Source organism: Streptomyces bicolor, from assembly GCF_000719285.1.
In the GTDB taxonomy this organism is placed as follows: Bacteria; Actinomycetota; Actinomycetes; order Streptomycetales; family Streptomycetaceae; genus Streptomyces; species Streptomyces bicolor.
On sequence record NZ_JOFS01000032.1, the window covers coordinates 1 to 57,671 of the forward strand.

Genomic DNA, 57,671 nt, shown 5'->3' on the forward strand with positions numbered 1-57,671 from the left:
CGGACGGGCCAGCTCGGCACGCATGAGCAGCGCCATCACGCCACCGATCACGAAGAACGCGAACGACGTGACGAGATACAGCGTCCCGATCGTCTTGTGGTCGGTGGTGGTGAGCCACTTGACCACGACGTTGCCGGGTTGCCTGCGCCGGACCGGCAGCTCGTCTGCGTACGAGGCTTCAGCTGCCGCGGCACCCTGGGGTTCGTTGAGGATGCTCACAGGTTGTTCGTCTCCCGGTTCTTCTCGTGGCTCGTCTGCGCGATGCCGGCGGGAACGTAACCGGTCTGCCCCTTCTTGGCGAGGTCCTTGAGGTGCTGCTCGTAGCGCTCAGGGGAGACGACCTTCACGTTGAACAGCATCCGGGAGTGGTCGACGCCGCACAGCTCGGCGCACTTGCCCAGGAAGGTGCCCTCGCGGTTGGGGGTCACCTCGAAGGCGTTGGTGTGGCCCGGGATGACGTCCTGCTTCATCAGGAACGGCACCACCCAGAAGGAGTGGATGACGTCACGCGAGGTGAGGACGAAGCGGACCGTCTTGCCCTTGGGCAGCCACAGGGTCGGGCCCGGGTTGCCCGTCTGCGGGTTCCGGGTGCCGGGGGTGCCACAGTCGTAGACACCGCCGGCGTTCGCCGGGAAGTCTTCCTTGAACCGGTCCGGGATCGCGTCCAGTTCCTTGGCCTTCTTGGCGTCGCCGGTGGAACCTTCGACGTTCTCGATCATGTTGAAGCACCAGCTCCACTGGAAGCCGACGACGTTGACGGTGACGTCGGGCTTGTCCTTGAGCTGGAGGAGCTTCGACTCGTCGCGGGCCGTGAAGTAGAAGAGGACCGAGACGATGATGAGGGGGACCACGGTGTACAGCGCCTCGATGGGCATGTTGTACCGGGTCTGCGGAGGGACCTCGACCTTGGTGCGGCTACGCCGGTGGAAGATGGCGCTCCACAGGATGAGGCCCCACACGAGCACGCCGACGGCGAGCGCCGCCGCCCAGGAACCCTGCCACAGGGAGAGGATCCGCGGAGCCTCTTCCGTGGTCGGGGTGGGCATACCAAGACGGGGGAAGTCTTCCCAGTTGTACGAGCAACCGGTGGCTGTCGCCAGGACCAGGCCCGCAGTCATTGCCTGCAGCAGCTTCCGCCGCATCGGGCGCCGCGGCGAGCGGTCGGAGCCGTTGGGACTCACGTAGCGCCTTCCCGAGAGTCTCGCCCGCGCGGATTGGCTGCGGCCTGCCTTCTTCTCGCTGGTCGGTCGCCGCCCTGCGTCGGGCAGGGGTTTGGATGTTTATGCGGACCAAACCCTAGCCGACGCTCTCCGAGGGTTCGCGGGGAGGGGGGCCTACTGAGGTGGGGGGTTCGCTTGATTGGCGGCTGCGGGTTGTTTGTGGCTGGTCGCGCCCCGCGGCGGAGCCGCAAATGTCACGGACCCGCGCCCCTTGACGGCGTGGCAGTCAGCGGCGGTTTAGCGTTGCTGTGTGGGCTACTTCGACGCTGCTTCCAGTGCTCCTCTCCATCCTGTTGCTCGGCAGGCTCTGCAGGCCTCCCTTGATGAGGGGTGGGCCGATCCCGCCCGTCTTTACAGGGAGGGGCGGCGGGCTCGGATGCTTCTGGATGCGGCTCGGGAGGCCGCTGCCGATGCTGTGGGGTGCCGGGCCGACGAACTGGTGTTCACCTCGTCGGGCACGAAGGCCGTCCACACCGGTCTCACGGGGGTGTTGGCCGGGCGGCGGCGGGTTGGGCGTCACCTGATCGTGTCTGCGGTCGAACACTCCTCTGTGCTCCATGCGGCTGACGCGCACGAGGCCGAGGGCGGGTCGGTCACGCAGGTCGTGGTGGACCGGGCGGGAACCGTGAGTGTGCGTGCTTTCGCGGAGGCCCTTCGGGCGGACACCGCGCTCGCCTGCCTCCAGTCGGCCAACCACGAGGTGGGGACGGAGCAGCCGGTCGCCGAAGTGGCCGCCGTGTGCCGGGAGGCCGGGGTGCCGTTGCTGGTGGACGCGGCGCAGTCGCTCGGGTGGGGACGGGTCGAGGGCGACTGGTCGGTGTTGACCGGGAGTGCCCACAAGTGGGGTGGGCCGTCGGGGGTCGGGCTGCTCGCCGTACGCAAGGGTGTGCGGTTCGCCGTGCAAGGGCCCGTGGACGAGCGGGAGTCGGGGCGGGCGGCCGGGTTCGAGAACATCCCGGCGATCGTCGCCGCGGCTGCGTCGCTGCGGGCCGTGCAGGCGGAGGCGGCTCAAGAGGCGGTACGGCTGCGGGAGCTGACGGAGCGGATCCGGGCGCGGGTGCCGCGGCTGGTGCCGGATGCGGAGGTGGTCGGCGATCCCGTGCGGCGCCTTCCCGGGATCGTCACCTTCTCCTGTCTCTACGTCGACGGGGAGGCACTGCTGCACGAGCTGGACCGGGCCGGGTTCTCGGTGTCGTCCGGCTCGTCCTGCACGAGCAGCACGCTGACGCCCAGCCATGTGCTGAAGGCGATGGGCGTGCTGACCGAGGGGAACGTGCGGGTGTCCCTGCCGTTCGGGACGCCGGCGGAGGACGTGGAGCGGTTCCTGGAGGCACTGCCCGAGGCGGTGACCGCGGTGCGGGAGAAGCTGGGGGCGCCGGTGGCCGAGACGGCCGTACGGGACGACGTACTGGTGGTCGACTCCCTCGGCAAGCGCTGCCCGATCCCGGTCATCGAGCTGGCGAAGGTCATCGCGGAGGTGCCGGTAGGCGGGCTGGTGCGGGTCCTGTCGGACGACGAGGCGGCTCGGCTGGACATTCCGGCGTGGTGCGAGATGCGGGGGCAGGAGTACGTGGGCGAGGAGCCGGCGGAGCAGGGAACGGCGTACTTGATCCGCCGGGTGAGCTGAACGCCCTCAAGGGGCGCGGGGAACTGCGCGACCAGCCCCCGCGCACCTGCAGTCGACCACGCAGCCCTCTGAGGCAGGCGAATAGTCGCTGGATCAGCCCAGGTGAGCCTGTACTTCCTCAGCGGCAGCGTCCCCGTACGCCTTGCTGAACCGCTCCATGAAGTGGGCCCGCCGCAACTGGTACTCCTGCGTCCCCACGGTCTCGATGACGAGAGTCGCGAGCATGCACCCGACCTGAGCGGCCCGCTCCAGGGAGACCCCCCACGCCAGTCCCGACAGGAACCCCGCACGGAAGGCGTCGCCGACACCCGTGGGGTCGGCCTTGCGCTCCTCCTCGGGGCAGCCGACCTCGATCGGGTCCTCCCCCGCGCGCTCGATGCGTACGCCCCGCGAGCCGAGCGTCGTGACGCGGTGGCCGACCTTGGACAGGATCTCCTCGTCCGTCCAGCCGGTCTTGGACTCGATGAGGCCCTTCTCGTACTCGTTGGAGAAGAGGTACGTCGCGCCGTCCAGCAGTATGCGGATCTCGTCGCCGTTCATGCGGGCGATCTGCTGGGAGAAGTCCGCGGCGAACGGGATCTGGCGGGAGCGGCACTCCTCCGTGTGGCGGAGCATCGCCTCGGGGTCGTCGGCGCCGATGAGGACCAGGTCGAGGCCGCCCACGCGGTCCGCGACGGTCTTCAGCTCGATCAGGCGGGCCTCGCTCATCGCACCGGTGTAGAAGGAGCCGATCTGGTTGTGGTCGGCGTCCGTGGTGCAGACGAAGCGGGCGGTGTGCAGGGTCTCGGAGATACGGACCGAGCCGGTGTCGACGCCGTGCCGGTCCAGCCAGGCCCGGTACTCGTCGAAGTCGGAGCCCGCGGCACCGACCAGGATCGGCCTCGTGCCCAGCTGACCCATGCCGAAGGCGATGTTCGCGCCGACGCCGCCCCGGCGTACGTCCAGATTGTCGACCAGGAAGGAGAGCGAGACCGTGTGCAGTTGGTCCGCGACGAACTGGTCGGCGAAGCGGCCGGGGAAGGTCATGAGGTGGTCGGTGGCGATGGAGCCGGTGACTGCGATGCGCACGGCGTGGAGTCTCCTGCGGAATCAAAGGGGGCGCGCGATAGCGCTCGTTGGAAGGGTGGTGGTGGGCGACGGGAGGGCGGGTTGACAGTCCACGCTACCGTTCGTGACCGGGACTCTGAAGCGGCCAAAAATACCCGATAGTAGATCTTTCTTCGCGGGCTGCCGCGTGCCTACTGTGCCGCTATGACGAAATTCGAGGTCCATGCCCCCGCTCCGGCCGACCTGGAGGTCGACCTGGCGTCGCTGCTCGGTGACTGCGCGCGGATGGCTCCCCACTGGACCGTCCCCGACCGCGTCCTTTCCCGTCCGGTCTCCCCGTCACTCATCCATGGGGTCACCGTGCCGCCGAGGTCGGCGCGTCTGCTGGACGCGATGTCGGACTACGGCGACTGAGCGGAGCACGGCGACCGAATCGGCGCCCTTCAGGGAACCGTGCGCTCCCCCGCTGCGTCCCATCGCTGTCCCCCGTAGAGGGGATGCGGGATACGACCCCGTGGGCCGACCCTTTTGACAGGGCCGGGTCAGGGTCATGGGACATGTGCGCAGCCGAAGGAGCGATGCGGTGAACACCGAGCGACCCGAGAACGACGACACGGGCGCCGACGGCTCCGCCGAGGAGCAGGGCGTCCGGGAGGAGAAGGGGACCGCCGACACCGAGGCTTCCGGCGTCGCGAAGGACGGCACGGCCGCCCCCGGCGCCGAGGATGAGCACGTCGCCGGGGCCACCGGGACCGGCGGCGGCGACGATGCCGGAGCCACCGCGACCGCGGATGAGCCGGATGCCGAGGCTGCTGAAACCGGCGGGGAGGAGATCGATCGCGGCGCTGCCGTCGGCGCGGAGTCCGGCCGCGTCGGGGCTCCGGATCGCGCGGCCGCTCTCGAAGAGGGCGGGGTCGGTGGTGAGGCCCGGCGTCGCTCGCCCGCGATCATCGCCTCCGTCGCCGCCGCCGTACTGCTCGTCGGGGGCGGCGGGGCCTACCTCGCCGCGAACGCGTCCGGCGGCTCCGACGGCGGTACGACGTCGGCGGCGCCCGGAGATGACACTCCGCCGCCGCTCCGTCTCGACGGCTACACCGGGGGCGACACCCCTGGCATCGCGCCCGGGGAGCCCAACCCGTACGGCGTCACCTACAAGGCCGACGGGGAGCTCGCGGACGGGCCCGGCTCGGCGCCGGTGTACCGGGCGGGCGGCGAGGTCGGCGCGGACGAGGTGGCCCGGCTGGCCGAGGCGCTCGGGGTGGATGGGACGCCCGTGGCGCAGGGGCAGACCTGGCGGGTCGGGGCGACCGACGGGGCGGGTCCCAGCCTGCAGGTGAACAAGCAGGCGCCCGGGAGCTGGACGTTCTACCGGTACGCGCCGGGCACCGACAACTGCCAGAGCACCACGGTGTGCCAGAAGGACTCCGCCGGGCCGGGCGGCGACCCGGTCGGCGAGGAGGCCGCGAAGAAGGCCGCCGCGCCGATCCTCAAGGCGGTGGGTCAGGATGACGCGAAGCTCGATGCGAGTCAGGTCATGGGGGCCCAGCGGGTGGTGAACGCCGATCCCGTGGTCGACGGGATGCCCACCTACGGCTGGACGACGGGCGTGACCGTGAGCGCCCAGGGCGAAGTGGTCGGCGGAAGCGGCCAGTTGAAGGCACCGGTGAAGGGGGACACCTACCCCGTGCTCAGTGCCGAGAAGACGCTCGGGCTGATGAACGCGGCGCCGGCGTCGGACGGCCGCATGGGCATCGGCGGCTGCGCCAGCCCCGTACCGCTGAAGGACCGGCTCGAGGCGCCCTGCGGTGCGGAGGCCTCAACGGGGGCGACGCCGTCGAAGGACACCGTGACCGTCGAGAAGGCGGTGTTCGGACTGGCCTCGCACTTCGTGGACGCGCGGCAGGCGCTGGTGCCGTCCTGGCTGTTCGAGGTGAAGGCGCCGGACGCGCGGGACGGCTTCACGGTCACGTATCCGGCGATCGACCCGGAGTTCCTGGCCCCGGCCACGCCGTCCGAGGAGCCGACCGGGCAGCCGACCCCGCGGCCGACCGATCCCAAGGACGAGCCGACGTCGGCGCCGGTCACGCGCAATGTGGCGGTGGACGGCTATACGGCCGACGGCTCGGAGCTGACCGTCGCCTACACGGGCGGTGTGTGCGCCGACTACAAGGTGACGGCGGACGAGAGCGAGGGCGAGGTGACGGTCCGGGTGACCGAGACCTCGCAGCCGGAGGAGATCTGCATCCAGATCGCCAAGCTGTTCCACAAGACCGTGCAGCTCGACGAGCCGCTCGGGGACCGGAAGGTCGTGGGCACCGACGGGCAGGCGATCCCGAAGGAGAAGCCGGGCGCGGGAGTGCCGGAGACGTCCGGGGCCCGGTAGGGGCCCGCGGACACAGGAAAGGCGGCGGCCCCGTCGGAGGGGGTCGCCGCCTTTCCGCGCGTCGTTCTGGTCGGACTCAGTTGAAGGAGTCGCCGCAGGCGCAGGAACCCGTCGCGTTCGGGTTGTCGATCGTGAAGCCCTGCTTCTCGATCGTGTCCACGAAGTCGATGGACGCGCCACCCAGGTACGGAGCGCTCATGCGGTCGGTGACGACCTTGACCCCGCCGAAGTCCTTGACGACATCGCCGTCGAGCGAGCGCTCGTCGAAGAAGAGCTGGTAGCGCAGGCCCGAGCAACCACCGGGCTGAACGGCGACACGCAGGGCGAGGTCGTCACGGCCTTCCTGGTCGAGCAGGGCCTTGACCTTGGCCGCGGCGGCGTCGCTCAGGATGATGCCGTCGGTGGCGGTGCTGGTCTCGTCCGATACGGACATCTACATCTCTCCCGGGTTGTACGGAGACTGCTTGCCGATGTGTGCAACCGGCGGGTCGCCGGATTCATTCCGGGCCGGATGCTTGTCTTTCGGTCCTTCTTCATGCTCGCACACGGCGTGCGAAGCGGAAAACGCCTCATTCGGGAATGCCTGGGACCCGACCGGGATTCACGTCACATCGACATGATGGCCATCGTCAAACTGACGTGAACCGGTTATGATAGATAGCGTCAAATCGACGAGAAGGTCGATGAAGGTGTCCCGCATGACCCGCCGGGTCCGGATTCTCCGGGCCCGGCGAGCCGCAGAACAGAAAGGGTGCGTGTCGTGACCACCGCCCAGACCCAGGAGCTCGACGTACAGCCGACGCCCCTCGCCCTGCTGCTCCTCGGCCGCGAGGCCGACCCGAGGAGCGAGCGTGGCGTCGAGTGTCCCGGTGACCTTCCCTCGCCGTCCGACCCGGACCTGGTCGAGCGCGCCCGTGCGGCGAAGGAGAAGCTCGGGAGCAAGGTCTTCGTGCTCGGCCACCACTACCAGCGCGACGAGGTCATCCAGTTCGCGGACGTGACCGGTGACTCCTTCAAGCTGGCCCGGGACGCGGCCGCCCGCCCGGAGGCCGAGTACATCGTGTTCTGCGGTGTGCACTTCATGGCCGAGTCGGCGGACATCCTGACCTCCGACGACCAGAAGGTCGTCCTCCCCGACCTCGCCGCCGGCTGCTCGATGGCCGACATGGCGACGGCCGAGCAGGTCGCCGAGTGCTGGGACGTGCTGACCGAGGCCGGCATAGCCGAGCAGGTCGTGCCGGTGTCGTACATGAACTCCTCGGCGGACATCAAGGCGTTCACGGGCAAGCACGGCGGCACGATCTGCACCTCCTCGAACGCGAAGCGGGCCCTGGACTGGGCCTTCGAGCAGGGTGAGAAGGTCCTGTTCCTGCCGGACCAGCACCTCGGGCGCAACACGGCCGTCCGGGACATGGGCATGTCCCTGGAGGACTGCGTCGTCTACAACCCGCACAAGCCGAACGGCGGGCTGACGGCGGACGAGCTGCGCGCCGCGAAGATGATCCTGTGGCGCGGCCACTGCTCGGTGCACGGCCGCTTCAGCCTGGAGTCGGTTCAGGACGTCCGCGCCCGGATCCCCGGCGTCAACGTCCTGGTCCACCCCGAGTGCAAGCACGAGGTCGTGGCCGCGGCGGACTACGTCGGGTCGACCGAGTACATCATCAAGGCCCTGGAGGCCGCCCCGGCCGGCTCCAAGTGGGCCATCGGGACGGAGCTGAACCTGGTACGCCGCCTGGCGAACCGTTTCGCGCCGGAGGGCAAGGAGATCGTCTTCCTCGACAAGACGGTCTGCTTCTGCTCGACGATGAACCGCATCGACCTGCCCCATCTGGTCTGGGCGCTGGAGTCGCTGGCCGAGGGCAAGCTCGTCAACCGCATCGAGGTCGACAAGGAGACCGAGGCGTTCGCGAAGCTGGCGCTGGAGCGGATGCTGGCGCTGCCGTAGTCCGACCTGCGCTGCATGCTCACCCCGAGGAGGATTTCCGCTCGGGGTGAGCCGGGTCGACGCTGAAGAGGGTGCCGTCCGGGGTGCTCACGATCAGTGCGCCGCCGTACGCCAGCACCTGGGACCTGACCGACTCGCCGCTCGCGGGCTGGTCGGCGTGCGCGCCCGTCTCCCACAGCAGCTCGCCCTTGCGGGTGTCGAGGGCGGCTACCCGGCCGCTGATGCCGGCCAGGTACAACGTGCCGGTGCGGTCGTCGTAGGTGGGCTGCCCGGAGGCCTCGACGCTGGTCCGGGTCTGCCACAGCTGCTCGCCGGTCAGCGAGGAGACGGCGGCCACCTGGCCGTTGGCCTCGGTCTGCAGCGGCACCGCCGAATCCCTTTCCCCGCACAGCAGTTCGAGCCACAAGATACAGAACGGCATGACGGCGGCAGCCCGGCACCACAGGTGCCGGGCTGCCGCCGTCGGGGAGATCGCCTAGACCCCGGCCGGCTCCGGTTCGTCCGAAGCCGACGTCGGCCGGGCGGGGGTGCCCACCTTCTTCGCGCGCTTCGCCGCCCGCTTCTTCGCCCGGCGCTCCTTGCGGAGCTCCACCATCGCGTACAGCGTCGGGACGAGGAGAAGGGTGAGCAGCGTCGACGTGATCAGGCCGCCGATCACGACCACGGCCAGCGGCTGGGCGATGAAGCCGCCCTCGCCGGTGACGCCCAGCGCCATGGGCAGCAGCGCGAAGATCGTCGCCAGTGCGGTCATCAGGATGGGGCGGAGGCGGTGGCGGCCACCCTCGACGACCGCCTCCACGACGCCGTAACCCTGCTTGCGGTACTGGTTGATCAGGTCGATCAGCACGATCGCGTTCGTCACCACGATGCCGATCAGCATCAGCATGCCGATCATCGCGGGGACGCCCATCGGGGTGCCGGTCGCCACCAGGAGGCCGATCGCGCCGGTCGCCGCGAACGGGATCGAGACGAGCAGGATCAGCGGCTGGACCAGCGAGCGGAAGGTCGCCACCAGCAGCATGAAGACGATCGCGATCGCCGCCAGCATCGCCAGGCCCAGGTTGGCGAACGCCTCGTCCTGGTCCTCGGAGACGCCGCCGATCGAGGCGGTCGCGCCCGCCGGCAGCGTCAGCCCGTTGATCTTGGACTGGAGGTCCGCGCTGACCGCACCGGTGTTGTCGCCGGTCGGCTTCGCGGTGATCGTCGCCGCGCGCTGGCCGTCGATCCGGGTCATCGCGACGGGGCCGTCCACCAGCTTCACGTCCGCGATGTCACCGAGCTTCACCGGGCCGAGGCGCAGGTCCTGAAGCTGCTTCAGGGTCTTCGCCGGCTTGGCCGACCTGATGACGACGTCCCGCTCGGTGTCGTCGAGGGTCGCCTGGGCCGCCGTGTTGCCGCGGACCGCTTGGGCCACCGCCATCCCGAGGGTCTGGTCGTTGAAGCCGGCCGCGGCCGCCTTGTCGTTGGCCTTCACCGAGATGCGCGGCACGCTCTGCGACAGGTCGCTGGTCACGTCCGTGACGTCGTCCAGGCCCGCCACGGCTTCCCGAACCTGCTCCGACGCCTTGCGCAGGACCTCCGCGTCGGCCGCCTTCACGACCACGCTCAGGTCCTGGGCGCCGAAGCCGTCACCGGCCGCGATGGTCGTCGTACCGATGCCGTCCAGGGTCTTCAGGCCCGTCTCGATGCGGTCCTGTACGTCCTCGAACGACGCCGAGTCCTCCAGCATCACCTGGTACGACGCCTGGTTGGTGTCGGTGCCGCCGCCGAAGGCCGCCATGAAGCCGGACGAGCCGACCGTGACCTGGTAGTCCTTGACGCCCTCGGTGCCGGCGAGCAGCTTCTCGACCTTCCTCGCCTGCTCGTCGGTCGCCGCGAGGCTGGTGCCCGGCTTCAACTCCTGCTTGACGGTGAGGACTTCCTGCTCGCCCTGGTCGAAGAAGTTCGTCTTCAGCAGCGGGGCCATGCCGAACGTGCCGATGAGGACGACGACCGCGAGCAGCACGCTCGTCAGGCGTCGGCGCGTCGCGAACCGCAGGACGGGGACGTAGAGGCGCTGGAGCCGGCTCTTCGCCTCCTTCTCCTCCGCCACCCGGCGCGCTTCCTCGGCGTCCTCCGGGGTGCCCTTCGGCGCGCGCAGGAACCAGTACGACAGGACCGGTACGACCGTCAGCGAGACGAGCAGCGACGCCAGGAGCGCGGCCGTCACGGTCAGGCTGAACGAGCCGAACAGCTCGCCCACCATGCCGCCGACCAGGCCGATCGGCAGGAACACAGCCACCGTGGTGAGCGTCGAGGAGGTCACCGCGCCGGCGACCTCGCGGACCGCCTTGAGGATGGCGTCCTGGCGCTCCTCGCCGTAGCCGAGGTGCCGCTTGATGTTCTCCAGGACGACGATCGAGTCGTCGACGACCCGGCCGATGGCGATGGTGAGCGCGCCGAGCGTCAGCATGTTGAGGGAGAGGTCCCTCGTCCACAGGACGATCAGGGCCAGGACCACGGAGAGCGGGATGCTCACCGCCGTCACCAGCGTCGAGCGGATCGACGCGAGGAAGACCAGGATGACGAGGACCGCGAAGAGCAGGCCGAGGGCGCCCTCGGTCGTCAGGCCGTCGATGGACTTCTTCACCGCCGGGCCCTGGTCGCTGACCACGGTGATCGTGGCGTCCGAGCCGAGGTCCTTGCGCATCTCCGGGAGCTTGTCCTCGACGGCGTCCGAGATGGCGACCGCGCTGCCGTCACGGTCCATGGTGACCGCGATGGCGAGGGACGGCTTGCCGTCGGTGCGGGTGATGGAGTCGGCCGGGGCCTGCTCCTGCTTGACGTCGGCCACGTCACCGAGGCGGACCGGCTTCTTGCCGGTCGTGCCCTCGCCGGTGACCATCAGGTCCTCGATCTGCTGCAGCGAGGTGAAGCCGCCGCCCACCTGGACCGTGCGGTTGTCGCCGCCCTCGTCGAAGGAACCCGCCGGAACGGTGGCGCCGCCCGCCTGCAGGGCCTGCGAGACGGCCGCCGACGTCAGACCCGCCTTCGCCAGCTTGGCGTCGTCGGGGGTCACGGTGACCTGGAGGTCCCGTACGCCGTCGACGGTGACCTGGCCGACGCCGTCGATGTCCTTCAGGTCCGGCACGACGGTCCGGTCGAGCCGGTCGGCCAGGGCCTGCTGGTCCTGACCGGAGGTGACGGCGAGGACGACGGTCGGGATGTCGTCCGTGGAACCGGCGATGACCTGCGGATCCACGTCGTCCGGCAGCTGGACGCGGGCCCGGTTGACGGCCTGCTGGACGTCGGCGACGAGCTGCTTGTTGTCGGGGCCGTACTCGAAGGACGCCATGATCAGGGCGTTGCCCTCGCTGGCCGTGGAGGTGACACCGGTGATGCCGTCCACGGCTTCGAGGCTGTCCTCGATCGGCTCGACGACCTGCTTCTCGACCACGTCGGGCGACGCGCCCTGGTACGGCGCGAGCACGGAGACCATGGGCAGTTCGATGGAGGGCAGCAGCTGCTGCTTGAGCTGGGGTATCGCGATCGCGCCGAAGGCGAGCGCGATGATCGACATCAGGCCTATCAGGGCACGCTGGGCAAGGCTGAATCTGGACAGCCAGGACATGGGTCAGGGTCTCTCTTCTGTGAGCGGCAGAAGTGGCAGCGGACGCCTGCGCATCACAAACGAGCGCCCGCCCCTACACCCTGAGCCATCGTGGAGCCCCGTTTCGTAGGCCCCAGGTCCATTTCCTTATACGGCGCATACTCCGGCCGCAGTAGCCGGTGCCTGCGTCACTCCACCCTTGGACGTACCAGCCCGGACTCGTACGCGATCACCACGAGCTGGGCCCGGTCGCGGGCGCCGAGCTTGGACATGGCCCGGTTGACGTGCGTCTTCACGGTCAGCGGGCTGACCTCGAGGCGTTCGGCGATCTGGTCGTTGGAGTGCCCGCCGGCGACCTGCACCAGGACCTCCCGCTCGCGGACGGTCAGCGCCTCGAGCCGCTCGGCGCGGGCGGGGTCGCGGTCGTCGTCCGCGCCGTCGCCCTGGGCGAGGAAGCGGGCGATCAGGCCCTTGGTGGCGGCCGGCGAGAGCAGGGCCTCGCCGCCGGCCGCGACGCGGATGGCGGCGAGGAGCTCGTCGGGTTCGGAGCCCTTGCCGAGGAAGCCGGAGGCGCCGGCCCGCAGCGACTGCACGACGTAGTCGTCGACCTCGAAGGTGGTCAGGATGACCACGCGGACATGCGCCAGGGCCGGATCGGCGCTGATCATGCGGGTGGCGGCGAGGCCGTCGGTGCCGGGCATCCGGATGTCCATCAGCACGACGTCCGCCCGCTCCTCCTTGGCCAGCCGCACCGCCTGAGCCCCGTCGGACGCCTCGGCGACGACCTCCATGTCGGGCTCGGAGTCGACGAGCACCCGGAAGGCGCTGCGCAGGAGGGCCTGGTCGTCGGCGAGCAGGACACGGATGGTCATGCGGGGTCCTCCGCGGGGCGGTGGGTGGTCTCGGTTGCCGTACGGCCCGCTGTCATACGGCGTCTTCCGCGGCGCGGGTACGGCTCTTGACCGGCAGGATCGCATGGACGCGGAAGCCGCCTCCGTAGCGGGGGCCGGTGGTGAGGGTGCCGCGCAGGGCGGTGACGCGCTCGCGCATGCCGAGCAGGCCGTGGCCGCCGCCCTCGATCGTGTCGTCGTCGCCGGAGCCGTCGTCGAGGACGGTGATCTCGATGTTGGGGCCCACGCGGACGACGCTGACCTCGGCCTTCGCGTCCGGGCCCGCGTGCTTCTGCACATTGGTGAGGGCCTCCTGGATGACGCGGTAGGCGGCCAGGTCGACGGCGGCGGGAAGGGTGGTGCCCTGGTCGGCGCGGGCGACCTCGACCTGGAGGCCCGCGCTGCGGAAGGTGCCCACGAGTTCGTCGAGGCGCTCCAGACCGGGGGCGGGTTCGGTGGGGGCCTCGGGGTCGCCGGACTGTCTCAGCAGGCCGACGGTGGCGCGGAGTTCGTTGAGCGCCGAGCGGCTGGCCTCGCGTACGTGGGCGAGGGCCTCCTTGGCCTGGTCGGGCCGCTTGTCCATGACGTGGGCGGCGACGCCGGCCTGGACGTTGACGAGGGCGATGTGGTGGGCGACGACATCGTGCAGGTCCCGGGCGATACGGAGGCGCTCCTCGGCCACACGGCGGCGGGCCTCCTCCTCCCGGGTGCGCTCGGCTCGTTCGGCGCGCTCACGGATGGCGGCGACCATGGCGCGGCGGCTGCGGACGGCATCGCCGGCGGTGGCGCCGATGCCGGTCCAGGCGAAGATGGCGAGGTTCTCCTGGGCGTACCAGGGCAGGGCTCCTGCGAGCATGGCGGAGCCGGTCAGGACGGTCATGGTGAGCAGGCCGACGCGCCAGGTGGTGGGGCGGTCGGTGGTCGAGGCGACGGTGTAGAGGGCGATGACCGCGGACATGGCGACGGGGGCGCGGGGGTCGCTGGTGACGGACTCGATGACGGAGGCGGTGCCGGTGAGGGCGAGGACCGTCATGGGGGCGCGGCGGCGGAAGACCAGGGCCGCGGCGCCGAGGGCGATGAGTACGAGGCTCAGAGCGTCCGGGGTGCGCAGGGCCCAGGTCACGCCGTTCTTTCCGTGCGGGTCCACGAACGAGCCGGCCACCATGCAGGCGAGTACGCCCACGGCCAGCGCCGCGTCCAGCGCCATGGGATGCGCCTCGAGGTGCCGCCGTACGCGAGTCCCTGCGGGGCCTGGACCTGCGGGGCTTGGAGCGGTGGCCAACTGGAGTTCCTCGTGTTGTGTGCCCGGCGTTGCAGTCCGCGTCCCTGGGGGCCTGCGGCCCCCAGACCCCCGCTTCGGCCCTTAAGGGGTCTCGTCCTCAAACGCCGGACGGGCTGGATGATACGGACCGGCGCCGAGAAGCCACCGTCGGCTCAGCCCGGGATCAAGCCGTCATCGCTCAGCAGCTCCCGGACCTCCTCCAACGTCGCGTCCGGCGACGGCAGGATCAGTTCCGACGGTTCCAGGGAGTCGTCGGGCAGGGGCTCGCCCAGTTCGCGGACCTTGGCGAGGAGTGCTGCGAGGGTGCGGCGGAAGCCGGGGCCGTCGCCGTTCTCCATTTCCGCCAGGAGCTCGTCGTCGAGCTTGTTCAGCTCGGGCAGATGGCTGTCGGACAGCTTCACCTGCCCCTCGCCCATGATCCGGACGATCATGTCGCCCATGGCGCCCTCCTAGGCGTGGGCCCCGGCCGTCGGCTACTGCTTGTCGAAGCGCGGGGTGTCCTGCGGCTGTTGCTGGGACTGCGACTGGCCGCTGCCGCCCTCGATGGCCTGCTGTCCGCCGGACGCACCGCCCGCCAGCTCCGCCTTCATGCGCTGCAGTTCCAGCTCTACATCCGTACCACCGGAGAGCCGGTCCAGCTCGGCCTGGATGTCGTCCTTGTGCATACCGGACTGGTCGTCGAGGGCGCCGGAGGCGAGGAGTTCGTCGATCGCGCCCGCGCGGGCCTGGAGCTGGGCCGTCTTGTCCTCGGCCCGCTGGATCGCCAGGCCGACGTCCCCCATCTCCTCGGAGATGCCGGAGAACGCCTCACCGATCCGGGTCTGGGCCTGGGCCGCGGTGTACGTGGCCTTGATCGTCTCCTTCTTGGTGCGGAAGGCGTCGACCTTCGCCTGCAGGCGCTGGGCCGCGAGGGTGAGCTTCTCCTCCTCACCCTGCAGGGTCGCGTGCTGGGTCTCCAGGTCCGTCACCTGCTGCTGGAGGGCGGCGCGGCGCGACAGCGCCTCGCGGGCCAGGTCCTCCCGGCCCAGCGCGAGCGCCTTGCGGCCCTGGTCCTCCAGCTTCGACGACTGCTGCTGGAGTTGGTTGAGCTGGAGTTCCAGGCGCTTGCGCGAGGTCGCCACGTCGGCGACGCCACGGCGGACCTTCTGGAGCAGCTCCAGCTGTTTCTGGTAGGAGTAATCGAGGGTCTCGCGCGGGTCCTCGGCCCGGTCAAGGGCCTTGTTCGCCTTCGCGCGGAAGATCATCCCCATACGCTTCATGACACCGCTCATGGGCTTCGCGCGCCCCCTTCTGACGTCCAGCTCCAGCTCTGCGACAGAACCCACAGTACGGGCCCTGCATCCATTGACGCACTGTTCGGGGACGGATGCGCTCATCCCCAAGGACGACTGCTCACGCTCCCCCTCCGGCGTAAGGAGTAGGTGACTCCCGGGTGCAACGTCCCCTCTGTCCCCCTACGACGACTGGTGTTGCCGGATCGTTCCCGGCCGGGCTGGGGTCCAACCCCCGGCACCCCGTACCCTTGGGTTTTGTGTTCCGTAGCCGTGCCAAGGATGAGAAGGCCCAGGCCGCCGACAAGGCGCCGGTGACCGACTCCAATGAGACCCGTCACCCCGAGGCCCCGAAGGGCCGCCCCACGCCCAAGCGCAGTGAGGCCCAGTCGCAGCGTCGCAGCGTGGCCAACACGTCGATGACGCGCAAGGACGCCGCCAAACGGCAGCGCGAGGAGCGCCGGGCCGCCCTCGAGCGGCAGCGCCAGGCGCTGGCCGGGGGCGACGAGCGGTATCTGCCGGCCCGCGACAAGGGCCCGGTCCGCAGGTTCGCGCGCGACTTCGTCGACTCCCGCTTCAACATCGCGGAGTTCTTCCTGCCGATGGCCGTGGTCATCCTCGTGCTGAGCATGGTCCAGGTGCCTGCGCTGCAGAACATCGCGCTGCTGCTGTGGCTCGTCGTGATCGTGCTGATCGTGCTCGACTCGTTCGTCACCGCCTTCCGCCTGAAGAAGCGGCTGGCCGAGCGCTTCCCCGACGACAACAGGCGTGGCGCCGTCGCCTACGCGCTGATGCGCTCCCTCCAGATGCGCCGGCTCCGGCTGCCGAAGCCTCAGGTCAAGCGCGGAGAGCGACCCTGAGCACAACTGCTTTCTCCGGGGGTGCGGCCGACGCGTGGCTGAACAAGCTGGGCGGGCTGCGTGATGTCGTACGACAGGAGCTGGTGGCCCGGCAGCTCGACGAGCAGATAGCCGGGCGGTTCCCGGTCGGGCAGCGGCTGCGCGTGCTCGACGTGGGGATGGGCCAGGGCACGCAGGCGCTGCGCCTGGCCCGGGCCGGCCACCAGGTGACCGGTGTGGAGCAGGACCCGAAGATGATCGCGGCGGCCCGCGAGGAGCTCGCCGGCGAGCCCGAGGGGATCCGGGAGCGGGTCCGCATCGTCCAGGGGGACGGACGCGACACGGGCGTCCACTTTCTGCCGGGCAGCTTCGATGTCGTGCTGTGCCATGGCGTGCTGATGTACGTCGAGGATCCCGACCCGCTGCTGGCCGGGCTGGCCCGGATGCTCGCCCCGGGCGGGCTGCTGTCGCTGCTGGTGCGCAACGGCGACGCGCTGGCCATGCGGCCGGGGCTCGGCGGGGACTGGGCCGGGGCCCTGGGCGCCTTCGACACCACCCAGTATCGGAACCGGCTGGGGCTCGACGTGCGCGCGGACCGGCTCACCGACCTGACCTCGACGCTCGCCGGCATCGGGGCGCCGCTGCACGTCTGGTACGGCGTGCGGGTGTTCACGGACACGGCGGCCGACGGGGCGGAGATCCCGGCGGACGTGGAGGCGCTGCTGGCGGTCGAGGAGCGGGCCGGGAAGACGGACCCGTATCGGAGCGTCGCGGCGCTGCTGCATCTGTGCGGAGTGCGCGGCTGAGCCCGTGCTGAGAGCCTGTGTCATGTCCCCGGCCGGATCAGCGCGCGGCGTCATGGGGGTCCCCCCGCGCGAGGTGGTTCGAGCGTGGGGGCGCGTGCGATCGCAAGGCGCCGGAGCGCCCTCGATGGGGGTGCCCCCGCGGGAGGAGCCACGTGGGCGGTTCGGCAACGCGGCTGGGGGTCCCCCCTCTGGGGGAGTGCGTGCCAGGCGTCGGGCGCCCGGCCGGGGACATGACATAGGCTCTGAGCTCGTTCGGGTGAGCAGCACAGGCCGGACCCCGGTCCGCGCGGCGAGACTCGGGGCATGGTTGCTCGCCGTTTCCGTGCCCTGCTGCCGGCCCTCGCGGTCGCCGTCGTCGTCTGCTGCCTCGGTGTCCTCGCCGGGTGTTCCGACTCCCCGTCCGCGGGTGGGAAGCGGGAGCGGGAGGACTCGACCAGGCAGGCCGCCGTACCGAAGGCGGTCACGGCGGTCGACGACCTGCAGAACGGCTACCTGAAGGTGATCAAGGACGTTCTGCCGTCGGTCGTGCAGATCCAGGCCAGGAACGACCTGGGATCGGGCGTGGTCTACGACGACCGGGGCCACGTCGTCACCAACGCGCATGTCGTCGGCGACGAGCGGACCTTCCAGGTGACGACCGCCAACAGCGAGGACGTGCTCACCGCCAGGCTCGTCTCCTCGTATCCGCAGCAGGACCTCGCCGTCATCAAGCTGGACACCATGCCGAAGGGGCTCAGGGCGGCGGAGTTCGGGGACTCGTCGAAGGTCGAGGTAGGTCAGATCGTGCTGGCCATGGGCTCACCGCTCGGGCTGTCGTCGAGTGTGACCCAGGGCATCGTCTCGGCGACCGGACGGACCGTCACCGAGGGCGGCAGGGACGGCGGTACGGGCGCGACGATCGCCAACATGGTGCAGACGTCGGCCGCCATCAACCCCGGCAACAGCGGCGGCGCCCTGGTGAACCTCGACCGCCGGGTCATCGGCATCCCGACCCTCGCCGCCACCGACCCCTCCGTCGGCGACAGCGCGGCACCCGGCATCGGGTTCGCGATCCCGGCGTCGACGGTGACGACGATCGCCGACCAGATCATCGAGGACGGCAGGGTCACCGACTCGGGCCGGGCGGCGCTCGGCATCACGGGCCGTACGGTCGTGAACGACGACTACCGGGCCGCGGGCGTGGCCGTCGTCGAGGTGCAGTCGGGCGGGGCGGCGGACCAGGCCGGACTGAAGCCCGGGGACGTCGTCATCCGGCTCGGTGACACGGACATCACGACCATCACGTCACTCGCCGAGGCGCTGGCCGCGCAGAAGCCGGGTGACCGGACGACGGTGACCTACCGGCGCGACGGCAGCGAGAAGACGGTGGATGTGACACTGGGTGAGCACTGACGGGAACGGCGGGCGAGGGCCGAACGGCCCTCGCCCGTACGGCTGCTACGCCTCGGCGTGCAGGCTCATCGGGCCGTAGATCTCCGTGGCGTCCTCGAAGAGCCGCACCTGGTCGGCGCCGCCCTCCAGCAGGGCCTTCCAGTGCTCGCCGATCCAGGACTCGGCGTCGCCCTGGGTGGTGAACTCCTCGGGCTGCACCGCGGGCTGGACCTCCGCCCCGTCGGTCTTCTCGAACCGCCACGTCCATGCCGCCATGTACGCCTCCAAGGTGTCAGCACGTTCGAGGCAACAGCGTATGCGCTCCGCCGGGCGAGCCGGAACAAGATCAAGGCAGTCGGTGGTCCGCGGGCCGATACGGCCCCGCGCCCCTTTACTGGCGCCCCTTCGGGGCCGCCAGTGCGCGAGACCGGTCGCGACCGGCGAAAATCAGCACCGTGGAACTCACTCTCCTCGGCACCGGTGCCCCCGCGGGACTCCCCCGCCCCGACTGTCCGTGTGCGGCCTGTGCGGGCGCGCTCGGTGACGATGCGCGGGCTGCCACCGCCTTGCTCCTGGACGGGGCCCTGCTGCTCGATCTGACACCCGGGGCGGCGTTCGCGGCGGCTCGGGCGGGGCGTTCGCTGGCGGGTGTGCGGCAGGTGTTGCTGTCGCATCCGCACGACGGGCCCGCCGTCGAGGTGCCCGCGGGGGTGCCACAGCCCGGGCGGGTGCCGGACGGGCGGGAGTTGACGCTGCTGACGGGGCATCGGGTGCGGGCGGTGGCGATGGACTCGCCGGGCACCGGTTACGCGGTGACCGGGCCGGACGGGCAGCGGCTGCTGTATCTGCCGCCGGGGGGTGCGCCGGCCGGGCTGGAGGAGGGGACCGTCGGGATGTACGACATGGTCGTCGCCGATGTCGTGCGGCGGCCGGACGCCCTGGCCAAGCTGCGGGCGGTGGGCGCGGTCGGGCCGACGACCGATGTCATCGCCGTCCATCTGGACCATGACGTTCCGCCGGGCGCCGAGCTGCGGCGGCGGCTGGCCGCGGCGGGGGCGCGGGCCGTGCCGGACGGGGCGACGCTGGTGGTGGGCGCGTACGAGGACGTGCCGGACGTGCCGCGCCGGACCCTGGTGGTGGGCGGGGCCCGGTCCGGGAAGTCGGTGGAGGCGGAGCGGCGGCTGGAGGCCTTTCCGGACGTGCTGTACGTGGCGACCGGGGGCACCCGGGCCGGGGACACCGAGTGGGCGGAGCGGGTCGCCGCGCACCGGGAGCGGCGGCCGGGGTCATGGCGTACGGCCGAGACGTGCGACCTGGTGCCGGTTCTCTCCGAGGGTGGGGCGCCGGTGCTGATCGACTGTCTGTCCTTGTGGCTGACGGACGCGATGGACTCCGTCGGGGCGTGGGACGACGCGGTGTGGGCGGATGGTGGGGAGCGGGCGCTGCGGGATCGCGTGCGCGAGCTGACGGCGGCGGTGCGGGCTACTCGGCGGACCGTCGTCGCCGTGTCCAATGAGGTGGGGTCGGGGATTGTGCCGGCTACGGCGTCGGGGCGGCGGTATCGGGATGAGCTCGGGCGGCTGAATGCGGCGTTTGCGGGTGAGTGTGAGCAGGTGGTTCTGGTTGTTGCGGGGCAGGCGCTTGTCCTTCGCGGATGAGAGTGCCGCGGTTTGTCGTCGGGCGGCTGCGGGTTGTGTGTGGCTGGTCGCGCCCACGCGGCGGTAGCCGCAAAGCGAATACAGCCACGCGCCCCTGGCGGCGTTGCAGTGAGCGGCCGTTCAGCACTCAGGCCCCCGCGGTCGGCTCCTTGCGGGCGATTACCCGGTACGCGTTCGACAGGGGGGTGCGGCGGAGCACCGGGGCCAGGAGCAGGTCGATCGTCCAGGCGGCGGCCACCAACGGCGCGCCCAGCAGGGCCAGTACCGGGCCCAGGAGGAGGTTCAGGAACAGGGCTGTGGTGGCCGCGAGGTCGTACGGGGTGTGTGGGGTGCGGCGGTCCGTCGTGACGATGGTGCAGCCCTGGGAGCGCAGTTCCTCGTGGAGGGTGCGCAGGGGCAGCAGGTGCAGGTGGCCGTGGCGGCTCTGCGGGATCCAGCAGCTGCCGAACAGCAGGGCGAACGCGCTGCGCGGGTTGGGGAGTTCGAGGATGAGGTGACCGCCCGGGCGCAGGACCGCGAGGGCGGCGCGGATTTCGGCGCGGGGGTCCGGGGCGTGTTCCAGGTGGCGGAGCATGCTGACGATGTCGTAGCGGGTGCGCAGGCGGGCCGTGACGCGGGGGTCGGTCAGACGGCCGACGTGGGCCTCCTCGACCCGCTCGGCCACGCGCGCGTGCAGCACGCTGGAGGTGGGGTCCAGGCCGTCGAACGACGTGTACGGGAAGACTTCCCTCGCCACCTCCGGGAAGCGGGCGTCGCCCGTGCCGACGTCCAGCCAGCTCTCCGGCTCGGGGAGGGGGAGCGCCGCGCGGGCCGCCGCTCTCAGACGGCTGGGCGACGCCCGCCGTACGACCTTCAGGAACCGGGGGGCGTAGCTGTGGTCCCGGCATGCGGCGAGGGTGAACGCGCAGTCGGCGCGGCGTCGTTCGGTGGGTGCGGTCGCGGTCATGGCGGCTCCCGGGCGCGAAGGGCGTATGGCGGGGGCGTACGGCGGCGTACGGCGGAATGGTGCTGCGAGCATGCCCCGACAATCCACTGCAAAACGGAACGTATGGGATGCCGATCTTGGGTGCAACGACGCCGTGCGGATGTGGCGGGGACGTGGCGGAGCCCCTGAGCGGACCTGGCGGAGCGCTTGGTGGCCATGGGGCGCCGTTCTGTTCGACCGGTGCCGGTACTGTTCGGCGAATGAGCTCGCTTAATCTCGACGACTTCAGTGATCTGATCGAGCGCCCCGACGGTGGGGTGCGCCGTGACGCCGAGGCGCGCCGTGAACGTCAGATCGTGCCGCCCGGGGCACTGGGCCGCCTCGACGACCTGGGTGAGTGGCTGGCGGCGGCGCAGTCGGCCGTGCCGGTGCGGCCGATCGAGCAGCCGCGGGTCGTGCTGTTCGCCGGTGACCACGGCGTCGCCGAGCTGGGTGTGTCGGCGCGGCCGGCGGGCGGCGCCGGGGAGTTGGTGCGGGAGATCCTCGAGGGCGACCGGCCCGTGTCCGTGCTCGCGCGGCGGCTCGGGGTTCCGGTGCGGGTCGTCGACATGGCGCTGGACTGCGATCCGGAGTCGCTGCCGGAGGCGGTCGTACGGCATCGGGTGCGGCGCGGCAGCGGCCGTATCGACGTCGAGGACGCGGTGACCCTGGAGGAAGCGGAGGCCGCCTTCCGGGCCGGCGTCGCGGTGGCCGACGAGGAGGCCGACTCCGGTACGGATCTGGTGGTGCTCGGCGATGTGAGCGTCGGCGGGACGACCGCGGCGGGGGTGCTGGTCGCCGCGCTGTGCGGGACCGACGCCTCCGTGGTCACCGGGCGGGGCGGGCTGGCCATCGACGACCTCGCGTGGATGCGCAAGTGCGCGGCGATCCGGGACGCGCTGCGGCGGGCGCGGCCCGTGCTCGGGGACCAGTTGCAGTTGCTCGCGACGGTGGGCGGGGCCGACCTCGCCGCGATCACGGGGTTCCTGCTGCAGAGCGCGGTGCGGAAGATGCCGGTCGTGCTGGACGGCGTCGTGGTCGCCGCGTGCGCGCTGGTGGGGCAGCGGATCGCGTTCCGGGCGCCGGACTGGTGGCTGGCCGCGCACGACAGCGGGGAGCCGGGGCAGGCGAAGGCACTGGACCGCATGGCCCTGGAGCCCCTGCTCGACCACGGCGTGAAGGTCGGCGAGGGGGCCGGGGGCCTGCTGGCTCTGCCCATGGTCCAGGCCGCGGCGGCACTGGCGGCCGAACTGCCGGAGCGGCCGGAGGAGTCGGAGAAGCCGGAGGAGTCGGAGGAGTCGGAGGAGTCGGAGGCGCTGCCAGAGGCCGAGTAGGGGGATGGAACGGGCAGTTCATTGCAAGTGTGGACATATGATCCACACTTGTGAGAGTTGACACCCTCGGCCGCTGGGCCCGCGCGGAGTGGGGGGCGTTGTACGTCGCCGTACGGAAACCGTTGCTGGAGCGCCGCTGGCGGGCCGTCCCCATGACTCTCGCGGCCGTGTGTCTGACCGGGATCACGCAGGTCGTGCAGAACCAGTCCTGGGGTTATCGGCCCGTCCACAACCTCGGGGCCGTCCGCGCCGAGGACCCCCTCTGGCAGGCGCTCCTGCGCACCCCGCTGTCCCTGTTCGTGCCGGCCCTCGACCTGCCGGTCTGGGGCGCCCTGGCGCAGCTACTGGTGGTGTTCGGGATCTCCGAGGTCTGCCTCGGGTGGTGGCGGACCCTCGTCATCGCGTACGTCGCCACCCTCGCCGGCACCCTCTACGCGCGCGTGGGCATCGCGCTCGGCCCGGACCACCCGATCGGGCTGCCCGCCTCGGACGCGCGGGTCGTGGACACGGGACCGTCGGCGGCCGTGGTGGGGCTGGCGGTGTTCCTCGGGTGGCGCTACGGCGCGTACGTCACGGCCGGTGCGGTGATCGTGGCGATGGTGGTCGAGGTGGGGCTGAAGGAGAACCTCGCCGGGAAGGAGCACCTGGCCGCGATCGCGGCGGTGCTGCTGCTGTGCGCCGTGGCGGAGCTGCGCCGACGCCGGCGTCAACGGCGGTCGACGGTGTTGTCGGCCGCCGCGTCGGGTTTGCCGCCCAGCCATTCCTCCAGGGCCCGGCGCGGGCGTACCCAGCGGCGGTCGTGACGGTAGGCGCGCAGGGCGGCCTTGGCGCGGGCGCGCGGGCGGCGGCCGTAGAAGCGGCGGGCCCACGGGGAGTTGGGGCGGGCCAGGCGGATGGCGCCGACCAGGGCGACGACCGGCACGATCACGCCGAAGATCGCGACACGGCCCTTTCCCTTGCTGAGCGCGATGAGGGAGAACAGGAAGTTCACCGCGACGTTGACCAGGACGGTGCCGCGGCCCTGCGTCTCGTCCGGATCGAGGTCGTTGACGCCCAGCGGTGAGAAGCCCACGAGCAGCAGGCCTCCCATGGCCGCCGTGAGGACGACCACCTCCACGCTCTTGCGGCCCTCCTCGCTCCAGTAGACGTCGTCGAGGTGCAGGATCAGCGCGAACTCGTCGAGAACCAGCCCCGCGCCCATGCCGAAGATCACCGCGAAGGCGGCGGCGCCGAAGCCGTACCGGCTGCTGGACACCGCGCCGAAGCCGCCGAAGACGGTGAGGAGGACGCCCGGAACCACATGGTGGACGTGGACGGCGCCGGTCTCGATGTTGCGGAAGGGGCCCTTGCCCGCCCGGATGAGGCGGGTGATGAGGCGGGTGACGAGGAAGGTGACGACGAACGCGGTGAGGGCCAGCAGGAGGGGGAGTTTGCCCGGTTCGATGACGTTGCGTTCCAGCCAGTGGCCCATGGGGTCAGTGTGTGCGGGGCGGGGGTGGGCCGCCTCGTGTGCATGGCGTCCGGGCTAGTCTGCGGGCGTGTCCATGACCCCGCCACCCCTGCACGGTCTCCGTTTCGCCTTCGGCACCCTCAGTGTGCTGCCCGTGAAGGTGAGCCGGTGGGACCGGGAGGCCGCGCGGGGCGGGATGCTCTGCGCCCCGCTCGTCGGGGCGGTGCTCGGGCTGTGCGCCGGCGGTCTCGGCCTCCTGCTCCTCGCCCTCGGCACCGGTCCGCTCCTCGCCGCCGTGGCCACGGTCGCGGTTCCCGCCGTACTGACCCGGGGACTGCACCTCGACGGGCTCGCCGACACCGCCGACGGGCTCGGCAGCGGCAAGCCCGCCGAGGACGCGCTGCGGATCATGAAGCAGTCGGACATCGGGCCGTTCGGCGTCATCACGCTGGTGTTCGTGCTGCTCGCGCAGGTGGCCGCCCTCGCCCGGATCTACGACGGCTCGTGGGCCCGGGGCGCCCTCGCCGCCGTCGTCTCGGCCGTCGCCGCCCGGCTCGCCCTCACCCTCGCCGCACGCACCGGCGTGCCCGCCGCGCGGCCCGATGGGCTCGGGGCCGCGGTGGCCGGGGTCGTTCCGGTACGGGGTGCGGCGGCCGTCGCCCTCGCCGTGACCGGCGTCGCCGCCGCGGCAGGGGCGCTGTTCGGGACGTACGACATCGCCCGCACCGCCCTCGCGGTCCTCGCCGCACTGGCTGCCGCCGAGGTCCTCCTGAGGCACTGCACCCGCCGCTTCGGCGGCGTCACCGGCGACGTCTTCGGCGGCCTCGCGGAGACAGCGGCGACGACCGCCCTCGTGGTCCTGTCGCTGGGCTGACCGTCACGAGTCTGTCCATCCGTTCAGCATGTTCGGCGTCAGCAGGTCTGGCGGAAGTAGCCGCTCGTACCCTTGGGCGCGACCAACGGGTCGCGGCGGACGATGCTCAGTGTGCTGCTCCAGCCGGAGCACACTTCCGACAGGCCCTGCGCCGTGTACTCGACCACGAGCACGTTGTTGTCGAACGCCTCGGCGAACTCGCCGCACTCGTTCCACTCGCCGCACTCCTCCACGACGGCGAAGTCCAGGCCCACGGCCGCACGGTCGGCCACGAGCTCAAGGGTGTTCTTCTGGGCGACGGCCAGGCCTTTCTCGTGAGCATGCACCGACAACAGCTTCATGAACGCCTTGGCGTGGTCGGCCGTGAGGTATTTCGGGAAGCGGGTGAAGGTGTCGTAGTTATCGGGTTCGACGGCCTTGTACCCCTTGGCCGCGCACTCGTCGATCCACGTGTTCACCTTGGCGGCGATGCGCTGCCGCTTGGCCTCCGTGCGGATGTCCAGGACCGCCTCGCCCCAGTCCTTGTCGTAGACGACATCCCCGTCGGCGTCGCGCAGCAGCAGGTCGGAGTCCCAGTCGGCCTCCGCGTCTTCCTGTGCCTGGAAGGCGTTGATATTGCAGATGCTGTAGACACCCGGCGCGGGCGCACTCTCGTGGCTGCGACTGACCACCTGCACACCGGCCGCCGGGGCATACGCCCCGCCGATCTGGTAGTCCCACCGCACGTGCTTCGGCGGTGGCGTCACGGTGGCGGTGGACGAGCGCGCGGTGGACGAGGACCCCCCGGTGGACGAGGGAGAGGTGCCGCTCTCCTGCGACCCGGATTTCACTGCCGTGATGCTCAGCCCGGTGACCGCCAGGGCTGCCGTGAGGCCGGCGAGGATGAGCCGCACTCGACGTCCGTAGCCGGTTCGAGTCCTGTCCGTTCCCCCCTTCCCCCCGGCGGTGGCAGGGCCTGACGGAACGAGCCGCGCAGGGGGATCCCGGCGACTGGATTCCGCCGCGTCGGGTACTCCCGGCGCGACCGGCACGGCGGAATCCGGCAGCGTGCGGAGCATGCGGTGCAGTTCGGCGAGTTCGGGCCGGGCGGCCGGGTCCTTGTCCAGGCAGCGTTCGGCAATGCTCCGGAGCGGTTCGGCGACTCCGTCCAGGACCGGTGACTCGTGCATCACCTGATAGCCCGTCAAATAGGGGCTGCTTCCGTCGAACGGACGGTTGCCGGTGGCCGCGTACACCAGCAGTGACCCCAGCGAGAACACGTCCGAGGCCGCGGTGACCTCCCGCGGCGAGGCGAACTGCTCCGGCGACATGAAGGGCGGGGTGCCGATCAACCGCCCGGTCACGGTCAGGGCCTCGTTGTCGACCGCGCGCGAGATGCCGAAGTCGATGACGCGGGGGCCGTCCTCGGCCATCAGGACGTTGCTCGGCTTCAGATCCCGGTGCACCACACCCGCCCGGTGGATGTCCCGCAGCGCCTCGACAAGTCCCAGCGCGAGCGCCCGCAGCTCGCGTCCGCGCAGCGGGCCGTCCTTGGCCACGACGTCCGACAATGTGCGGCCCGGCACATACAGCGTCGCCATCCACGGCTGCTCGGCGTCCGGATCGGCGTCCACCACCGGGGCCGTGAATGCCCCGCTCACCCGGCGGACCGCCGCGACCTCCTGCCGGAAACGGGCCCGGAACTCCTCGTCCTGCGCGTACTGCGCGTGCACGACCTTGACCGCGACCTGCCGTCCCGAGTCCGAACGGCCCAGATAGACGATGCCCATGCCGCCACTACCGAGCCGGTCGACCAGCGCGTAGCCGCCTATGGACTCCGGATCGCCGGGACTCAGCGACATCACCGGTCACCTTCCCATGTGCCGCGCTTCGAAAAGCCATTGAGGGTTCAAGGACATCAGCGTAAATGATCGCTTCCAGGAGATCGGCTGCGCGCACAAGGGAGAAATGACCGCGACGCCACCGACAGGTGAACGCCCGTCGGAATGAGCGAACGCTCACACGAGCGTAGGCTCATCCCGAGTGTTCGCCGTACCGGGGAAGGCCCCGCTGCCACCGCACCCGTAGGTCGGAACTAGGGTCGGCCGTCGGGCCCGGTCGACCCACACCAATTCGGCCATCGCAAACTTCACATCGGAAGCGAGATTTCACCACCGTGACTGCTCTCACTCTCAGCACCGCCGCGGCGCCCGGCCTGCGGGCCGACGCGATCGTGATCGGTGTCGCCAAGGGCACGGCATCCAGGTCCGGGAACCTGGTCGTCGCACCGGGCGCCGAGGCCGTGGACAAGGCGTACGACGGCAAGCTCGCCGGCGTGCTGGAGACCCTCGGTGCCTCCGGTGCCGAGGGCGAGGTGACGAAGCTCCCCGCGCCCGCCGGTTTCAAGGCCCCGCTCGTGGTGGCGGTGGGCCTGGGGGCGGAGCCCGAGGACGACAAGGACGGGGCGTACGACGGGGAGGCGCTGCGCAAGGCCGCCGGCGTCGCGGCCCGCGCCCTCGCCGGCTCCAAGAAGGCCGCGTTCGCACTGCCGGTGGGCGATGCCGGTGATGTCGGTGCCGTCGCCGAGGGCGTGCTGCTCGGGGCGTACGCCTTCGACGCCTACAAGGCGAACGGCAAGGACGCGAAGGACAAGAAGAACGGCAAGGCCCCCCTCGCCGAGGCCGCGCTGCTCGGCGGCAAGCCGCGCGACAAGGAGCACAAGGCGGCGATCGAGCGCGCCACCGCCGTCTCCGAGGAGCTCAACCGCGCCCGCGACCTGATCAACACCCCGCCGAACGACCTCAACCCGGAGTCCTTCGCCGCGATCGCCTCGGCGGCGGGCAAGGAGCACGGCATCAAGGTGCAGGTGCTCGACGAGAAGGCGCTGGCCAAGGGCGGCTACGGCGGCATCCTCGGGGTCGGCTCCGGGTCCGCGTCCGGCCCGCGGCTGGTGAAGCTGACGTACACGAACTCCAAGGCGGACAAGCACCTCGCCTTCGTCGGCAAGGGCATCACCTACGACTCCGGCGGCATCTCGCTGAAGCCGGCCGGGCACAACGAGACGATGAAGTGCGACATGAGCGGCGCCGCCGCCGTGTTCGCCGCCGTGGTCGCCGCCGCGCGGCTCGGCCTCGAGGTGAACATCACCGGCTGGCTCGCGCTCGCCGAGAACATGCCGTCGGGGTCCGCGGTGCGCCCCGGTGACGTGCTGCGCATGTACAGCGGCAAGACCGTCGAGGTGCTGAACACCGACGCGGAGGGCCGGCTCGTGCTGGCGGACGCGCTGTGGGCGGCGTCGCAGGAGACGCCGGACGCGATCATCGACGTCGCGACGCTGACCGGCGCGATGATTCTGGCGCTCGGCAACCGCACGTTCGGTGTGATGGCCAACGACGACGCGTTCCGCTCGGCGATCGTGGAGGCGGCCGAGGAGGTCGGGGAGGCGTCCTGGCCGATGCCGCTGCCGGAGCACCTGCGCAAGGGAATGGATTCTCCTACCGCCGACATCGCCAACATGGGTGAGCGGATGGGTGGCGGGCTGGTCGCGGGGCTCTTCCTGAAGGAGTTCGTCGGCGAGGGGATCACCTGGGCGCACCTGGACATCGCGGGGCCCGCGTTCAACGAGGGTGGTCCCTTCGGATACACGCCGAAGGGTGGTACGGGGTCCGCGGTGCGGACGCTGGTGCGGCTGGCCGAGCTGACCGCCTCCGGCGACCTGGGCTGATGTCGTTCTGAGTGAAGGGGCTCCGCGCGCGGGTAGAGCGGGGCCCCTTCTTCCGTGCGCGCTCAACCGAACGTGCTACGTCTCACACACCGGCCCGGCGTCTCGTTCGGTGTGGACAAGTGCGAAGATGGGGCTCGGCAGGACAGGGCCCCCACCACAGGGCCGAAGAAAGAGCGGCCGGACACCAGCCGCCGCCCGGTCACTGGAGACCGGCGTACGGCGCACATGCATGGAGGACGTGACGTGGCGAACGACGCCAGCACCGTTTTCGACCTAGTGATCCTCGGCGGTGGTAGTGGCGGTTACGCCGCGGCCCTGCGCGGGGCGCAGCTGGGCCTGGACGTCGCCCTGATCGAGAAGGACAAGGTCGGCGGCACCTGCCTGCACCGGGGTTGCATCCCCACCAAGGCCCTGCTGCACGCGGGCGAGGTCGCCGACCAGGCCCGCGAGAGCGAGCAGTTCGGCGTGAAGGCCACCTTCGAGGGCATCGACATCGCCGGGGTCCACAAGTACAAGGACGGCGTGATCGCCGGCCTGTACAAGGGCCTGCAGGGGCTCGTCGCCTCCCGGAAGGTGACGTACATCGAGGGTGAGGGCCGCCTGTCCTCCCCGACCTCCGTCGACGTGAACGGCCGGCGCGTCCAGGGCCGCCATGTCCTCCTCGCGACCGGCTCCGTGCCGAAGTCGCTGCCGGGCCTGGAGATCGACGGCAACCGCATCATCTCCTCGGACCACGCCCTCGTCCTGGACCGCGTGCCCAAGTCCGCGATCATCCTGGGCGGCGGCGTCATCGGCGTCGAGTTCGCCTCCGCCTGGAAGTCCTTCGGTGCGGACGTCACCGTCATCGAGGGCCTGAAGCACCTCGTCCCGGTCGAGGACGAGAACAGCTCGAAGCTCCTCGAGCGCGCCTTCCGCAAGCGCGGCATCAAGTTCAACCTGGGCACTTTCTTCCAGAAGGCCGAGTACACCGCCGACGGCGTCAAGGTCACCCTCGCCGACGGCAAGGAGTTCGAGGCCGAGGTGCTGCTGGTCGCGGTGGGCCGCGGCCCGGTCTCCGCCGGTCTCGGCTACGAGGAGCAGGGCGTCGCGATGGACCGCGGCTACGTCCTGGTCGACGAGTACATGCGCACCAACGTGCCGACCATCTCCGCCGTCGGTGACCTCGTCCCGACCCTCCAGCTCGCGCACGTCGGCTTCGCCGAGGGCATCCTGGTGGCGGAGCGTCTGGCCGGTCTCAAGACCGTTCCGATCGACTACGACGGTGTCCCGCGGGTGACGTACTGCCACCCTGAGGTCGCCTCCGTCGGTATCACCGAGGCCAAGGCCAAGGAGATCTACGGCGCGGACAAGGTCGTCGCTCTGAAGTACAACCTGGCGGGCAACGGCAAGAGCAAGATCCTGAACACCGCGGGCGAGATCAAGCTCGTCCAGGTCAAGGACGGCGCCGTCGTCGGCGTCCACATGGTCGGCGACCGCATGGGCGAGCAGGTCGGCGAGGCCCAGCTGATCTACAACTGGGAGGCCCTGCCGGCCGAGGTCGCCCAGCTCATCCACGCCCACCCGACGCAGAACGAGGCGCTCGGCGAGGCCCACCTGGCCCTGGCGGGCAAGCCGCTGCACTCGCACGACTGACCCTCGGTCGACGAAGCGACGACTCAGACTTCCGCAATTCGTAAGGAGCAACCGAAACCATGGCGGTTTCCGTAACCCTTCCGGCGCTCGGCGAGAGCGTCACCGAGGGCACTGTCACCCGCTGGCTGAAGGCCGAGGGTGAGCGCGTCGAGGCCGACGAGCCGCTGCTCGAGGTCTCCACCGACAAGGTCGACACCGAGATCCCCTCCCCCGCCGCCGGTGTCCTGGCCTCCATCAAGGTCGCCGAGGACGAGACGGTCGAGGTCGGCGCCGAGCTGGCCCTGATCGACGACGGCACGGGCGCGCCCGCCGCCGCCCCGGCCCCCGCCGCCGCCGAGGCCCCGGCCCCGGCCCCGGCCGCGGAGCCCGCTCCGGCCGCCCAGCCGTCCACCGAGCAGGCCGCCCCCGCTCCGGCCCCGACCGCCGAGGCCGCTGCCGGCGCCGGTACGGCCGAGGGCACGGACGTGGTCCTGCCCGCGCTCGGCGAGTCCGTCACCGAGGGCACCGTCACCCGCTGGCTGAAGTCGGTCGGCGACAGCGTCGAGGCCGACGAGCCGCTGCTGGAGGTGTCGACGGACAAGGTCGACACCGAGATCCCCGCCCCCACGTCCGGCACCCTGCTGGAGATCGTGGTCGGCGAGGACGAGACGGCCGAGGTCGGCGCCAAGCTGGCCGTCATCGGCGTCGCGGGTGCCGCTCCGGCGGCCGCCCCGGCCCCGGCGGCTCCGGCCCCCGCCGCCGCTGCCCCGGCCGCGCCCGCGGCTCCGGCTGCCCCCGCGGCTCCGGCTGCTCCGGCTCCCGCTCCGGCCGCGCCCGCCGCTGCCGCCCCGGCTCCGGCCCAGCCCGCGGCTCCGGCCCCGGCGCCGACGCCCGCCCCCGCCCCCGCCCCGGTCACCCCGGCGCCGGCCGCTCCGGCCGCCGCCCAGCCGACCGACGAGGGCGCCTACGTCACCCCGCTGGTGCGCAAGCTCGCCGCCGAGCACGGCGTCGACCTGGCCGCCGTCAAGGGCACCGGCGTCGGCGGCCGTATCCGCAAGCAGGACGTCATCGCCGCCGCCGAGGCCGCGAAGGCCGCCGCCGCTGCCCCGGCCCCCGCCGCAGCCGCTCCGGCCGCCGCGAAGAAGGCCCCGGCGCTGGAGGTCTCCCCCCTCCGTGGCCAGACCGTCAAGATGCCCCGCATCCGCAAGGTCATCGGCGACAACATGGTCAAGGCGCTGCACGAGCAGGCGCAGCTGTCCTCGGTCGTCGAGGTCGACGTCACCCGCCTGATGCGCCTGCGCGCCCAGGCCAAGGACTCCTTCGCCGCGCGCGAGGGCGTCAAGCTCTCCCCGATGCCGTTCTTCGTGAAGGCGGCGGCCCAGGCGCTGAAGGCCCACCCGGTCATCAACGCCAAGATCAACGAGGCCGAGGGCACGATCACCTACTTCGACTCCGAGAACATCGGTATCGCGGTGGACTCGGAGAAGGGCCTGATGACCCCGGTCATCAAGGGTGCGGGCGACCTGAACATCGCCGGCATCGCCAAGGCCACGGCCGACCTGGCCGGCAAGGTCCGCGCCAACAAGATCACCCCGGACGAGCTGTCCGGCGCGACCTTCACCATCTCCAACACCGGTTCGCGTGGCGCGCTGTTCGACACGATCATCGTGCCGCCGGGCCAGGTCGCGATCCTCGGCATCGGCGCCACGGTCAAGCGCCCGGCCGTCATCGAGACGGAGGACGGCACGGTCATCGGCGTCCGCGACATGACCTACCTGACCCTCTCCTACGACCACCGTCTGGTGGACGGCGCCGACGCGGCCCGTTACCTGACGGCGGTCAAGGCGATCCTGGAGGCGGGCGAGTTCGAGGTCGAGCTCGGTCTGTAAACGCCGCCCAACTGCGCACACCGATGCCCTCGCCCGGAATCTCCGGGCGAGGGCATCGCCCTTCAGAGGACCCCTTAGGCACCACAGGCACCGTGTAAGTCTCATCTCACCTGCGCAAAAGCACCCCCGTCGGCCCTCCCAGCGGAGCGCACCGGCCTTATTGTCTAAACGTCAAACGCGCCCCTAAGGAGCCCTCATGACCGCCCCCGTCATCCACTCGCTGCGCGAACAGATCCGCGAGCACATCCTGGAGGGGATCATCAGCGGTCGCTGGCAGCCGGGCGAGCGGATCGTGGAGCGGCGGATCGCCACGGAGCTGGAGGTCAGCCAGACCCCCGTACGCGAGGCGCTGCGCGAGCTGGAGTCGCTGCGGCTCATCGAGTCGGCGCCCAACAAGGGCGTACGGGTGCGGAGTCTGACCGCCGCGGACCTGGAGGAGAGCTACCCGGTCCGGGCCGGCCTGGAGGCCATCGCCGCCGAACTCGCGGCCGACCGCCTCGCCGAGGACTGCTCCGCCCTGGAGCCCCACGTCACCGCCCTCTACGAGGCCGACCGCAACGCCGACGGCACCGCCCAGGTACGGCACACGGTCGCCTTCCACCGCGAAATGGTCCGCGCGGCGGGCAACTCCGTGCTGCTGCACACCTGGGAGGGCCTCGGTATCGAGGTGTTCACGGCGCTGTCGATCCGCTGGCTGGGGACCGTGCAGCAGTCGTACGCGGAGGAGCACGAGGAGCTGGTGGCCGCGTTCCAGCGCCGGGATCCGAGGATCGCCGAGATCGTGAAGGCCCATGTGCTCGGGTGCGCGCCCCGGCACGAGGGCGAATAGGGCTAGCCGAGGACACTCGTCCGCCCGGCCCAGCCCGAGCCGTTCGTGACGAGCGCGGCCGGTGGGACGTATCGATACTGGTGGGAGGCGTGTCTCCCCGGAGGCGGCGCCCACGACACCCTCGCCGATGGTGGAGGCCGCGTGATCTGGCCACAGCTCTCTTCCGCGCTCCCCAGATCTGTGTTGTCCGGGTCCGTGTTGCCCGCGTCCGTCCTGCCCTCGACGCTGACCGCCGTGTCCGCGACGGCGTCGGCCGTGCGGTCCGTGGCGCATGGTATGGCCGCCGTGCCGGGGGCGCTGTCGGCGATCGGGGCGATGCTGGGGCCTTGTTCGCGCGGCATCTGGCGGACGCCCGGTGGTGTGCAGATCGAGCTCCGGCGGCTGGGACAGCCCGGGACGGTCGCCGCGGCCCGCGAGCTGGAGGCGACGCTGCGGCGCGTGCCGGGCGTGAGCCGGGCCGAGGTGAACGGCACTCTGGGCTGCGTGTACGTCGGCTGCGGGCCGGAGACCGACCTCGAGACCGTCACCGGCATCGTCGCGGCCGCCGACACCGCTGCCGGTCAGGGGGCGGGGCCTGCGGGCACCCACCACACGCCGGCCGAGGACGACGGCACGTATCCCGAGCAGGCGCACGCGCCGGCGCCGGATGACGTCACCCCGCGCACAGGGCAGCCGCAGGGTGAGAGCGGGCAGCGCGAGGCGGGGGCGGATCGGGGGCGGCCACGTGTCGGCTATCCCGGGGACTCGCGGGCGCAGGTCGGCGCGGCCGTCCGGCTCGGCGCGGGCCTGCTGGCGGTGGGGGTGGCGTCGGTGGGTGACGCGCTCCGGCTGCGGGGACTGCATCCGCTGGTGATGTCGGTGGTCCAGTTCGCGGAGTCCACCCCGCCGCTGCGCGAGGGCGTCGCGCGCCGAATCGGCGAACCGGCGACGGAGCGCTGCTTCGCCGTGGCGAACCTGGTGCTGACGACGCTGACCTTCCGGCCGCTGGGCACCATGGTGAACGCCGCGTTGGCCGCCGCCCGGTATGCCGAGGTACGGGCTCGGCGCGAGGCGTGGGCTGGCTGGGCGCACCGGCTGGCGGTGCACGAGGGAACGTTCCGCCATAACGCGGTGCCGTCCTACGAGCGGCCCGCGCCGCTTCCGCCGGGTCCGGGCGACCGGTACGCGAACGTCGCGGCACCGGTGTCGCTCGCGGCGTACGGGCTGACGTCCGTCGGCACGCTCAGCCATGACCGGGGGCTGGCACTGCTGATCGCGGGAACGCCGCGCGGCCCGCACTCCGCCCGGGAGTCGTTCGCGTCCTCGGTGGGCCGGGCCCTGTCCGACCGTGGCGCGCTGGTGCTGCGTCCGGAGGTGCTGCGCCGGCTGGAGCGGATCGACACCGTGGTCCTGGACGCGCGCGTACTGGCCGGTGGCGACTGGACGGTCGAGGGTGTCCTGCGGCTGCCGGCGCCGGGCACGGCGGGTCGGGAGGCTCCGGAGGACCGAGGCCCCGCGGACAGACCGGGGAACGGTGAGGCCCAGGGCATCCCGGAGGCCAGAGAAGGCGAGCCGGGAGCAGGAGCGCGCCAGCGCGAGTCCAGGGGCGGCGGCCCCGACGGTGACGGGGGCAGTGCCCCGGAGATCCGGTGGTCCGCACCCGGGCCGAGGAGCGGCGACTCGGCCAACGGCGGGCGGGACGACGGGCTTTACGACGGGCCGGACGACGACGAGATCCACGTACGGATCCATGAGCTGATCGAGGCGGACGGTCCGTCCGACGGGCGGCCCCGGCCCGGCGCCGGCCCCATGGCACCCACGCGCCGGGACGGCTGGGAGCTGCGGCCGTACGGCGACACCGCCCCGGACGGCCCCGCGAGCCACGGCGGCGTGCCCGAGGACACGGACGCGCGAGCCCGGCGGTGGGCCGAGGAGGGCGCGCGGGTCGTACTCGTGCTGCGGGAGGGTACGCCGGTCGCCGTGGCCGCGCTGGTGCCCCAACTGCATCCGCTGGCCCACCACTTGGTCCGCGCGGCACGGGAGTGCGGCCGGGTACGGCTGGTGGGCGGGCCGCCCGGACTGCACCTGCGGTTCGGGCTGGAGGAGGCCGTGCCCACCGGGCACCGGCGTACCGCGGCTCTGGTGCGCTCGCTGCAGGCGGAGGGGCACGGGGTCGCCGTGGTCTCGGCACGGACCCGGCGCGCGCTCGTCCGCGCGGACCTGGGCATCGGGTCCATCTCAGATCCGAGGCATGTGCCGTGGGACGCCGATGTCGCCGCCCCGCCCGATGTCGTCCACCTGCTGCTGACGGCCCTGCCGGAGGCTCGGCGGATCGCCCGGCTGTGCGCCCGGATGGAGGGCGCCGGGGCCGCGGCGGGCTCGGCTCTCGCGCTGCTGGTGCCCCGCCCACGGGCTTGGGCGCGGGCCAAGCTGGTGGCCGACGGGGTGACCGTCGCCGGGGTCGCGGCGGGCTTCTGGGCGGGGTGGCGGCTGCACGGCCGGCCGGCCCCGGCGGCCACCGAGCGCACGCCCTGGCACGCGATGGCGGTACGTCAGGTGATGTCCCGGCTCGCCACCTCCTCCCGTGGGCTGGACGAGGCCGAGGCCACGCGGCGCCGGCAGTTCGAGGGCCGCGACCGGCACGACGGCGCCGTCACCCTCATCGGCCGGGTCGCGGAGGAGCTGGCCAATCCGCTCACCCCGATCCTGGCGATCGGCGGCGGCGTCTCGGCGGCCCTCGGCTCGGTGCTGGACGCCGTGCTGATCGGCGGGGTGCTCGGCGTGGACGCGCTGGTCGGCGGGGTGCAGCAACAGCAGGCCGACAACGCGGCGGAACGGCTCGTCGAGGCCACCTCGGTACGGGTGCGGGTGCTCAGGCCCGGCCGGGCGGAGCCGGTGGAGGCGGCCGGCGAGCATCTGGTGCGCGGCGACGTGATCGAGTTGCGGGCCGGGGACTCGGTGCCGGCGGACTGCCGAGTGGTGCGGGCGCAGGGCCTGGAGATGGACGAGTCGAGCCTCACCGGAGAGTCGCTGCCCGTCGTGAAGAGCGCGGCGCCGACCGCGGCCCGGGCGGTCACGGACCGTACCTCGATGCTCTACGAGGGCACGACGGTGGCGGCCGGTCACGCGCTCGGCGTGGTCGTCGCCACCGGGACGGCCACCGAGGCGGGCGGCGCGGGCGAGGCGGGCCCCGACGGCGCACCGCCGGAGAGCGGGGTGGAGCGGCGGCTGAAGGCGCTGGGCCACTGGTTCCTGCCGCTGTCCGTCGGCGCGGGCGTCGCCCTGTTCGCCGTCGACATGCTGCGCAGACGGCCGCTGGGCGGCGCCCTGGGGTCCGCGGTCAGCCTGTGTGTGGCGGCCGTACCGGAGGGGCTGCCGTTCGTGGCCACGGTCGCGGAGCTGGCGGCGGCCCGTCGGCTGTCCACCCGCGACACCCTGGTCCGCAGCGCCTCCACCATCGAGGCGCTGGGCCGCACCGACGTGCTGTGCTTCGACAAGACCGGCACCCTCACCGAGGGACGGATCGGCCTCCAGCAGGTCTCCGACGGGCTGGAGCGCGGTGCGCCCGACCGGCTCACCCCGGCGCTGCGCCGGATCGTCGCCACGGCCGCGCTCGCGGGTCCCCCCGGTACCGCGGCGGACCTCACCCATCCCACCGACCGGGCCATCGCGACCGGCGCCGGACTGCTCGGCGCCGCCCCGGCCCGGGCCGCCGGGCTCGGTACGGACACCTGGGAGCGGCTGGCCGAGCTGCCGTTCGAGCCGGGGCGCGGTTACCACGCCGTGCTGGGGCGGTCCGACAGCGAGGCGCGGATCGTCGTCAAGGGAGCGCCGGAGGTCGTACTGGCCCGCTGTGACCGGGTCCGCCGGGGAGACGCCACCGAGCCGTTCGACGAGCGGCTGCGTGCGGAGGCCGAGGCGGAGGTCGACCGGCTGGCCCGGCGGGGCCTGAGGGTGCTCGCGGTCGCCGAGCGCGTCCTGCCCGAGGGCGCGCCGCGGGACGACACCGGCCTCGACGACGGCGTCGACGGGCTGTGTCTGCTGGGGCTGCTGGGCCTCGCCGACCCCGTGCGGGCCACCGCCGCCGAGAGCGTGGACCGGCTGTCGCGGGCCGGGGTGCGCATCGTCATGGTCACCGGGGACCACCCGAGCACGGCCGCCGCGATCGCCCGGGAGCTGCGCCCCGAGGAGGAGCCGCGCCTGATGACGGGGGCGGAGCTGGACGCCCTCGACGACGCGGAGCTGGCCACGACGCTGCCGGACATCACGGTGTTCGCCCGGACCACGCCGGCGCACAAGGTCCGTATCGTCACCGCGCTGCGCGCGGCCGGCCGGATCGTCGCCGTCACCGGCGACGGCGCCAACGACGCGCCCGCCATCCGGATCGCCGACGTCGGCATCGCCCTGGGCTCACGGGCCACGCCGGCCGCCCGCGCCGCCGCCGACATGGTCGTCACCGACGACCGCATCGAGACCATCGTCGACGCGTTCGTCGAGGGCCGGGCCATGTGGGCGTCCGTCCGCAAGGCGCTGGGCATCCTGCTCGGCGGCAACCTGGGGGAGATCGCGTTCACCCTGGCGACCACGCTGTTCACCGGGCGCAGCGCGCTGAACGCCCGTCAGCTGCTCCTGGTCAACCTGCTCACCGACATGCTGCCCGCCATGGCCATCGCCGCCCGGCCACCCGCCGCCCACCGCCACCAGCTGCTCGCGGAGGGCCCGGAGGCCTCCCTCGGCAAGGCCCTGACCCGGCACATCCGGCTGCGTGCCACCGTTACGGCGGTGGCGGCTGCCGTGGCGTGGATCGCCGCCCGGGCGACCGGCACGCGGGCGCACGCCGACACCGTCTCGCTGGTCGCCCTGGTGACGTCCCAGTTGTTCCAGACGCTCCAGGACGCGGGCCGTGATCCGGTGGTGGCCGCCGCCGTGGTGGGCTCCCTGGTGGTGCTGGGCGTGGTCGTGACCGTGCCGGGGCTCACCCACTTCTTCGGCAGCCGGCCGCTCGGGCCGGTGGGCTGGACGATCGCGCTGGCCACGGCGGCGGGGTCGGTGCTGGTTCCCGCGGCGGCCCGGGGCGCCGTCGACGCGCCGGGGAAAGTTCACCCGCAGTACACCCGGGTGCAGCCTGCCGGATGACATCGGCCCGGACAAAGGAGCCGTACACCGCACGATGCTCACGAAAGGCGGCTCCTCATGCCGCACATCCTCACCACGATCCTGACCAACGTGGCGATCGCCCTGCTCGAGGCCCTCCTGGTCCGCCTGGCCATCCAGCTCTGGAAGGCGTTCGGCACGAGCGTGCGTCCGGTGGCGGCCCACGCCTGAACCGTCCACTGAACAGACCTGAGTGAATTGTCCGTTCGGGTCGCGTTTATTCGCGGGCCCTGATGGAAGTCGGCTCGCAGGACCCACTACCCCACGCTTTCCAGCAGGGGAGGACGGCGATGACTTCCCCAGAGCCACAGCGCCAGCAAGCACAGCAACCGATCCCACCGCAGACAGAGACGAAGGCCGAGGAGACCCGCGCTCCGGAGGCACAGGGTTCCACGGAGCACCGCGGCGGCAAGGTGATGCATCTGCACACCGCGCACCCGCAGGTCCCCATCCCCTACGTGACACCGGGCGACATGTTCTCGGGCGCCCGCAAGGCCATGTCCACCGGCGTGTCCACAGCCACGTCCCTGCTCCCCTCGCCCCGCAAACTGGCCTTCTACGGCATCCTCGGCGGCATGACCGCCGCTGGCGCGATGGCCTGGCCGGTCGCGGTCGCCGTGGGCGCCGCCACCGAGGTGATCACCCGGGAGCAGGCCGCACAGCGCCGGGCGGAACAGCAGCCCGCGGGGCGGGAGCGCACCAAGTCCGAGCAGGACCGGCCGTCCAGCGCCGACTGGACGCCCGCCGGGACGCCCGGGCAGACCGCGATGAGCTGAACAGAACGCATCCTGAACGCCGATGAGGTCCGATGCCGCGGCCAGTGGCCGGGTCCCACCGGCGTTCAGCGCATGTCCGGATCCGACGGCGTGCACCGCGTCCAGCGCGCGTCCGGGTCCCCGGCCTGCACGGCGTCCGGCGGTATGCGGATCCTTGACCTCCAGGCGTTCCGTACCCACCGGTCACCCGTGAGCCGTCCAGGCTAGCCGCCCGCCACTCATGTGAGCAGGGAAAACGCGGCACGGCGTGCCTGATTCCCCGGCACCGGATGCCAATTTCCCGCAGACGAGAGTTTTTGACCTTCCAACCTTTGATCGATCATCGATCAGGGGGTTACAGTCGCCGACGGACCCGAGACGGAGTCGCACCACGACACCGTCACCGAAAGTCCGCCCGCCCTGTCCTGCCAAAGACCAAGGGCACACCCGAACCCTTACCGATGAGGGAACCCCCTTCGACTGAGGAAGGCGGCGACATGACCGACCCCAACGCCATCCAGCCGAGCGAGCTCGACCAGCTCCCGGACCGCGACCCCGAGGAAACCGCCGAATGGCAGGCCTCACTGGACGCGGTCGCCAAGGCGGCCGGTCCACACCGCGCCGCGTACCTGATGCGCCGCACGCTGGAGCGGGCCGAGGGCACCGGCATCGCGCTGCCCAAGCTCCTCGAGACCGACTACGTCAACACCATCCCGACCGCCGCCGAGCCGGGCGTGCCCGGTGACGAGGCGATGGAAGCCCGTATCACCGCGTGGAACCGCTGGAACGCGGCCGCGATGGTGACCCGCGGCTCCAAACACGGCGTCGGCGGCCACATCGCCACCTTCGCCTCCGCGGCCTGGCTCTACGAGACCGGCTTCAACCACTTCTTCAAGGGCAAGGAGGCCGACGGCTCGGGCGACCAGCTCTACATCCAGGGCCACGCCTCCCCCGGCATCTACGCCCGCGCCTTCCTCGACGGCCGCCTGACCGAGGCACACCTCGACAACTTCCGCCAGGAGGCGGGCGGCAACGGACTCCCGTCGTATCCGCACCCCCGCCGCCTGCCCTGGCTGTGGGAGTTCCCGACGGTGTCCATGGGCCTCGGCCCGCTGTCGGCGATCTACCAGGCGCGCTTCAACCGCTACCTCACCAACCGCGGCATCAAGGACGTCTCCGCCTCCCACGTGTGGGCGTTCCTCGGTGACGGCGAGATGGACGAGCCGGAGTCCACGGCGGCACTCGCCCTGGCCTCCCGCGAGGGCCTGGACAACCTGACCTTCGTCATCAACTGCAATCTGCAGCGCCTCGACGGCCCGGTCCGCGCCAACTTCAAGATCGTGCAGGAGCTGGAGGCCCAGTTCCGCGGCGCGGGTTGGAACGTCGTCAAGACCCTCTGGGGCACGGCGTGGGACGAGCTGTTCCAGCTCGACACCACGGGCGCGCTCGTACGACGGCTCCGCGAGGTACCGGACGCGCAGGTGCAGACGTACCAGACCCGCGACGCCGCCTACATCCGCCAGGACTTCTTCGGCAAGGACCCGGCGCTCGTCGAGATGGCGAAGCTGCTGAGCGACGACAAGATCCTGGAGTGCTTCCACCTCTCCCGCGGTGGCCACGAGGCGCGCAAGGTCTACGCCGCCTACAAGGCCGCCGTCGAGTTCAAGGGCGCGCCGACGGTCATCCTGGCCCAGACGGTCAAGGGCTTCACGCTCGGCGAGGGCTTCGCGTCGAAGAACGCCAACCACCAGATGAAGAAGCTGTCGGTGGACGAGTTCAAGGCGATGCGTGACCTGCTGGAGCTGCCGATCTCCGACAGCCAGTTCGTCAACGGGGTCGTCCCCTACGGCCACCCCGGCACCGACTCCCCCGAGGTCCGCTACCTCCAGGAGCGCCGCGCTGCCCTCGGCGGCCCGGCCCCGGCCCGCCGCGTCCACCCGGTGGCCCCGCTGCCGGCCCCGGCGGAGAAGGCGTTCGCGTCCTTCGACAAGGGCTCCGGCTCCCAGAACGTGGCCACGACGATGGCCTTCGTCCGCCTCATCAAGGACCTGGTCCGCGACAAGGAGACGGGCAAGCGCTGGGTGCCGATCGTGCCCGACGAGGCGCGCACCTTCGGCATGGAGAGCCTGTTCCCCTCCCTCGGGATCTACTCCCCCAAGGGCCAGACGTACGAGCCGGTCGACCGCGACCAGCTCATGTACTACAAGGAGGCCAAGAACGGCCAGATCCTCAACGAGGGGATCACCGAGGCCGGTTCGATGGCCGACTTCATCGCCGCGTCCACCGCGTACTCCACGCACGGCGAAGCGATGATCCCGTTCTACATCTTCTACTCGATGTTCGGCTGGCAGCGCACGGCCGACCAGATGTGGCAGCTCGGCGACCAGCTCGGCCGCGGCTTCCTCATCGGCGCCACGGCCGGCCGTACGACGCTGACGGGCGAGGGCCTGCAGCACGCGGACGGTCACTCGCCGGTGATCGCGGCGACGAACCCGGCGGCGCTGACGTACGACCCGGCGTTCGCGTACGAGGTCGCGGCGATCGTCAAGGACGGCCTGCGTCGCATGTACGGCGAGGCCGCGCCGGGTGAGGACCCGAACGTCTTCTACTACCTCACCGTCTACAACGAGCCGCTCCCGCAGCCCGCGAAGCCGGCCGTGGACGGGATCGACGAGGGCATCGTCAAGGGCCTGTACCGCTTCAACACGGCGGAGTCGGCGGGCGTGAACGTGGCCGCGGCGAACGCCCCGCGCATCCAGCTCCTCGGCTCCGGCACGGCGATCCACTGGACGCTGGAGGCGCAGAGGCTGCTCGCCGAGGAGTGGGGTGTCGCCGCCGACGTCTGGTCGGCGACGTCCTGGACGGAGCTGCGCCGGGAGGCCCTGGAGGCGGACGCGGCCCTGCTGCGCGGCGAGGAGCGGGTGCCGTACGTCCGACAGGCGCTCCAGGGTGCCGAGGGTCCGGTGCTGGCGGTCTCCGACTACATGCGCCAGGTCCCGGACCAGATCGCCCAGTGGGTCGAGCAGGACTACTCCTCCCTCGGCGCCGACGGTTTCGGCCTCTCCGACACCCGCGAGGCGGCCCGCCGCCACTTCGGCGTCGACGCCCGGTCGATCGTCGTCGCGGCCCTGGCCCAGCTCGCGAAGCGGGGCGAGGTCAAGGCGACGGCCGTGAAGGAAGCGCGGGAGAAGTACGGGCTGTAACGGCTGACGGTCAGTGAAGGGGTACGGCAGCCGCCGTACCCCTTCGTTGTCAGTGGGCCCCGGCATGATGGCCGTATGCGTGCTGCCCGGCTCATCAAGATGGTGCTGCTTCTTCAGTCCCGGCCCTCCATGACCGCCGGCGAGCTCGCGCGCGAGCTGGAGGTGTCCGAGCGGACCGTCACCCGGGACGCGCAGGCGCTGTCCGAGGCCGGTGTTCCCGTCTACGCCGACCGGGGGCGGGCCGGCGGGTACCGGCTGATCGGGGGGTACCGGACCCGGCTGACGGGGCTGGGCCGGAGCGAGGCCGAGGCGTTGTTCCTGTCCGGCGTCCCCGGGGCGCTGCGGGAGATGGGGCTGGAGGACGCCGCCTCCGCCGCCCGCCTGAAGGTGTCGGCGGCCCTGATGCCCTCTCTGCGCGACGCCTCCCGTACGGCATCCCAGCGGTTCCATCTCGACGCCCCGAACTGGTTCAAGGAACCGAAGACCCCCGAGCTGCTGCCGGCCGTCGCGGACGCGGTGTGGGACGACCGGCGGATCGTGGCCCGGTACCGGCGCGGGGAGGGCGAGGTCGAGCGGGAGCTGGAGCCGTACGGGCTCGTACTGAAGGCGGGGGTCTGGTATCTCTGCGCCCGCGTGGCGGGGCACGGCTCGTACCGGGTGTACCGGATCGACCGGTTCATCGCCGTCGACGCCGGTGACGAGCGGTTCGAGCGGGACGAGGAGTTCGATCTGCCGGGCTTCTGGGACGAGCGGGCGGAGCAGTTCGCACGGTCCATCCTGCGGACCGAGGTCATGGCCCGGGTGTCCCCGGACGGCGCGCGCAGGCTGCCGTACGCCGTCGACCCGCAGTCCGCGCGGGAGGCGCTGGAGGCGTCGGGCGCGCCGGACGGGGACGGCTGGGTGACGCTGACCCTCCCCGTGGAGTCCGAGGAGGTCGCCCACACGCAGCTCTCGACGCTCGGGCCGGAGGTCGAGGTGCTGGCGCCGGAGGCGCTGAGGGCCCGTTTCGCGAGCGACGCGATACGGCTGGCGGCGCTGTATCGCGCATGAGCGCTGACGGAGTCGTACGCGAGAGATACGCAGACGATTCGTAACCTCCGCACCCCTGCGGCAATCCGCGATCCGCAATCCCTAATCCGCGAGGCACGAGGCGCGATGCGCCCCTATAACAATCCGCCGCACTCCACGTGCGCCCCACCCGCCCAGGGCCGATGCTTGACCCGTGATGGACGAGACGGAGTTCTGGGAGCTGATCGACGGAACCAGGGAGGCCGCCGAGGGCGACCCCGAGGAGCAGGCCGACCTGCTGGTGGACCGGCTCCTGGCGCTGGACCCGGAGATGGTCCTGGACTTCGCCCGTCACTTCGAGGCCCGCTACAGCCGCGCGTACACCTGGGACCTCTGGGCCGCCGCCTGGGTCCTGCTGGACGGGGCCAGCGACGACGCGTTCGACTTCTTCCGGTGCTGGCTCATCGGCCAGGGCCGCGAGGTGTACGAGGGCGGTGTGCACGACCCCGACTCCCTGGCCGACCTGCTGGACGACTTCGACGAGGAGTTCGACGGCGACGGTGAGGAACTCGGCTACGCGGCCGACGAGGCCTACGAACAGCTCACCGGCACGGTCGCCCCCGACCTCGGCATCCCTCCCGCGCCCCCGGAACCGGCGGGCACGCCGGTCGACCTCGAGAACGAACGGGCGCTGGCGGAGCGGTTGCCCAGGCTCTGGGAGCGGTTCAAGGACTGAGCCGCCGGCGAGCCACGACGACTGGACGACGGCCCCGAGGCCCGCGGTTCAGGCCGCCGCGCGTCTGCGGCTCGGCTCCGACGGGAGGTACGCCTGCGCGTGGTCGGCCTTCACCGCGTGGTACATCGGGGCCTTGTTGGCCTGGTCGAGCGCGGATGCCGTGACGGCGGCCGGGCCAAGGACGACGGTCGCGACCGCGCAGACCACGGTCCACACGCGCTTGCTGCTGTTGCCGTTGCTGCTGCCGCTGTTTCTGCTGCTCATGATCCCCGCCTCCGGTCAGTGGTGTGCATGACGATAGGTAGGCATGCTCTGGGTGATCATTGAGCCGGCTACGAGAAACCTGGGAGAGCGGGGCCGCGCGGCGGGCCAACCCGTGAGAGCACGCACACCCGGAGTTCGGGCGCCCGTCGGCGGCCGTTCACCCGCGGACTCTTGACCACTGCGGTGATCCCCGGCTTACGGTGGCCGCCCCGACCAGGAGCACCCTGCCCATGACCAGCCTGTTCGTGCGGGAGATACCGCGCGCGGAACACCTCGCCCATCTGCGGCGGTATCCCGACGCGAGCCATCTCCAGATCCCCGAGTGGGGCGACGTGAAGCCCGACTGGCTGCCGGAGAGCGTCGGCTGGTTCGACGGCGAGACGATGATCGCGACGGCGCTGGTGCTGTACCGGCCGCTGCCCGGAACCAGGCGCTACCTCGCCTACATCCCCGACGGACCCGCGATCGACTGGCGTGCCCCGCGCCTGGAGCAGTGGCTGGACCCGCTCGTCGCCCACCTGAAGCGGATCGGGGCGTTCTCGGTCCGGATCGGCCCGCCCCTCGTCGTACGGCACTGGGACGCGGCCACCGTGGCGGCGGGCATCGCCGACCCCGCCGTACGTCATCTGCGCGATCTGCCCGCGGCCGGCATCGACGGGTACGCGCTCGACGTGGCGGAACGGCTGCGGCGGCTCGGGTGGCGGCGGTGCGCGGAGGACGAGGGGAGCGGTTTTGGCCTCGGTCAGCCGCGCTACGGCTGTGAGATCCCGTTGACGGGGCGCTCGGTGGACGACCTGCGCGGCGCCCTCGCCCCGCACTGGGAGCAGTCGTTGCGTACGGCCGAGGAGGCGGGGGTCCGGGTCTCCTGGGGCTCGGCCGCCGACCTGCCCGAGTTCTACCGTCTGTACACCGCGACCGCCGCCCGCGACGGGTTCAAGGCGCGCCCGCTGGACTACTTCGCGCGTATGTGGAAGGCCCTGAACGCCGAGGACGACGACCGGTTGCGGCTCTATCTCGCCGAGTACGACGGCGAGGTGCTCTCCGCGGCCCTCATGATCAGCGTCGGCTCCCGCGTCTGGCACTCCTACGCCGCGTCCGGCCGCCGGGGCCGGCAACTGCGGCCCAGCAGCGCACTGTTGTGGCGCATGCTGGGCGACGCCCGGGCGGCGGGCGCCGACACCTACGACCTGCGCTCCATCACCCCCACCCTCACCGAGGACCGCCTGCTCGGCCGCCTCCACTTCAAGACGGGGGCGGGCGGCCGGGCGGTGGAGTACCTCGGGGAGTGGGAGCTGCCGGTGGGGAGCCAGGGGAAGGTGTTGCAGCGGGCGTTGGGGGTGTATCTCGGGCGCAGGTGAGGCGGCCGGGGGCGGGTGCTTGGCGTGGGGTTCGCGGGGCGGGGCAGTGGGTGGGCGGCGCTGGGCTGTGGGCATGCGCGACCGGGACAGTGGGCCGCCGGGGCCGGGGGCAGCGGGCATGCCCGGCCGGGGACGGTGAGCCGACGAGGCCCGGAGCAACGGGCATGCCCGGCCGGGGACAGTGAGCCGACGAGGCCCGGAGCAACGGGCATGCCCGGCCGGGGACAGTGGCCGGGGGCAGCGGTGATCTGCGGCCAGGACAACAGGTGAGGCGGCCAGGACAGCGGTCGCGCGCGGCCAGGACAACAGGTGGGCACACCCAGGACAGCAGGTGGGGCGGCCAGGACCGAGGTCCCGCACGGCCAGGGCAGCGGTCCGGCCGTGACAGCTGGTGGATGTCCGCGACAGCGCAGAGATGTGTCCGCCGCAGCAAGGGTGTCCGCCGTGGGGCCGTCGGTCACGTGGTTCTGCCCTGGAGGTGGGCCGCCAGTTGTCTGATCTCGGGGAGGCGGGCGGAGAGGGCGGCGCCCGGGCAGCTGGTCATGTAGCCGTCGTCGTGGCCGGCGAGCGCGGGGAGCGTGGCGGTGGTGCCGGAGGCGTAGCGGCTGTGGCTGTTGCTGGAGGTCAGGCGGACCTTCGCACGCGGGTCGGTGTCGGACTGCCCCAGCTTCCACGCGGCCAGCGCGGCGATCGACTCGGCCATGGCCTTCGGTACGTCGACGCCGGCCGTGAAGGTGCCGAGGGCGGCGATGCCGGTGGTGCGGTGGTTGAAACCCTGGGTGTGGGCGCCGGTGACGGCCCGGTCGACGCCTCCCGCGCGGCCCTCGTAGATGGTGCCGCAGCGGTCGACGAGGAAGTTGTAGCCGATGTCGTCCCAGTCGCGGGAGCCGGTCTGGCCGGCGTACAGGTAGCGGATGATGCGGGGTACGTCGGCGCAGTCGTAGCCGTTGGGCGAGTCGGTGTGGTGGACGAAGACGGCGACGACCCTGTCGTCGTAGCGCGGGGGCGGCTGGGCGCGCCGGCTGCCTGCGTCCAGCCATGCCGACCTCGGCACGATGTCCGGCCGGGGCGCCTGGTACGACGCGGCCTGCCGCGCCACAACCGCCCGCCCACCCGCCGCGACGGTCCGCTCGACCCCGCTCGCACACAGCACCAGCGCGAGAACGGCGGCGAGACCGGGGAGACAGCCGAGGAGCACGAGGAGGACGGGTGGGACAGGCCGGCCGGTGAAGGGTCGGGGGCCGGTCCGTGGACCTCGGCGCGCGAAGGCTCGACGGCCGGCGCGGAGACATCGGCCGGTGAGAGCTTGAGGACCGGTGCGAAGGCGGCGGCTGGGGAAAGCCTGAGGACCGGCGCGGAGACGCCGGCCAGGGAAAGCCTGAGAACCGGCGCGAAGACGTCGGCCAGGGAAAGCCTGAGGGCCGGCGCGACGCCGATCGCCAGGCTCACCGCGCACGACCGACCCTTCTCGCCCGGCAGGCTCACCGCGCACGACCGGCTCGTCTCGCACGACCGGCTCGTCTCGCAAGCCCGGCGCCGTACGCGAGTCACCGGAAGCTCCCGGATCCCCCGCTGTCGGTCGACCGCCCGCCGCATCCCGCCCCCCGGCGTCCGCCACCCCTCGTACGCGCCCCACTCCCGGGCCCGAGGCAGCCTCCACGCCCTCAACCCCCACAGGACGCGCCTCCTCGCCCCCCGCACGACGCGCCGCCTCAGCCCCCGCCGAACGCACCGACTCGCCCCCCGATGGTCGCCCAACCCCCTCCACCCCCTCGACTCCCGCCGCACCACCACCCCGCGCCCCCGCCACCCCCCACATCCGCGCAGCCCAAGCTATCCGTACGGCACGTGGTCTTCGTCTCCCCCGTGTTCTCCGGAAGACCCGTCGGGTGACCCGTCGGAAGGCACGCATGGTCCTACTGTCCGACCGATCCGGTCCGCCCGCGATGTGTGGTGTGCCACCCGGTGGAACCATCGTCCCGGTCCGGGGCGTTTCTCCAGGTGCACGCTGCGTGGCCGGTTCCCGGCGGCACGCGTGTGTGTGCTGATCAACGGGCGCTTTGCGCGCGTACTAAGGGGTCCGAGAGAAAGGCGGCTCCGTGGACCTGCTCGACATCCTGCTGTTGCTGGTGATCCTGGCCTACGCGGCGTCCGGCTACCGGCGTGGACTGGTCGCCGGCTGCGTCTCGCTGGCCGGCTTCGTCGGCGGCGCGGTGATCGGCGTATGGATCCTGCCGTGGATGATGGACCTGGTCACCCCGGGCACGACCCAGGCGACCGTGACCGCGGTGCTCACGGTGCTGGTCCCGGCGGTGCTCGTGCACGAGTTCGCGGGGCGGCTGGCGCTGCGGCTGCGCCGGGAGCTGGACCGGGGGCCGCTCAGGGTGGCCGACGGGGTCGGCGGGGCCGTGGCCAACTCGGTGGCCGTGCTGATCGTGGCCTGGGTGGCGGCCAGTGTGCTCGCCGCGTCCTCCTCATCGCTGCTCACCTCCGCCATCCGGGACTCCCGGCTGCTCGGCACCGTGCAGGACGCGATGCCGGACACCACCCCGGCCTGGTTCTCGCGAGCCACCTCCGCGCTCACCGAGGCCGGGTTCCCGCAGGTCTTCAACCCCTTCGAGAACGAGTCGACGGCCGAGGTCGCGAAGCCCACCGGCGACAGCGTCACGGCGGCCGCGACGAACGCCGCCAAGCTCAGCACCGTCAAGATCGAGGGCGTCTCGGGCACCCAGGGCCGCGAGGGCAGCGGCTTCGTCTACGCCCCGCGGCACGTCATGACCAACGCCCACGTGGTGGCCGGCATCGACGAGCCCGGCGTGCGGATAGGCGGCGTCGGGCGGTCGTACGAGTCACGGGTGGTGCTCTTCGACCCGGACCGCGACGTCGCGGTGCTGTACGTGCCCGATCTGCGCGCCCCCGTCCTGCCGTTCGACGACGACGCCGACCGCGGCGACTCGGCCGTCGTCGCGGGCTACCCGGAGGACGGCGACCTGAACCTCCAGGCGGCGACGGTCGCGAACCGCGTACGGGCGACCGGCCAGAACATCTACAACGACGACACCGTCACCCGCGAGATCTACTCGATCCGCTCCACCGTGCGCCCCGGCAACTCCGGCGGTCCGCTGCTCACCACCGACGGCAAGGTGTTCGGCGTCGTCTTCGCCCGCTCCACCTCCGACGACGAGACCGGCTACGTCCTGACGGCGGCCGAGGTCGCGGCCGACGCGCGGCGCGCGGCGAGCGCGACGGCAGCGGTGGACACGGGGGATCTCGTCACGTCCTGACACACCTCCCGAGGTGGACGGCTCAGAGCCTGCGCCCCATGATCACGTCGTCCACGTACTCCCCGCCCAGGAAGAACTCCTCCGGCAGCACCCCCTCCACAACGAACCCCTCGGACTCGTACAGCTTGCGCGCGGGTGTGTTGTGGCCGAGGACGCGCAGGGTGAGACGGCGGGCGCCCCTGCGCCGGGCCTCCTCGACGGCCGCGCGGATCAGTGCCCGCCCGACGCCACGGCCCCGCGCCGCGTCGGCGACGGCGAGACCCTGGATCTGCCGCACATGCGCGTTGGACGCGAGCGGGGTGGGGAAGCCGAGGCGGATGTAGCCGACGATGCGGCGGTCGAGCTCGCCGACGAGATGGTCGTCGGGTGCGTGCCGCTCGTCGAAGAACGGCCGGTAGGGCGGCTGAGGCTGCGGCGTGACCGCGTGCACCTGCGACCACGTGCGACGGTCGAGGAGGGACAGTTCCTCCTCGTCGTCCGGCAGGGCGATGCGTATGTACGGCGACGGCGACTGGTGGGGCTCGGGCATGAGCGCCACCCTATGACCCGGGACCGGGAACCCGACCGGGGTTTTATGCGGCCGGAGACAGGATGGAGTCATGGAACTTTCAAGGATCGCCGTGGCCGGCTCCTCGGGCCTCATCGGCAGCGCCCTGGTGCGCTCCCTGACCTCCGACGGGCACCAGGTCGTACGGCTCGTACGCCGCGCCCCCAGGTCCAACGACGAGGTGCGGTGGGACCCGGAGGGCGGGTCCGTGGACGCGGCGGGGCTCGCCGGATGCGACGCGGTGGTCAATCTGGCCGGGGCGAACGTGGGTTCGCGCCGCTGGACCGAGGCGTACAAGGCGAAGCTGCGCTCCGGCCGGGTGCTCGGTACGGCGGCGCTGGCGCAGGCCATGGCCTCGCTGAAGCCCGAGGAGCGGCCACGTGTCTTCGTCAACGGCAGCGCGATCGGCTACTACGGCGAGACCGGCGAGCGGGCCGTCGACGAGAGCGCGCCGCCCGGGGAGGGCTTCCTGCCCTCGCTGGTGGTCGACTGGGAGGGCGCGGCGGCGCCCGCGCGGGAGGCGGGCGTACGGACGGTGTTCCCGCGCACGGGACTCGTGGTGGCGCGGCAGGGCGGGGCCTGGGGACGGCTGTTCCCGCTGTTCAAGGCGGGCCTCGGCGGGCGGATGGGGAACGGGCGGCAGTACTGGTCCTTCGTCTCGCTGCACGACGAGGTGGCCGCCATCCGGCACCTGATCGACCGGGACGACCTGTCGGGCCCGTTCAATGTGACCGCCCCGCATCCGCTGACGAACCGTGAGATCACCGAGGCGATGGGGCGGGTACTGCACCGGCCGACGCTCTTCACGGTTCCCGCGCCCGTGCTGCGGACCGTGCTCGGCGAGCTGGCCGGGGACGTGCTCGGCAGCCTACGGGTGCTGCCCACAAGGCTGTTGGAGTCGGGGTTCACCTTCGCGTTCCCGGACATCGAGGGGGCGATCCGGGCGGCCGTCGAGTAACGGGCGATCCGGAGCCAAGTAACGGAAGGCCCTCCTCCTGTCCGTATGCGACCACCGTGCGACCGTGCTCTGCCCATGCGCGACTGTTCCTGACCGATCACGGCCCTAACCTCGTGCCGAACTCGGGTATCCCCGGAGCCCGTTGGGGGCATGACGTCTCCACCGGCCGCGCAACCTCGAGGAGGGGCACGTGCTTGAGCCCGCGTACCAGGCGGACGTCGTCATCGTGGGAGCCGGGGTCGCCGGACTCTCCGCGGCGCATCGGCTGACCAGCGCAGGAGTAACGACCGCGGTCCTGGAGGCTGCCCCTTGCGCGGGCGGCCGAATGTCGACCGAGAAGATCGACGGGTTCCGGCTCGACCGGATCGGCCAGCTTCTGACGCTGTCTTCGATGGCACCCGACCTACGCCTGACACCCGGGCTCGAGGGTCTGGCGCTGCGCACCTTCGCGCCGGGGGTACTGCTGCACAGCGACGGGCGCCGGCACCGCGCCGGCGTGGTGCCGAGCAGCATGGGCGCGAGGCGCGCAAGGGGCGCACTCCATGCAGTGCGCGCCCTGGCGAGCGCCCCTCGGTCGACGTCGACGCGGGGCGTTCCGGGGCAGACCTCCCTGCCGAGGGTGCGCGCGAGCGCCCCGCTGGGTACCGCCGTCGACCAGGCCCGGCTCGGCGCCGCGCTGGCCCGCCTCGCCTCCGCGCCCGTCGAGCGGCTGCTGGCCCGCCCGGAGTCGCCGGCCGCGCAGGCCCTCGCCGAACGGGGCGTGCCCGCGCGGACGATCGACGGCTTCCTGCGACCGCTGCTGGCCGCGCTGCTGTGCGACCCGGAGCTGACGACGTCCAGCCGGTGCGCGGATCTCGCGCTGCGCGCCTTCGCGAGCGGGCGGCTGTGCCTGCCCGAGGGCGGTGCCGAGGCACTGCCGGAGCTGCTGGCGCGGGAGCTGCCGCCGGGCACCGTGCACACCGGCGTGCGGGTCACGTCGGTCGCCACGACCTCGGTGACGACCGCGGAGCACGGCGAGATTCGGTGCCGGGCCGTCCTGCTGGCGACGGACGCGCGGACCGCCGCCGAACTCCTGCCCGGCTTGCGCGTACCGGACTTCCACCCGGTGACGGTCGTCCACCACACGACCGACGAACCGCCCCTGACCGGCGCCTCACTCCTGCTCGACGCCGACCGGAGCGGTCCGGTCGCCCACACGGCGGTGATCAGCCAGGTCGACCCGAGCCGCGCCCCGGCGGGCCGGGCCCTGGTCTCCTCGACGGTCCTGGGCACGCCGCCGCCCGACATCGACACGGCCGTACGCATGCACCTGTCCCGCCTCTACGGCACCTCCACGGCGCGCTGGGAGACGCTGTCCGTGCAGCACACCCCCGAGGCGGTCCCGGCGATGCGCCCACCCCACGACCTGCGCCGCCCGGTGCGGCTGCTGGCGGGCCTGTACGTGTGCGGCGACCACCGGGACACCAGCACGGTCCAGGGCGCCCTGCACTCCGCCTACCGAGCCGCCTCGGCGATCCTGACGGACCTGGGGGCGGCGGGGTCGATGCACAGGGCGGAGCCGTTGAGGGCGGCGGCCTAAGTGACGCGGGGCACCCGCGCCCCGAAAGGGGCGCGGGCTGTATCGATGTGCGGCTCCGCCGCGTGGGCGCGACCAGCCACGACGAACCCGCGCAGGGCAGACCACCGGTCGAAGTTACGGCGGGCCCCTCCGGCCTACCCGAACGCCGCAACCTTGTCGCGATACCCCCGCACCGGCGCCGCATCCCGATACGGCTCCAACCTCCGCTCGAAGTCCTTGACGTACTCGACCGCCCGCACCGACCGCATCTCCGCGGCCTGCCCGGCGGCCTCCGCCCCCAACGCACACGCCTGGTCGAGTTCGCCGAGACCCAGACGCGCGGAGGCGAGGACAACGCGGCAGAAGAGGCGGCTGCGGGCATAGGCGGGGGCCCGGAGCTGCAGGGCGCGCTCGGCATGCTGCGCCGCCGCACGGAACTGCTGCAGATCCCGGTGGCAGTGACCGAACTCGTCGGCGAGCTGTGCCTCGTCGAAGAACCGCGCCCAGTACGGGACGTCGTCACCGGGCCGGGCCGACTCGAGGGTGCGCTCGGCCCGCACCAGGGACGCCGTACAGGCGCGCACCTCGCCCAGTACGCCGTGTCCGCGCGCCTCGCACGCGTGCAGCAGGGCTTGCACAACCGGGGGCGCGCTGGTCCCCACGCCCTGCTGGGCCACCCGCGCGAGCTGGACGGCCTCCCGCCCGTGCCCGAGGTAGACGGCCTGGCGGCTCATGGTGACCAGGACGTAGGAGCCGTACGCCCGGTCCCCGGCCGCCTGCGCGAGGCGCAGCGACTGCACGAAGTAGCGCTGGGCGAGCCCGTGCGCCGCGATGTCGAACGACGTCCAGCCCGCGAGCCTCGTCAGGTCCGCGGCGGCCGCGAACAGCTTGCGGCCGGTCTGCTCGCCGTACGTGCCGCGCAGCATCGGCTCGCACTCGTGCTCCAGGTAGCGCACGAGGGCCTGCCGGGCGTGGCCGCCGCCGTACATGTCGTCGAGGGAGCGGAACAGCTCGCCGACCGAGCGCAGTGCGGCGATGTCCCCGCCGGTGACCTTCTGGCCGGGGCCGCGCTCCGCCTGGTTGCGCTGGCGGGGTACGGCGCCCGGACGGCCCTGCGCCGGGATGCGGGTGAGCGGTTCGCCGCGGGCGACCTTCTCGTCGGCGCGCCCGATCAGCCAGTCCCGGCTGGGCACCACGAGCCCTGCCGGGGTGAAGGCGATCTTGCGCAGCTCGGCATGGCTGCCGGAGTCCTTGCGCCACAGGCCGCTGACGATGTCCACGGCCTCCTCTGGGGTCGCGGCGAACTCCAGCCCCGCGTACACGGGCGCACAGGCGTCGAGGCCAAGGTCCTGGGCGGAGAGCCGGCGGCCCAGGCGGCGGGTGAAGACCTCGGCGATGAGGGCCGGGGTGGTGCCGCGCGGCTGCTGTCCGCGCAGCCAGCGGGTGACCGATGTCTTGTCGTATCTCAGATCAAGCCCGTGTTCGAGGCCGAGCTGGTCCACCCGGCGGGCGAGACCCGCGTTGGAGAATCCCGCTTCTGCGATGAGCGCGGCGAGCTGGCGGTTGGGAGTGCGCTGCGCGGGTCGTTCCGTCATCTGCGGTGCGGTCTCCTGCCTTTCGGGCCTCGCATGGCCATACGGCCGCCGAGCGCCCGGATTGCCGGTGAGCAGCCCTTTTGGCCTGCTCGAACGGCGCGAATGTAGCGGAGAGTAAGCAGTCGATCGCACATTTCGCCGCCTATTCATCCGATCGTGTGAGGATTGCCCTACTGGGCTGACGCGGACCGGGCGACCTCACTCGATCGAGCCGGTCGTACAGTGGCGTAGGCACGCTTTGTGCCTTACGACTTTCCGGTTCATCCAGGGAGGCGCTTGCCGTGAGTGAGTTGCGGTTCGTCCGCATGGGATTCGGCGCGGACGCCGTCGAGTACCAGGACGCGTGGGACGAGCAGCGCCGGGTGCACGCGGCGCGGTTCGAGGACGAGATCCCCGACACGGTCCTGCTGCTCGAACACCCTCCGGTGTACACGGCGGGCCGGCGCACGGCGGACAACGAGCGGCCCCTGGACGGCACGCCGGTCATCGACGTGGACCGCGGCGGCAAGATCACCTGGCACGGCCCGGGCCAGCTGGTCGGCTACCCGATCCAGAAGCTTCCGCGCCCGGTGGACGTCGTGGCGCACGTACGACGCCTGGAGGAGGCCCTGATCCGCACCTGCGCGGAGTTCGGCCTGGAGACCACGCGCGTCGAGGGCCGCAGCGGCGTATGGGTCCTCGGCGATCCGGTGGAGCAGCGTCCGGCGCTCGGCGGCCTGTCCCTGGACTTCGACCCCCGTCTGGCCGACGAGGAGTTCGACCCACGCCTGAACGGCCCCGAGTACGCCCCCTCCAACGCCGGCCAGCGACGCGAGGACCGCAAGATCGCGGCGATCGGGATCCGGGTCGCCAAGGGCGTGACCATGCATGGCTTCGCGCTGAACGTGAACCCGGACAACAAGTGGTTCGACAAGATCATCCCGTGCGGCATCCGCGACGCGGGGGTCGCCTCGCTGGCGGCCGAGCTCGGCCGGGACGTCACGATCGACGAGGTGCTGCCGGTCGTCGAGCGGCACTTGAAGGACGTACTGGAGAACGCGGACCTGAAGCCGCGGGAGATCGAGAAGGCGACCGCCTGACGCCGGGAATCGGCCCTGGGGCGATGGGGTTGGCCTGACGGCAGGGCTGAGTAAACACGGGCGTACCCTGGTGTACGCCGAAGAATCGAAGCACAGGGAGCCGACGTGTCCGCAGTCTCACCGGACGGACGCAAGATGCTGCGCCTGGAGGTCCGCAACAGCCAGACCCCCATCGAGCGCAAGCCCGAGTGGATCAAGACCCGGGCGAAAATGGGCCCCGAGTACACGAAGATGCAGAACCTCGTGAAGAGCGAGGGCCTGCACACGGTCTGCCAGGAAGCCGGCTGCCCGAACATCTACGAGTGCTGGGAGGACCGTGAGGCGACCTTCCTCATCGGCGGCGACCAGTGCACCCGGCGCTGCGACTTCTGCCAGATCGACACCGGCAAGCCCGAGGCGCTCGACCGTGACGAACCGCGCCGCGTCGGTGAGTCCGTGGTCACCATGGACCTGAACTACGCCACCATCACCGGCGTCGCCCGCGACGACCTCCCGGACGGCGGCGCCTGGCTGTACGCCGAGACGGTCCGCCAGATCCACCAGCAGACCGCGCAGCGCGAGGGCGGCCACACCAAGGTCGAGCTCCTGGCCCCCGACTTCAACGCCGTACCGGAGCTGCTTCAGGAGGTCTTCGCCTCCCGCCCCGAGGTCTTCGCGCACAACGTCGAGACGGTGCCCCGGATCTTCAAGCGCATCCGCCCCGGCTTCCGCTACGAGCGCTCCCTGAAGGTCATCACCGAGGCCCGCGACTTCGGCCTGGTGACCAAGTCCAACCTGATCCTCGGCATGGGCGAGACCCGCGAGGAGGTCAGCGAGGCGCTCAAGCAGCTGCACGACGCCGGCTGCGAGCTGGTCACCATCACGCAGTACCTGCGCCCCAGCGTCCGCCACCACCCCGTGGAGCGCTGGGTCAAGCCGCACGAGTTCGTGGAGCTGAAGGAGGAGGCCGAGCAGATCGGCTTCTCCGGTGTGATGTCCGGGCCGCTCGTCCGGTCCTCCTACCGTGCCGGCCGCCTGTACCAGATGGCGGTCGAGCTGCGTCAATCAGCTGCTCCGCAGCGGGGCGGCACATACGTCGCCTCGCAGGCCGTCTGAGGCTCGCAGGACAACTCCCCCTATGGCACGGAGTGCCACGGCATTCGTGTGAATCTGCGCACAAGCGCTTACTGGTCAGTAGCAACCGATTGACGCGGTTCTGACACGTCCCCGCAGGTGGGGATGTCCTCAGGGCCGCGTCAAGGTTTCTCCGCCACAAATCAAGGCTTCATTGGTGTTTGACCGGCCGGTCACGCCCTGGTAACACCAATCAGTGACCCTGGTTTTACACCCCGTGCACCGCTCAACAGAGCCGCCGATCCCGAGGGGGGACCTCCACCATGCAGGCCGCGCCGGTTCGCGCCACCGCCATCCCGTCCTTCACCACTGCACTGCGTGCCGTCGAGTCGCTGCTCATGAGCAGCGGCCAGCGCACCGCCCGCCGCAACGCCTGGACCTCCGTCCTGGAGGACCGCCGTCGCGCCAAGGACCGGGTCGAGGCGCAGCGCGTCCTGGACCAGGTCACCACCGTCGGCCCCTGAGCCGCGGAGCCTCTGAGGCGGCCCCACGGCACTGCCGTCGTCGGCACTCCCGGGGCCACGTAGACTTCGTGGCATGGCGAGGAAGGACACGGCAGCGGACGCTGCGAACCCCGGGCGACTCAAGCAGATCGCTCTGACCTACAAGATGACCCGCAGGGCCGACAAGAAGATCGGTCTTGTACTCGCGGCTGTCGGAATCGTCACCTTCGGTGTCTTCCTCGCGATCGGTTTCTTGATCGGTCACCCCATCTATCTCGGCATCCTGGGCCTGCTCCTCGCCTTCCTCGCGACGGCGATCGTGTTCGGGCGCCGGGCCGAGCGGGCCGCCTTCGGGCAGATGGAAGGCCAGCCGGGCGCCGCAGCGGCCGTACTGGACAACATCGGCCGGGGCTGGACGACGACGCCGGCGGTGGCGATGAACCGCAGCCAGGACGTGGTCCACCGGGCCGTCGGCAAGGCCGGCATCGTGCTGGTCGCCGAGGGCAACCCGAACCGGGTCAAGAGCCTGCTGGCCGCCGAGAAGAAGAAGATGAACCGCATCGTCGCGGACGTGCCGGTGCACGACCTGATCGTGGGCACGGGCGACGGGCAGGTCCCGCTGAAGAAGGTGCGGACCACCATGCTGAAGCTGCCGCGTGTGCTGACCGGCCCCCAGGTGACCGCCACCAACGACCGGCTGAAGGCCATGGGCGACCTGATGAGCAACATGCCGTTGCCGAAGGGGCCGATGCCGAAGGGCATGAAGCTGCCGAAGGGCGGGCCGAAGGCTCGCTGACTCCTCGTACGAGAAGGGGGGCGCCCGGTCACTCCGGGCGCCCCCCTTCGTCGTATCCCCAGGTGACCGCCACCAACGACCGACGGCAGGCCACGGGCGACCTGATGAGCAACATGCCGCTCCCGACGAGCCCCAGGCCCAAGGCCATGAAACTGCCGAACGGCGGGCCGAAAGCTCATGACTCTCCTCGTACGAGTAAGGGGGCGCCCGGTTCCTGCCGGGCGCCCCCTTCCTCGTACGCGAAGAGTCGGTGTCAGATCCGGACCTCGACCGTGCCGGCCAGCCGGTCGTGCAGGCCGCGGCCGTCGCGGTCCCAGATCAGGGCGGGGACGGCGACGCACAGCAGGGCCGTGCGCAGCAGGGCGCGCAGCGGGTTCACGGTGCCGGTCGCCAGGACGACCACGCGCAGGCCGAAGAGTCGCTTACCCGGAGTGAAGCCGATGGTGCCGACGGTCAGGACGCTCATCAGGAAGAACACGAGCAGGGCCCAGTTGCTGGTCGCCTGTCCGTAACCGTCGGTGATAAGACCGTATGCGATCAAGAGGCAGATGCCCCAGTCGACGGCGAGTGCGCCGAGCCGCCGTCCCGGGCGGGCGATCGACCCCGGCCCCTCCTCCGGCAGACCGAGCTGTTCGCCCCGGTATCCAAAGTCGACACCGGCGTCCTCGGCGGCCGCGCGGGGCCCCGAGAGCCAGGATCCGATTGCTTGCCTCTTGTCCACGCGTCCACGGTACTGTGCGCGTTTTGCGATACGGACAGGTGGGGTGCGGTACGGGATGTCCGGTTAACGTGGGCGAAACAAATGGGTCACGCCCGAGAAATCACCCGTCCCTAGGGTCGAAGACAGCGTGTGCCACCGCACTGGCCGCACGAACGAACTACCACCCCGGCACGGACGGTCGGGAGTAGGAGGAGCTGGATGTTCCAGAACGCCGACGAGGCCAAGAAGTTCATCGCGGACGAGGACGTCAAGTTCGTCGACGTCCGGTTCTGCGACCTGCCGGGCGTCATGCAGCACTTCACGGTGCCCGTCGAGGCGTTCGACCCGGACGAGGAGCTCGCCTTCGACGGATCGTCGATCCGCGGCTTCCAGGCGATCCACGAGTCCGACATGGCGCTCCGTGCCGACCTGTCGACGGCGCGTGTCGACCCCTTCCGCCGTGACAAGACGCTCAACGTCAACTTCTTCATCCACGACCCGATCACGGGCGAGCAGTACTCCCGTGACCCGCGCAACGTGGCCAAGAAGGCCGAGGCCT

48 protein-coding genes and 1 pseudogene (1 of these 49 running past the window's edge) are annotated in these 57,671 nt (G+C 71.6%); 30 read left to right on the forward strand and 19 right to left on the reverse strand.

What is annotated here, in order from left to right; translation table 11 throughout:
• Together IF78_RS44090 and ctaC are read right to left on the reverse strand one after the other, a co-directional pair.
• Window positions 1–219: pseudogene (locus tag IF78_RS44090) on the reverse strand (aa3-type cytochrome oxidase subunit I); the annotation flags it as partial.
• Window positions 216–1,181, reverse strand: coding sequence for an aa3-type cytochrome oxidase subunit II (gene ctaC, locus IF78_RS0133245; protein ID WP_031487362.1), 966 nt, complete (start codon window positions 1,179–1,181; stop codon window positions 216–218). The gene ctaC and the pseudogene IF78_RS44090, both read right to left, overlap by 4 nt.
• Window positions 1,182–1,470: 289 nt before the next feature.
• On the opposite strand from ctaC, the gene IF78_RS0133250 reads away from it, so the two are divergent.
• Window positions 1,471–2,847 carry a cysteine desulfurase/sulfurtransferase TusA family protein gene (locus IF78_RS0133250; RefSeq protein ID WP_031487361.1) on the forward strand — a complete coding sequence of 459 codons (1,377 nt, stop codon included), beginning with the start codon at window positions 1,471–1,473 and terminating at the stop codon, window positions 2,845–2,847.
• 93 nt (window positions 2,848–2,940) lie between these two features.
• Here the strand turns inward: IF78_RS0133250 and IF78_RS0133255 are convergent, their stop codons facing one another.
• Window positions 2,941–3,915, reverse strand: coding sequence for a carbohydrate kinase family protein (locus tag IF78_RS0133255; protein ID WP_031487360.1), 975 nt, complete (start codon window positions 3,913–3,915; stop codon window positions 2,941–2,943).
• Window positions 3,916–4,098: 183 nt separating this feature from the next.
• Between IF78_RS0133255 and IF78_RS0133260 the strand changes: the two genes are divergently transcribed.
• On the forward strand, window positions 4,099–4,308 hold the full coding sequence (locus IF78_RS0133260) for a hypothetical protein (RefSeq protein ID WP_031487359.1): 210 nt from the start codon (window positions 4,099–4,101) through the stop codon (window positions 4,306–4,308).
• Between the two features lie 169 nt (window positions 4,309–4,477).
• Window positions 4,478–6,277 carry a hypothetical protein gene (locus IF78_RS0133265; RefSeq protein WP_031487358.1) on the forward strand — a complete coding sequence of 600 codons (1,800 nt, stop codon included), beginning with the start codon at window positions 4,478–4,480 and terminating at the stop codon, window positions 6,275–6,277.
• 76 nt (window positions 6,278–6,353) lie between these two features.
• On the opposite strand, the gene IF78_RS0133270 is transcribed toward IF78_RS0133265, so the two are convergent.
• On the reverse strand, window positions 6,354–6,710 hold the full coding sequence (locus IF78_RS0133270) for an iron-sulfur cluster assembly accessory protein (RefSeq protein ID WP_031487357.1): 357 nt from the start codon (window positions 6,708–6,710) through the stop codon (window positions 6,354–6,356).
• Between the two features lie 327 nt (window positions 6,711–7,037).
• Between IF78_RS0133270 and nadA the strand changes: the two genes are divergently transcribed.
• On the forward strand, window positions 7,038–8,222 hold the full coding sequence (gene nadA, locus IF78_RS0133275; protein ID WP_031487356.1) for a quinolinate synthase NadA: 1,185 nt from the start codon (window positions 7,038–7,040) through the stop codon (window positions 8,220–8,222).
• Window positions 8,223–8,241: 19 nt separating this feature from the next.
• Here the strand turns inward: nadA and IF78_RS0133280 are convergent, their stop codons facing one another.
• The 6 genes from IF78_RS0133280 to IF78_RS0133305 form a co-directional block, all read right to left on the reverse strand.
• Window positions 8,242–8,589 carry an outer membrane protein assembly factor BamB family protein gene (locus IF78_RS0133280; protein ID WP_031487355.1) on the reverse strand — a complete coding sequence of 116 codons (348 nt, stop codon included), beginning with the start codon at window positions 8,587–8,589 and terminating at the stop codon, window positions 8,242–8,244.
• 108 nt (window positions 8,590–8,697) lie between these two features.
• On the reverse strand, window positions 8,698–11,832 hold the full coding sequence (locus IF78_RS0133285) for an efflux RND transporter permease subunit (protein ID WP_031487354.1): 3,135 nt from the start codon (window positions 11,830–11,832) through the stop codon (window positions 8,698–8,700).
• A 167-nt stretch (window positions 11,833–11,999) separates the two neighbouring features.
• Entirely contained in the window at window positions 12,000–12,683 is a 684-nt protein-coding gene (locus tag IF78_RS0133290; protein ID WP_031487353.1) for a response regulator, read from the reverse strand.
• Window positions 12,684–12,735: 52 nt separating this feature from the next.
• Window positions 12,736–13,983: a sensor histidine kinase gene (locus IF78_RS0133295; RefSeq protein ID WP_078662674.1), complete on the reverse strand. Its 1,248-nt coding sequence runs from the start codon at window positions 13,981–13,983 to the stop codon at window positions 12,736–12,738.
• Between the two features lie 152 nt (window positions 13,984–14,135).
• Window positions 14,136–14,414, reverse strand: a complete 279-nt coding sequence (gene pspAA, locus IF78_RS0133300; protein WP_031487351.1) for a PspA-associated protein PspAA — start codon at window positions 14,412–14,414, stop codon at window positions 14,136–14,138.
• A gap of 42 nt (window positions 14,415–14,456) precedes the next feature.
• Window positions 14,457–15,233 carry a PspA/IM30 family protein gene (locus tag IF78_RS0133305; RefSeq protein WP_078662675.1) on the reverse strand — a complete coding sequence of 259 codons (777 nt, stop codon included), beginning with the start codon at window positions 15,231–15,233 and terminating at the stop codon, window positions 14,457–14,459.
• A 281-nt stretch (window positions 15,234–15,514) separates the two neighbouring features.
• Between IF78_RS0133305 and IF78_RS0133310 the strand changes: the two genes are divergently transcribed.
• The 3 genes from IF78_RS0133310 (at window position 15,515) to IF78_RS0133320 (ending at window position 18,291) form a co-directional block, all read left to right on the forward strand.
• On the forward strand, window positions 15,515–16,114 hold the full coding sequence (locus tag IF78_RS0133310; RefSeq protein WP_031487349.1) for a DUF3043 domain-containing protein: 600 nt from the start codon (window positions 15,515–15,517) through the stop codon (window positions 16,112–16,114).
• An 83-nt stretch (window positions 16,115–16,197) separates the two neighbouring features.
• On the forward strand, window positions 16,198–16,899 hold the full coding sequence (locus IF78_RS0133315; RefSeq protein ID WP_031487348.1) for a class I SAM-dependent methyltransferase: 702 nt from the start codon (window positions 16,198–16,200) through the stop codon (window positions 16,897–16,899).
• 303 nt (window positions 16,900–17,202) lie between these two features.
• Window positions 17,203–18,291 (forward strand): S1C family serine protease, encoded by a 1,089-nt coding sequence (locus IF78_RS0133320; protein WP_031487347.1) that lies wholly within the window; start codon window positions 17,203–17,205, stop codon window positions 18,289–18,291.
• 45 nt (window positions 18,292–18,336) lie between these two features.
• Here the strand turns inward: IF78_RS0133320 and IF78_RS0133325 are convergent, their stop codons facing one another.
• Complete coding sequence (locus IF78_RS0133325) at window positions 18,337–18,546, reverse strand: hypothetical protein (protein WP_031487346.1); 210 nt, start codon at window positions 18,544–18,546, stop codon at window positions 18,337–18,339.
• Window positions 18,547–18,725: 179 nt separating this feature from the next.
• On the opposite strand from IF78_RS0133325, the gene IF78_RS0133330 reads away from it, so the two are divergent.
• Window positions 18,726–19,928 (forward strand): bifunctional adenosylcobinamide kinase/adenosylcobinamide-phosphate guanylyltransferase, encoded by a 1,203-nt coding sequence (locus IF78_RS0133330; protein ID WP_031487345.1) that lies wholly within the window; start codon window positions 18,726–18,728, stop codon window positions 19,926–19,928.
• Between the two features lie 127 nt (window positions 19,929–20,055).
• Here the strand turns inward: IF78_RS0133330 and IF78_RS0133335 are convergent, their stop codons facing one another.
• The gene (locus IF78_RS0133335; protein WP_031487344.1) at window positions 20,056–20,874 is read right to left on the reverse strand and encodes a class I SAM-dependent methyltransferase; all 819 of its coding nucleotides are present in this window, start codon (window positions 20,872–20,874) and stop codon (window positions 20,056–20,058) included.
• A gap of 239 nt (window positions 20,875–21,113) precedes the next feature.
• Between IF78_RS0133335 and cobT the strand changes: the two genes are divergently transcribed.
• Window positions 21,114–22,226, forward strand: a complete 1,113-nt coding sequence (gene cobT, locus IF78_RS0133340; protein WP_031487343.1) for a nicotinate-nucleotide--dimethylbenzimidazole phosphoribosyltransferase — start codon at window positions 21,114–21,116, stop codon at window positions 22,224–22,226.
• Window positions 22,227–22,276: 50 nt separating this feature from the next.
• The gene (locus IF78_RS49225) at window positions 22,277–23,029 is read left to right on the forward strand and encodes a hypothetical protein (protein ID WP_037641844.1); all 753 of its coding nucleotides are present in this window, start codon (window positions 22,277–22,279) and stop codon (window positions 23,027–23,029) included.
• Here IF78_RS49225 and IF78_RS0133350 read toward each other — a convergent pair.
• On the reverse strand, window positions 22,933–23,697 hold the full coding sequence (locus IF78_RS0133350; RefSeq protein WP_031487342.1) for a hypothetical protein: 765 nt from the start codon (window positions 23,695–23,697) through the stop codon (window positions 22,933–22,935). The two genes, IF78_RS49225 and IF78_RS0133350, sit on opposite strands and share 97 nt — an antisense overlap.
• 73 nt (window positions 23,698–23,770) lie before the next feature.
• On the opposite strand from IF78_RS0133350, the gene IF78_RS0133355 reads away from it, so the two are divergent.
• On the forward strand, window positions 23,771–24,550 hold the full coding sequence (locus tag IF78_RS0133355; RefSeq protein WP_031487341.1) for an adenosylcobinamide-GDP ribazoletransferase: 780 nt from the start codon (window positions 23,771–23,773) through the stop codon (window positions 24,548–24,550).
• Between the two features lie 38 nt (window positions 24,551–24,588).
• Here IF78_RS0133355 and IF78_RS46735 read toward each other — a convergent pair whose 3' ends face one another.
• On the reverse strand, window positions 24,589–26,391 hold the full coding sequence (locus tag IF78_RS46735) for an endo alpha-1,4 polygalactosaminidase (RefSeq protein ID WP_078662676.1): 1,803 nt from the start codon (window positions 26,389–26,391) through the stop codon (window positions 24,589–24,591).
• Window positions 26,392–26,705: 314 nt separating this feature from the next.
• On the opposite strand from IF78_RS46735, the gene IF78_RS0133365 reads away from it, so the two are divergent.
• The 10 genes from IF78_RS0133365 (at window position 26,706) to IF78_RS0133410 (ending at window position 43,417) form a co-directional block, all read left to right on the forward strand.
• Window positions 26,706–28,253, forward strand: coding sequence for a leucyl aminopeptidase (locus tag IF78_RS0133365; RefSeq protein ID WP_031487339.1), 1,548 nt, complete (start codon window positions 26,706–26,708; stop codon window positions 28,251–28,253).
• A gap of 243 nt (window positions 28,254–28,496) precedes the next feature.
• Window positions 28,497–29,885 (forward strand): dihydrolipoyl dehydrogenase, encoded by a 1,389-nt coding sequence (lpdA, locus tag IF78_RS0133370; protein WP_031487338.1) that lies wholly within the window; start codon window positions 28,497–28,499, stop codon window positions 29,883–29,885.
• Window positions 29,886–29,944: 59 nt separating this feature from the next.
• Window positions 29,945–31,753, forward strand: a complete 1,809-nt coding sequence (gene sucB / locus IF78_RS0133375) for a 2-oxoglutarate dehydrogenase, E2 component, dihydrolipoamide succinyltransferase (protein WP_031487337.1) — start codon at window positions 29,945–29,947, stop codon at window positions 31,751–31,753.
• 196 nt (window positions 31,754–31,949) lie between these two features.
• Window positions 31,950–32,582, forward strand: a complete 633-nt coding sequence (locus IF78_RS0133380; RefSeq protein ID WP_031487336.1) for a GntR family transcriptional regulator — start codon at window positions 31,950–31,952, stop codon at window positions 32,580–32,582.
• A 234-nt stretch (window positions 32,583–32,816) separates the two neighbouring features.
• On the forward strand, window positions 32,817–37,697 hold the full coding sequence (locus IF78_RS0133385; RefSeq protein WP_234439963.1) for a cation-translocating P-type ATPase: 4,881 nt from the start codon (window positions 32,817–32,819) through the stop codon (window positions 37,695–37,697).
• Window positions 37,698–37,754: 57 nt separating this feature from the next.
• On the forward strand, window positions 37,755–37,886 hold the full coding sequence (locus IF78_RS50505; protein ID WP_267882995.1) for a hypothetical protein: 132 nt from the start codon (window positions 37,755–37,757) through the stop codon (window positions 37,884–37,886).
• Between the two features lie 119 nt (window positions 37,887–38,005).
• Complete coding sequence (locus IF78_RS0133395; protein ID WP_158751556.1) at window positions 38,006–38,491, forward strand: hypothetical protein; 486 nt, start codon at window positions 38,006–38,008, stop codon at window positions 38,489–38,491.
• Between the two features lie 476 nt (window positions 38,492–38,967).
• Window positions 38,968–41,673 carry a pyruvate dehydrogenase (acetyl-transferring), homodimeric type gene (gene aceE / locus IF78_RS0133400; protein ID WP_031487333.1) on the forward strand — a complete coding sequence of 902 codons (2,706 nt, stop codon included), beginning with the start codon at window positions 38,968–38,970 and terminating at the stop codon, window positions 41,671–41,673.
• A gap of 75 nt (window positions 41,674–41,748) precedes the next feature.
• Window positions 41,749–42,723 carry a helix-turn-helix transcriptional regulator gene (locus tag IF78_RS0133405; RefSeq protein WP_031487332.1) on the forward strand — a complete coding sequence of 325 codons (975 nt, stop codon included), beginning with the start codon at window positions 41,749–41,751 and terminating at the stop codon, window positions 42,721–42,723.
• A 175-nt stretch (window positions 42,724–42,898) separates the two neighbouring features.
• Window positions 42,899–43,417 (forward strand): DUF4240 domain-containing protein, encoded by a 519-nt coding sequence (locus IF78_RS0133410; protein WP_031487331.1) that lies wholly within the window; start codon window positions 42,899–42,901, stop codon window positions 43,415–43,417.
• A gap of 48 nt (window positions 43,418–43,465) precedes the next feature.
• On the opposite strand, the gene IF78_RS0133415 is transcribed toward IF78_RS0133410, so the two are convergent.
• Window positions 43,466–43,681: a hypothetical protein gene (locus IF78_RS0133415; protein WP_031487330.1), complete on the reverse strand. Its 216-nt coding sequence runs from the start codon at window positions 43,679–43,681 to the stop codon at window positions 43,466–43,468.
• A 230-nt stretch (window positions 43,682–43,911) separates the two neighbouring features.
• Here IF78_RS0133415 and IF78_RS0133420 point away from each other — a divergent pair, with 230 nt between their 5' ends.
• Window positions 43,912–45,039: a lipid II:glycine glycyltransferase FemX gene (locus IF78_RS0133420; protein WP_031487329.1), complete on the forward strand. Its 1,128-nt coding sequence runs from the start codon at window positions 43,912–43,914 to the stop codon at window positions 45,037–45,039.
• A 457-nt stretch (window positions 45,040–45,496) separates the two neighbouring features.
• Here IF78_RS0133420 and IF78_RS0133425 read toward each other — a convergent pair whose 3' ends face one another.
• On the reverse strand, window positions 45,497–46,237 hold the full coding sequence (locus IF78_RS0133425; RefSeq protein WP_031487328.1) for a peptidoglycan recognition protein family protein: 741 nt from the start codon (window positions 46,235–46,237) through the stop codon (window positions 45,497–45,499).
• Between the two features lie 901 nt (window positions 46,238–47,138).
• Between IF78_RS0133425 and IF78_RS0133430 the strand changes: the two genes are divergently transcribed.
• Window positions 47,139–48,323 carry a MarP family serine protease gene (locus IF78_RS0133430; RefSeq protein ID WP_031487364.1) on the forward strand — a complete coding sequence of 395 codons (1,185 nt, stop codon included), beginning with the start codon at window positions 47,139–47,141 and terminating at the stop codon, window positions 48,321–48,323.
• Window positions 48,324–48,345: 22 nt separating this feature from the next.
• Here IF78_RS0133430 and IF78_RS0133435 read toward each other — a convergent pair whose 3' ends face one another.
• The gene (locus IF78_RS0133435) at window positions 48,346–48,852 is read right to left on the reverse strand and encodes a GNAT family N-acetyltransferase (protein ID WP_031487365.1); all 507 of its coding nucleotides are present in this window, start codon (window positions 48,850–48,852) and stop codon (window positions 48,346–48,348) included.
• 70 nt (window positions 48,853–48,922) lie between these two features.
• Here IF78_RS0133435 and IF78_RS0133440 point away from each other — a divergent pair, with 70 nt between their 5' ends.
• Together IF78_RS0133440 and IF78_RS0133445 are read left to right on the forward strand one after the other, a co-directional pair.
• Window positions 48,923–49,828, forward strand: a complete 906-nt coding sequence (locus IF78_RS0133440; protein WP_031487366.1) for a TIGR01777 family oxidoreductase — start codon at window positions 48,923–48,925, stop codon at window positions 49,826–49,828.
• 190 nt (window positions 49,829–50,018) lie between these two features.
• Window positions 50,019–51,407 (forward strand): NAD(P)/FAD-dependent oxidoreductase, encoded by a 1,389-nt coding sequence (locus IF78_RS0133445; protein ID WP_031487367.1) that lies wholly within the window; start codon window positions 50,019–50,021, stop codon window positions 51,405–51,407.
• 134 nt (window positions 51,408–51,541) lie between these two features.
• Here IF78_RS0133445 and IF78_RS0133450 read toward each other — a convergent pair whose 3' ends face one another.
• Complete coding sequence (locus IF78_RS0133450) at window positions 51,542–52,981, reverse strand: NsdA family TPR-like regulatory protein (RefSeq protein ID WP_031487368.1); 1,440 nt, start codon at window positions 52,979–52,981, stop codon at window positions 51,542–51,544.
• Between the two features lie 281 nt (window positions 52,982–53,262).
• On the opposite strand from IF78_RS0133450, the gene lipB reads away from it, so the two are divergent.
• From lipB to IF78_RS0133470, 4 genes are all read left to right on the forward strand, one after another.
• On the forward strand, window positions 53,263–54,060 hold the full coding sequence (gene lipB, locus IF78_RS0133455; RefSeq protein WP_031487369.1) for a lipoyl(octanoyl) transferase LipB: 798 nt from the start codon (window positions 53,263–53,265) through the stop codon (window positions 54,058–54,060).
• Between the two features lie 105 nt (window positions 54,061–54,165).
• Window positions 54,166–55,155 carry a lipoyl synthase gene (lipA, locus tag IF78_RS0133460; protein ID WP_031487370.1) on the forward strand — a complete coding sequence of 330 codons (990 nt, stop codon included), beginning with the start codon at window positions 54,166–54,168 and terminating at the stop codon, window positions 55,153–55,155.
• 281 nt (window positions 55,156–55,436) lie between these two features.
• Entirely contained in the window at window positions 55,437–55,637 is a 201-nt protein-coding gene (locus tag IF78_RS0133465; protein WP_031487371.1) for an SCO2195 family GlnR-regulated protein, read from the forward strand.
• Window positions 55,638–55,710: 73 nt separating this feature from the next.
• Window positions 55,711–56,412, forward strand: coding sequence for a DUF4191 domain-containing protein (locus IF78_RS0133470; protein ID WP_031487372.1), 702 nt, complete (start codon window positions 55,711–55,713; stop codon window positions 56,410–56,412).
• A gap of 253 nt (window positions 56,413–56,665) precedes the next feature.
• Here IF78_RS0133470 and IF78_RS0133480 read toward each other — a convergent pair whose 3' ends face one another.
• A complete protein-coding gene (locus IF78_RS0133480; RefSeq protein WP_031487373.1) occupies window positions 56,666–57,133 on the reverse strand; it encodes an RDD family protein in 468 nt (155 codons plus the stop codon).
• 198 nt (window positions 57,134–57,331) lie between these two features.
• Here IF78_RS0133480 and glnA point away from each other — a divergent pair, with 198 nt between their 5' ends.
• A protein-coding gene (glnA, locus tag IF78_RS0133485) for a type I glutamate--ammonia ligase (RefSeq protein WP_031487374.1) crosses the window boundary here: on the forward strand, window positions 57,332–57,671 show its start. 1,070 nt of this gene lie beyond the right edge of the window; the window shows 340 of its 1,410 coding nt (coding positions 1–340); it begins with the start codon at window positions 57,332–57,334; its stop codon lies beyond the right edge, outside the window.

Bases quoted from the DNA above. Each gene is read 5' to 3' on its own strand.
- IF78_RS0133260 (WP_031487359.1), top strand. From the start codon at position 4,099: ATGACGAAATTCGAGGTCCATGCCCCCGCTCCGGCCGACCTGGAGGTC.
- IF78_RS0133270 (WP_031487357.1), bottom strand. From the start codon at position 6,710: ATGTCCGTATCGGACGAGACCAGCACCGCCACCGACGGCATCATCCTG.
- IF78_RS0133285 (WP_031487354.1), bottom strand. From the start codon at position 11,832: ATGTCCTGGCTGTCCAGATTCAGCCTTGCCCAGCGTGCCCTGATAGGC.
- IF78_RS0133290 (WP_031487353.1), bottom strand. From the start codon at position 12,683: ATGACCATCCGTGTCCTGCTCGCCGACGACCAGGCCCTCCTGCGCAGC.
- pspAA (WP_031487351.1), bottom strand. From the start codon at position 14,414: ATGATCGTCCGGATCATGGGCGAGGGGCAGGTGAAGCTGTCCGACAGC.
- IF78_RS0133305 (WP_078662675.1), bottom strand. From the start codon at position 15,233: ATGGGGATGATCTTCCGCGCGAAGGCGAACAAGGCCCTTGACCGGGCC.
- IF78_RS0133320 (WP_031487347.1), top strand. From the start codon at position 17,203: ATGGTTGCTCGCCGTTTCCGTGCCCTGCTGCCGGCCCTCGCGGTCGCC.
- IF78_RS0133325 (WP_031487346.1), bottom strand. From the start codon at position 18,546: ATGGCGGCATGGACGTGGCGGTTCGAGAAGACCGACGGGGCGGAGGTC.
- IF78_RS0133335 (WP_031487344.1), bottom strand. From the start codon at position 20,874: ATGACCGCGACCGCACCCACCGAACGACGCCGCGCCGACTGCGCGTTC.
- cobT (WP_031487343.1), top strand. From the start codon at position 21,114: ATGAGCTCGCTTAATCTCGACGACTTCAGTGATCTGATCGAGCGCCCC.
- IF78_RS0133350 (WP_031487342.1), bottom strand. From the start codon at position 23,697: ATGGGCCACTGGCTGGAACGCAACGTCATCGAACCGGGCAAACTCCCC.
- IF78_RS0133355 (WP_031487341.1), top strand. From the start codon at position 23,771: ATGACCCCGCCACCCCTGCACGGTCTCCGTTTCGCCTTCGGCACCCTC.
- IF78_RS46735 (WP_078662676.1), bottom strand. From the start codon at position 26,391: ATGTCGCTGAGTCCCGGCGATCCGGAGTCCATAGGCGGCTACGCGCTG.
- sucB (WP_031487337.1), top strand. From the start codon at position 29,945: ATGGCGGTTTCCGTAACCCTTCCGGCGCTCGGCGAGAGCGTCACCGAG.
- IF78_RS0133380 (WP_031487336.1), top strand. From the start codon at position 31,950: ATGACCGCCCCCGTCATCCACTCGCTGCGCGAACAGATCCGCGAGCAC.
- IF78_RS50505 (WP_267882995.1), top strand. From the start codon at position 37,755: ATGCCGCACATCCTCACCACGATCCTGACCAACGTGGCGATCGCCCTG.
- IF78_RS0133395 (WP_158751556.1), top strand. From the start codon at position 38,006: ATGACTTCCCCAGAGCCACAGCGCCAGCAAGCACAGCAACCGATCCCA.
- aceE (WP_031487333.1), top strand. From the start codon at position 38,968: ATGACCGACCCCAACGCCATCCAGCCGAGCGAGCTCGACCAGCTCCCG.
- IF78_RS0133405 (WP_031487332.1), top strand. From the start codon at position 41,749: ATGCGTGCTGCCCGGCTCATCAAGATGGTGCTGCTTCTTCAGTCCCGG.
- IF78_RS0133410 (WP_031487331.1), top strand. From the start codon at position 42,899: ATGGACGAGACGGAGTTCTGGGAGCTGATCGACGGAACCAGGGAGGCC.
- IF78_RS0133415 (WP_031487330.1), bottom strand. From the start codon at position 43,681: ATGAGCAGCAGAAACAGCGGCAGCAGCAACGGCAACAGCAGCAAGCGC.
- IF78_RS0133420 (WP_031487329.1), top strand. From the start codon at position 43,912: ATGACCAGCCTGTTCGTGCGGGAGATACCGCGCGCGGAACACCTCGCC.
- IF78_RS0133435 (WP_031487365.1), bottom strand. From the start codon at position 48,852: ATGCCCGAGCCCCACCAGTCGCCGTCGCCGTACATACGCATCGCCCTG.
- IF78_RS0133440 (WP_031487366.1), top strand. From the start codon at position 48,923: ATGGAACTTTCAAGGATCGCCGTGGCCGGCTCCTCGGGCCTCATCGGC.
- IF78_RS0133450 (WP_031487368.1), bottom strand. From the start codon at position 52,981: ATGACGGAACGACCCGCGCAGCGCACTCCCAACCGCCAGCTCGCCGCG.
- IF78_RS0133465 (WP_031487371.1), top strand. From the start codon at position 55,437: ATGCAGGCCGCGCCGGTTCGCGCCACCGCCATCCCGTCCTTCACCACT.
- IF78_RS0133470 (WP_031487372.1), top strand. From the start codon at position 55,711: ATGGCGAGGAAGGACACGGCAGCGGACGCTGCGAACCCCGGGCGACTC.